Origin of the sequence: Rhodococcus sp. IEGM 1409 (assembly GCF_030056735.1) — a bacterium.
Classification (GTDB): domain Bacteria; phylum Actinomycetota; class Actinomycetes; order Mycobacteriales; family Mycobacteriaceae; genus Rhodococcus_F.
The window spans coordinates 689474-747144 of sequence record NZ_JASHKN010000002.1 but is presented as its reverse complement, the minus strand read 5'-3'; the positions used below and the strand labels follow the sequence as shown (position 1 = coordinate 747144).

50 protein-coding genes and 1 pseudogene (2 of these 51 running past the window's edge) are annotated in these 57671 nt (G+C 62.5%); 15 read left to right on the top strand and 36 right to left on the bottom strand.

What is annotated here, in order from left to right; genetic code table 11:
* The 8 genes from entS to QM716_RS09450 form a co-directional block, all read right to left on the bottom strand.
* Window positions 1–203: the 5' end (the start) of an enterobactin transporter EntS gene (entS, locus tag QM716_RS09485; protein ID WP_283303901.1), read on the bottom strand. The gene continues 1099 nt to the left of window position 1, outside the view; only the first 203 of its 1302 coding nucleotides appear in the window; the start codon lies at window positions 201–203; its stop codon lies off the left edge, out of view.
* Window positions 200–1213: a Fe2+-enterobactin ABC transporter substrate-binding protein gene (locus QM716_RS09480; protein WP_283303900.1), complete on the bottom strand. Its 1014-nt coding sequence runs from the start codon at window positions 1211–1213 to the stop codon at window positions 200–202. The genes entS and QM716_RS09480 overlap by 4 nt, the downstream gene beginning before the upstream one ends.
* Window positions 1214–1234: 21 nt before the next feature.
* Window positions 1235–13735, bottom strand: a complete 12501-nt coding sequence (locus tag QM716_RS09475; RefSeq protein WP_283303899.1) for a non-ribosomal peptide synthetase — start codon at window positions 13733–13735, stop codon at window positions 1235–1237.
* Between the two features lie 217 nt (window positions 13736–13952).
* Complete coding sequence (locus QM716_RS09470) at window positions 13953–14405, bottom strand: flavodoxin family protein (RefSeq protein WP_283303898.1); 453 nt, start codon at window positions 14403–14405, stop codon at window positions 13953–13955.
* 47 nt (window positions 14406–14452) lie between these two features.
* Window positions 14453–15100 (bottom strand): isochorismatase family protein, encoded by a 648-nt coding sequence (locus tag QM716_RS09465; protein ID WP_283303897.1) that lies wholly within the window; start codon window positions 15098–15100, stop codon window positions 14453–14455.
* A 36-nt stretch (window positions 15101–15136) separates the two neighbouring features.
* Window positions 15137–16801: a (2,3-dihydroxybenzoyl)adenylate synthase gene (locus QM716_RS09460; RefSeq protein WP_283303896.1), complete on the bottom strand. Its 1665-nt coding sequence runs from the start codon at window positions 16799–16801 to the stop codon at window positions 15137–15139.
* A gap of 41 nt (window positions 16802–16842) precedes the next feature.
* The gene (locus QM716_RS09455; RefSeq protein ID WP_283303895.1) at window positions 16843–17640 is read right to left on the bottom strand and encodes a 2,3-dihydro-2,3-dihydroxybenzoate dehydrogenase; all 798 of its coding nucleotides are present in this window, start codon (window positions 17638–17640) and stop codon (window positions 16843–16845) included.
* The gene (locus QM716_RS09450; protein WP_003942230.1) at window positions 17628–17858 is read right to left on the bottom strand and encodes a phosphopantetheine-binding protein; all 231 of its coding nucleotides are present in this window, start codon (window positions 17856–17858) and stop codon (window positions 17628–17630) included. The genes QM716_RS09455 and QM716_RS09450 overlap by 13 nt, the downstream gene beginning before the upstream one ends.
* Before the next feature lie 200 nt (window positions 17859–18058).
* Here QM716_RS09450 and QM716_RS09445 point away from each other — a divergent pair, with 200 nt between their 5' ends.
* The gene (locus tag QM716_RS09445; protein ID WP_283303894.1) at window positions 18059–19216 is read left to right on the top strand and encodes an isochorismate synthase; all 1158 of its coding nucleotides are present in this window, start codon (window positions 18059–18061) and stop codon (window positions 19214–19216) included.
* Between the two features lie 7 nt (window positions 19217–19223).
* Here the strand turns inward: QM716_RS09445 and QM716_RS09440 are convergent, their stop codons facing one another.
* Window positions 19224–19622, bottom strand: a complete 399-nt coding sequence (locus QM716_RS09440) for a DUF1801 domain-containing protein (RefSeq protein WP_283303893.1) — start codon at window positions 19620–19622, stop codon at window positions 19224–19226.
* Between the two features lie 219 nt (window positions 19623–19841).
* Here QM716_RS09440 and QM716_RS09435 point away from each other — a divergent pair, with 219 nt between their 5' ends.
* From QM716_RS09435 to QM716_RS09425, 3 genes are read left to right on the top strand one after another with little or no spacing between them, the layout of a single operon-like run.
* On the top strand, window positions 19842–20423 hold the full coding sequence (locus QM716_RS09435) for a hypothetical protein (protein ID WP_283303892.1): 582 nt from the start codon (window positions 19842–19844) through the stop codon (window positions 20421–20423).
* Between the two features lie 49 nt (window positions 20424–20472).
* On the top strand, window positions 20473–20769 hold the full coding sequence (locus QM716_RS09430) for a hypothetical protein (protein WP_283303890.1): 297 nt from the start codon (window positions 20473–20475) through the stop codon (window positions 20767–20769).
* A gap of 48 nt (window positions 20770–20817) precedes the next feature.
* Complete coding sequence (locus QM716_RS09425) at window positions 20818–21474, top strand: thioredoxin-like domain-containing protein (protein ID WP_283303889.1); 657 nt, start codon at window positions 20818–20820, stop codon at window positions 21472–21474.
* Window positions 21475–21508: 34 nt separating this feature from the next.
* Here the strand turns inward: QM716_RS09425 and QM716_RS09420 are convergent, their stop codons facing one another.
* Together QM716_RS09420 and dapB are read right to left on the bottom strand one after the other, a co-directional pair.
* Window positions 21509–21973 (bottom strand): hypothetical protein, encoded by a 465-nt coding sequence (locus QM716_RS09420; RefSeq protein WP_283303888.1) that lies wholly within the window; start codon window positions 21971–21973, stop codon window positions 21509–21511.
* The gene (dapB, locus tag QM716_RS09415; RefSeq protein ID WP_283303887.1) at window positions 21970–22734 is read right to left on the bottom strand and encodes a 4-hydroxy-tetrahydrodipicolinate reductase; all 765 of its coding nucleotides are present in this window, start codon (window positions 22732–22734) and stop codon (window positions 21970–21972) included. The genes QM716_RS09420 and dapB overlap by 4 nt, the downstream gene beginning before the upstream one ends.
* A 102-nt stretch (window positions 22735–22836) precedes the next feature.
* On the opposite strand from dapB, the gene QM716_RS09410 reads away from it, so the two are divergent.
* On the top strand, window positions 22837–24876 hold the full coding sequence (locus tag QM716_RS09410; RefSeq protein ID WP_283303886.1) for an ATP-binding cassette domain-containing protein: 2040 nt from the start codon (window positions 22837–22839) through the stop codon (window positions 24874–24876).
* On the top strand, window positions 24873–25607 hold the full coding sequence (locus tag QM716_RS09405) for an energy-coupling factor transporter transmembrane component T family protein (RefSeq protein WP_283303885.1): 735 nt from the start codon (window positions 24873–24875) through the stop codon (window positions 25605–25607). The genes QM716_RS09410 and QM716_RS09405 overlap by 4 nt, the downstream gene beginning before the upstream one ends.
* Here QM716_RS09405 and QM716_RS09400 read toward each other — a convergent pair.
* Window positions 25558–26229 (bottom strand): TetR/AcrR family transcriptional regulator, encoded by a 672-nt coding sequence (locus QM716_RS09400; protein WP_283303884.1) that lies wholly within the window; start codon window positions 26227–26229, stop codon window positions 25558–25560. The genes QM716_RS09405 and QM716_RS09400 overlap by 50 nt on opposite strands.
* Window positions 26230–26455: 226 nt before the next feature.
* On the opposite strand from QM716_RS09400, the gene QM716_RS09395 reads away from it, so the two are divergent.
* Together QM716_RS09395 and QM716_RS09390 are read left to right on the top strand one after the other, a co-directional pair.
* A complete protein-coding gene (locus QM716_RS09395) occupies window positions 26456–27403 on the top strand; it encodes a metal-dependent hydrolase (RefSeq protein ID WP_283303883.1) in 948 nt (315 codons plus the stop codon).
* Window positions 27403–28563, top strand: coding sequence for a DUF7802 domain-containing protein (locus QM716_RS09390; RefSeq protein WP_283303882.1), 1161 nt, complete (start codon window positions 27403–27405; stop codon window positions 28561–28563). Before QM716_RS09395 ends, QM716_RS09390 begins: the two co-directional genes overlap by 1 nt.
* An 86-nt stretch (window positions 28564–28649) precedes the next feature.
* Here the strand turns inward: QM716_RS09390 and lplAB are convergent, their stop codons facing one another.
* Entirely contained in the window at window positions 28650–29699 is a 1050-nt protein-coding gene (gene lplAB, locus QM716_RS09385; protein ID WP_283303881.1) for a lipoate-protein ligase LplAB, read from the bottom strand.
* Between the two features lie 180 nt (window positions 29700–29879).
* Here lplAB and QM716_RS09380 point away from each other — a divergent pair, with 180 nt between their 5' ends.
* On the top strand, window positions 29880–30512 hold the full coding sequence (locus QM716_RS09380; protein WP_283303880.1) for a Type 1 glutamine amidotransferase-like domain-containing protein: 633 nt from the start codon (window positions 29880–29882) through the stop codon (window positions 30510–30512).
* 91 nt (window positions 30513–30603) lie between these two features.
* Complete coding sequence (locus QM716_RS09375) at window positions 30604–30759, top strand: hypothetical protein (RefSeq protein ID WP_283303879.1); 156 nt, start codon at window positions 30604–30606, stop codon at window positions 30757–30759.
* 49 nt (window positions 30760–30808) lie between these two features.
* On the opposite strand, the gene QM716_RS09370 is transcribed toward QM716_RS09375, so the two are convergent.
* From QM716_RS09370 to QM716_RS09360, 3 genes are all read right to left on the bottom strand, one after another.
* On the bottom strand, window positions 30809–31624 hold the full coding sequence (locus tag QM716_RS09370; RefSeq protein WP_283303878.1) for a MerR family transcriptional regulator: 816 nt from the start codon (window positions 31622–31624) through the stop codon (window positions 30809–30811).
* A 52-nt stretch (window positions 31625–31676) separates the two neighbouring features.
* Window positions 31677–32183 carry a VOC family protein gene (locus QM716_RS09365; protein ID WP_283303877.1) on the bottom strand — a complete coding sequence of 169 codons (507 nt, stop codon included), beginning with the start codon at window positions 32181–32183 and terminating at the stop codon, window positions 31677–31679.
* 77 nt (window positions 32184–32260) lie between these two features.
* Complete coding sequence (locus QM716_RS09360) at window positions 32261–33436, bottom strand: GDSL-type esterase/lipase family protein (RefSeq protein WP_283303876.1); 1176 nt, start codon at window positions 33434–33436, stop codon at window positions 32261–32263.
* Between the two features lie 107 nt (window positions 33437–33543).
* Between QM716_RS09360 and QM716_RS09355 the strand changes: the two genes are divergently transcribed.
* The gene (locus QM716_RS09355) at window positions 33544–34158 is read left to right on the top strand and encodes a TetR/AcrR family transcriptional regulator (protein ID WP_283303875.1); all 615 of its coding nucleotides are present in this window, start codon (window positions 33544–33546) and stop codon (window positions 34156–34158) included.
* On the opposite strand, the gene QM716_RS09350 is transcribed toward QM716_RS09355, so the two are convergent.
* Window positions 34145–35404, bottom strand: a complete 1260-nt coding sequence (locus QM716_RS09350) for an MFS transporter (protein WP_283303874.1) — start codon at window positions 35402–35404, stop codon at window positions 34145–34147. The genes QM716_RS09355 and QM716_RS09350 overlap by 14 nt on opposite strands.
* 121 nt (window positions 35405–35525) lie before the next feature.
* On the opposite strand from QM716_RS09350, the gene QM716_RS09345 reads away from it, so the two are divergent.
* A complete protein-coding gene (locus QM716_RS09345; RefSeq protein ID WP_283303873.1) occupies window positions 35526–36467 on the top strand; it encodes a LysR family transcriptional regulator in 942 nt (313 codons plus the stop codon).
* Here the strand turns inward: QM716_RS09345 and QM716_RS09340 are convergent.
* Window positions 36459–36788, bottom strand: a complete 330-nt coding sequence (locus QM716_RS09340; protein WP_283303872.1) for a hypothetical protein — start codon at window positions 36786–36788, stop codon at window positions 36459–36461. The genes QM716_RS09345 and QM716_RS09340 overlap by 9 nt on opposite strands.
* A gap of 182 nt (window positions 36789–36970) precedes the next feature.
* On the opposite strand from QM716_RS09340, the gene QM716_RS09335 reads away from it, so the two are divergent.
* A complete protein-coding gene (locus QM716_RS09335; RefSeq protein WP_283303871.1) occupies window positions 36971–38434 on the top strand; it encodes a glycoside hydrolase family 5 protein in 1464 nt (487 codons plus the stop codon).
* A 52-nt stretch (window positions 38435–38486) separates the two neighbouring features.
* Here QM716_RS09335 and QM716_RS09330 read toward each other — a convergent pair.
* Both QM716_RS09330 and QM716_RS09325 read right to left on the bottom strand, forming a co-directional pair.
* Window positions 38487–39071 (bottom strand): annotated as a pseudogene (locus tag QM716_RS09330) (GAP family protein).
* Between the two features lie 135 nt (window positions 39072–39206).
* Entirely contained in the window at window positions 39207–40799 is a 1593-nt protein-coding gene (locus tag QM716_RS09325; RefSeq protein ID WP_283303870.1) for a D-alanyl-D-alanine carboxypeptidase/D-alanyl-D-alanine-endopeptidase, read from the bottom strand.
* Between the two features lie 86 nt (window positions 40800–40885).
* Here QM716_RS09325 and QM716_RS09320 point away from each other — a divergent pair, with 86 nt between their 5' ends.
* Both QM716_RS09320 and QM716_RS09315 read left to right on the top strand, forming a co-directional pair.
* A complete protein-coding gene (locus tag QM716_RS09320; protein WP_283303869.1) occupies window positions 40886–42211 on the top strand; it encodes a serine hydrolase domain-containing protein in 1326 nt (441 codons plus the stop codon).
* A gap of 43 nt (window positions 42212–42254) precedes the next feature.
* Window positions 42255–42893: a PadR family transcriptional regulator gene (locus QM716_RS09315; protein ID WP_283303868.1), complete on the top strand. Its 639-nt coding sequence runs from the start codon at window positions 42255–42257 to the stop codon at window positions 42891–42893.
* A 478-nt stretch (window positions 42894–43371) separates the two neighbouring features.
* Here the strand turns inward: QM716_RS09315 and QM716_RS09310 are convergent, their stop codons facing one another.
* From QM716_RS09310 to hypA, 16 genes are all read right to left on the bottom strand, one after another.
* Window positions 43372–44121, bottom strand: a complete 750-nt coding sequence (locus QM716_RS09310; protein ID WP_283303867.1) for a DUF6390 family protein — start codon at window positions 44119–44121, stop codon at window positions 43372–43374.
* Complete coding sequence (gene hypE, locus QM716_RS09305; RefSeq protein ID WP_283303866.1) at window positions 44121–45191, bottom strand: hydrogenase expression/formation protein HypE; 1071 nt, start codon at window positions 45189–45191, stop codon at window positions 44121–44123. The genes QM716_RS09310 and hypE overlap by 1 nt, the downstream gene beginning before the upstream one ends.
* The gene (gene hypD / locus QM716_RS09300; protein WP_283303865.1) at window positions 45181–46293 is read right to left on the bottom strand and encodes a hydrogenase formation protein HypD; all 1113 of its coding nucleotides are present in this window, start codon (window positions 46291–46293) and stop codon (window positions 45181–45183) included. The genes hypE and hypD overlap by 11 nt, the downstream gene beginning before the upstream one ends.
* The gene (locus QM716_RS09295; protein WP_283303864.1) at window positions 46290–46589 is read right to left on the bottom strand and encodes a HypC/HybG/HupF family hydrogenase formation chaperone; all 300 of its coding nucleotides are present in this window, start codon (window positions 46587–46589) and stop codon (window positions 46290–46292) included. Before QM716_RS09295 ends, hypD begins: the two co-directional genes overlap by 4 nt.
* A 16-nt stretch (window positions 46590–46605) precedes the next feature.
* On the bottom strand, window positions 46606–48894 hold the full coding sequence (gene hypF / locus QM716_RS09290; RefSeq protein WP_283303863.1) for a carbamoyltransferase HypF: 2289 nt from the start codon (window positions 48892–48894) through the stop codon (window positions 46606–46608).
* Window positions 48891–49178: a HypC/HybG/HupF family hydrogenase formation chaperone gene (locus QM716_RS09285; protein ID WP_283303862.1), complete on the bottom strand. Its 288-nt coding sequence runs from the start codon at window positions 49176–49178 to the stop codon at window positions 48891–48893. Before QM716_RS09285 ends, hypF begins: the two co-directional genes overlap by 4 nt.
* Before the next feature lie 3 nt (window positions 49179–49181).
* Window positions 49182–49676 (bottom strand): hydrogenase maturation protease, encoded by a 495-nt coding sequence (locus QM716_RS09280; protein ID WP_283303861.1) that lies wholly within the window; start codon window positions 49674–49676, stop codon window positions 49182–49184.
* 6 nt (window positions 49677–49682) lie between these two features.
* The gene (locus QM716_RS29340; protein WP_374227973.1) at window positions 49683–49802 is read right to left on the bottom strand and encodes a DUF6893 family small protein; all 120 of its coding nucleotides are present in this window, start codon (window positions 49800–49802) and stop codon (window positions 49683–49685) included.
* 49 nt (window positions 49803–49851) lie between these two features.
* Window positions 49852–51231, bottom strand: a complete 1380-nt coding sequence (locus QM716_RS09275) for a hypothetical protein (protein ID WP_283303860.1) — start codon at window positions 51229–51231, stop codon at window positions 49852–49854.
* Window positions 51228–51866, bottom strand: a complete 639-nt coding sequence (locus tag QM716_RS09270) for a DUF6084 family protein (protein WP_283303859.1) — start codon at window positions 51864–51866, stop codon at window positions 51228–51230. The genes QM716_RS09275 and QM716_RS09270 overlap by 4 nt, the downstream gene beginning before the upstream one ends.
* Entirely contained in the window at window positions 51863–52483 is a 621-nt protein-coding gene (locus tag QM716_RS09265; protein WP_283303858.1) for a DUF5947 family protein, read from the bottom strand. Before QM716_RS09265 ends, QM716_RS09270 begins: the two co-directional genes overlap by 4 nt.
* Before the next feature lie 19 nt (window positions 52484–52502).
* Window positions 52503–53405, bottom strand: coding sequence for a NifU family protein (locus tag QM716_RS09260; protein WP_283303857.1), 903 nt, complete (start codon window positions 53403–53405; stop codon window positions 52503–52505).
* Between the two features lie 3 nt (window positions 53406–53408).
* Window positions 53409–55202, bottom strand: a complete 1794-nt coding sequence (locus tag QM716_RS09255) for a nickel-dependent hydrogenase large subunit (protein WP_283303856.1) — start codon at window positions 55200–55202, stop codon at window positions 53409–53411.
* Between the two features lie 54 nt (window positions 55203–55256).
* On the bottom strand, window positions 55257–56372 hold the full coding sequence (locus QM716_RS09250; RefSeq protein ID WP_283303855.1) for an NADH-quinone oxidoreductase subunit B family protein: 1116 nt from the start codon (window positions 56370–56372) through the stop codon (window positions 55257–55259).
* 163 nt (window positions 56373–56535) lie between these two features.
* A complete protein-coding gene (gene hypB, locus QM716_RS09245; protein WP_283303854.1) occupies window positions 56536–57351 on the bottom strand; it encodes a hydrogenase nickel incorporation protein HypB in 816 nt (271 codons plus the stop codon).
* Between the two features lie 2 nt (window positions 57352–57353).
* On the bottom strand, window positions 57354–57671 hold the 3' portion of the coding sequence (gene hypA, locus QM716_RS09240) for a hydrogenase maturation nickel metallochaperone HypA (protein WP_283303994.1). It continues 12 nt past the right edge of the window; only the last 318 of its 330 coding nucleotides appear in the window; its start codon lies beyond the right edge, outside the window; the stop codon is at window positions 57354–57356.

Sequence of the window (57671 nt, the reverse complement as noted above, 5' to 3'; positions counted from 1 at the left end):
AAGAACATGGCGATGGCCATCGCCGTGGACACTCCGGCAACCTGCAAGGTCGACCCGGTGAGCTGGTACGTCTGCGCGGGAACGGCTACGACGAGCAGTCCGATCCCGAGCAGCGAGATCAATCGCGCGGAAAAGGCGTACCTGAAGGGACGGCTGGTCCGCAAGGGTGAAACATCGATTACCAGCCCACCGAATCGGGTCATGCGAAGGTCTGGCCGATCAGGTCGAGAGTAGCCATTGCGCCGTCGTAGTCAGGACGGTAACTGGTGGCAGGGAGCTCGAACGTCGTGCCTGCCTTGAAGGACGGCAACTGGGAGTACAGCGGATCCGTGGCAAGTTCGGCCATCGGGCGACCGGACACCGGAATCACAAAGGCAACAGGAGCATCGGCGACCTGCGAGAGCAGTTCCGGGCTGACCTCGAACGAGTCACCCGAGCCGAAGAGCTGCGGGTTGCCGGCCTTGGCCATGACGTCGTCGGCCTTGAATCCGAGCTCGGCGAGCATCGCGGGCAGCGCTGCCGTCGGCGGCACGAGGTACGGCTTGTTGTTGGCGAGCGAGAGAATGTAGACGACGTTTCCCTCGGGAACCTTGATCTTGTCCTTGACCTCTTTGACCTTGTCCTCGTACGCGTTGATCAGCGCCGGAACCTTGTCCGAACGACCTGCGGCATCGGCAACGATCTCGAGCTGCTTGTCCCACGCGGCAACCGTCTTGGGGACCAAGACAGTGGGTGCGATAGCGGTCAGCTGATCGTAGAGTTCCTCGGCCTGAACCGACGTGATGCCCTGGCCACCGCCGATGATCAGATCGGGTTCAGCCGCCGCGACGGCTTCGATGTTGAGCTGCTCGCCGGCAGGCAATTCCTTGGTGCCCTGCGCCTTTGCGGCGTCCGACCATGCCGGCGGGAATCCACCGTCGAGGTTCGTGACACCGAGGACGCGGGTATCGGTGGCAACCACCGGTGCGTCCAGGGCGTACAGGTATCCGGCGAGACCGCCGCTCAGAACCACGATGCGCTCCGCTGACGCGGGCACGGTGACCGAGCCCTTCTCGGTTTCGATCACGCGGGTCGTGGGCTCTGCAGCCTTGGTCGGTTCGTCGTTCGAATCGCTACTGCAACCGATCATCGCCACGAGTGCGACGATCAGCAACCCTGCGATGGCGACGAAACGTCGCCAACTCCGTATCGCGAGGGGCGGTGTGGACTTCATCATTGAGCTCCCGTTGTGTGTCTAACTGTGGTTTCCAACTGTGTGGTTTTCGACTGTGCGGTTTCGAACTCTGTGGCCTGTGCGTTCCGACAGATGACTGTCGAGCAGCGGGGCAATTGCCGCCCACCCGGCTGGGGTCACCAATCCGGCGTGGTCGTAGGGCAGATGATGTACTGCCATGTCCCGGTCCCCGCGGACTCTGCGCCAGCGATCGGCCAGCACTTGTCCGGACGCCTCGGCGTCGGCGGTGATCAGAGTAACCGGTCCGTCGTAGGTTGTGTCAGTCGAGCGGGCCACGAGCAAACGAGTGGCATCAAATCCAGCGCGAACTGCCTCGACCAGTGCCGGTGCCTGAGTGAGGATCTCGGGTGGCAGCGCGGCGGCAAGATCGCGGTCGTCGACGTCATCGCGGTCGCGCTCGTCACGATCTCCCATTGGATGAGTATCGATCAGACCCGCGAACTCCACCGTCTCGCCGATATCGACCAGCTGAGCCGCCATCGCGGCGACGACGTTGCCTCCGAACGAGTATCCGAGCAGGTGGTACGGCCCGCTCGGTTGCACGCCCCGAATCGTGTCGACGTACATCGCTGCCAGTTGGTACACGTTCGTCGGTTCGAGTGGCTCTCCGGCAACAGTGGGCAATTGAAGGCCGAACAGAGGACGGTCAGCCTCGAGTACGCCGGTCAAAGGTGCGAAGGGCCAAGCGAATCCACCTGCCGGATGCACGCAGAACAGTGGTTCACCGCTGCCTTCGGCTCGGAGTGTCAGGAGGTGATCGCGACTCAGGTCGACCTCGGACCCCGATTCGTCAAGGTGTGCTGCGAGCTCGGCAACTGTAGGACGGGCCATCAGCGTTCCCACACCGACGCTCACCGACAGGTCGTGCTCCACCTCCCCCACCAGTCGCATGGCTCGAAGCGAGTCGCCGCCGAGATCGAAGAAGCTCTCTTCGGGATCCACGACGTCGATGCCGAGAACCCGCGCAAAGACCTGGCACAGTTGCCTTTCCATCTCGGTTCGCGGTGCTCGGGCCGCCGCTCGGGCGGGGGGTGCCGGCAGCGCACCGCGGTCCAGTTTTCCGTTGGGTGTCAGGGGGATCGAATCCACGACAACGATGTCCGACGGAACCAGGTGCGCCGGTACGCGTTCCCGCAACGCAGCTCGTAGATCGGTTGAATCGGCCCCGGGTTCTTCGATGACATAGCCCACCAGTCGCGGCGGCGCACCGTCTTCGCTACGGACGGAAGCTGCCGCTCTCAACACACCCGGCAACGACGCGAGCGCAGATTCCACTTCACCCAGTTCGATCCGAATGCCTCGGATCTTGACCTGATGGTCCGCGCGACCCAGGTATTCGAGTTCGCCGTCGCGGCGACGCAGCACGACGTCACCCGTGCGGTACATGCGCCTGCCGACGGAGAAGGGATCAGCGACGAACACGGCGGAGGTCAGCGCAGTGCGGTGAAGGTAGCCCATCGCCGTTCCGTCTCCGGACATGTAGAGCTCGCCCACCGCTCCGATCGGAACCTCACGCAGACCCGAATCGAGTACCCGCGCAGACGCGTTCAGAATCGGACGACCCAAGCACGGCGTCTCGCTGCCCTGAACCGGGGATCCCATCGCGTTGATCGTGAATTCGGTCGGCCCGTAAAGGTCGTACCCGTCGACACCGTCCTGATCGCGTAGCCGCGACCACAGTTCGGCTGGCACCGCTTCGCCGCCGAGCATCACCAACACCGGCGTCCGCTCACCGTCGAGGAGACCGGCGGCCATCAGTTCCCGTGCATACGAGGGGGTTACGTTCACGACGTCGATCCCGACTTCGCGGTAGTGCTTCACCAGCGACGCGGGGTCGAGTCGCGCCTGCTCGTCGATCACGTGAACTTCATGCCCGGCGAGCAACCAGAACAGTTCCTCCCACGACATGTCGAACGAGAACGAGACTGTGTGCGCGATGCGCAAACGTCGACCACCCACACTGTTTTCGGTCGGGGTGAAGATCTCGGCCTTGTGATTGTGATACATCGTCGTCAGCCCGCGGTGCCCCACTACGACGCCCTTGGGTTTCCCGGTACTGCCCGAGGTGTAGATGACGTAGGCAGGCTGATCCGGTGAGGTCGGCCCACACACCGCGGCCTCGTCGACAACAGGTGCCGGAGACTGCCCGTCGAGTACCCCGGCCACGTCCGGGTCGTCGAGGACGACGCACTCCTGTCCGGCGGGAACACCGAGGTCACGCGTCTGCGTCGTGGTGACCACCAGCGCCGCGTCGGAGTCGAGGATCAGTTCGCGCAATCGTGCCGGCGGGTGAGCCAGATCCAACGGGAGGTAGGCCGCTCCGGTTCTCATGACAGCGAAGATCGCTACGACGTGATCGGCGGTACGCGGAAGTGCTAGCGCCACTATGCGGGAAGGTCCCGAACTCCCTTCGCCCGACGCCGACCCCTCGAGCGCCGACGCGAGTATCCGCGCCAGCCTGTCCACCCGTGCGTTCATCTCGGCGGCACTCAGTGTGACGTCGCCGAAGACCAGTGCAGTCTCGTCTGGTGTGGCCGCCGCCCTTTCACGTAGCAGTGCGTCCACGCTGCCGCCGGCCTGATCCGGCCGCGGCATCACGATGTGCTGTGAAGAGAATTCCTCGGGAGTGCGCGAAAGCGGAATCGTCGTGTCCGCCACCGTAGCCGTATCGGCATTCGCCATCACTTCGAGGATCGTGACGGTGCGTGAGAGGACGTCCCGAGCCACGTCGTGGGGAATCAGGTCGGGACGATTTTCGAGAGTGAGTGCCATCGCCGCATCCCCGACGCCCGGGTCCACGTCGAGCGTGAGCGCATAGTGAGTGCCGTCCACCGCATCGAATCCGACGATCCCACTGCGCCCGAACGTGTCTCGACGTGCCTGTTCGTCGCGAGGGGTGTTGCGGAAAACGTAGAGCGTGTCGAAGAGTGTGGCGAACCCTGCACTTCGCTGCACGTCGCCGAGCCCGAGATGGTGATGCCCCAGCAGCGAACCCTGTTCGCGGAACAGGCGTCCGAGCAACGCCGAGATCTCCTCGCCGGGACGTACCCGGACACGCACCGGAATGGTGTTGAGCGCCAAGCCCACCATTCGGTCGGCGCCCTCGACCTCGGGTGAACGTCCCGACACCGTCGATCCGAAGACCACGTCGTCTCGGCCAGTCACGGCGCGCAGTGCCAGGCCCCACGCCGCAGAAACCACGGTGGACAGCGTCACACCGCTGCGCCTGGCCAGGTCGCGAACTCGCTCGGTGATGTTCTGCTCGAGCTGAACTCGGGTGAACACCGGCAACGGAGCACGCCCGCCTGATCCCGTACCTCCCACGAGTGTGGGCTGATCGAGATCTGCGAGGTAGTTCTTCCAAGACGAGAGTGCGTCCGTGCGATCCGCTTCGGCGATCCATCGCAGGTGATCACGGAAGTCCGCCGGCGTGGCGAGAGCGCCGTCGAGTGCAATCGGGTCCGTGCCGTGCGAACGGGCAAACTCGTAGAGCGCGAACAACTCCGCGTACATCAAGGTTTGCGACCAACCGTCGGTCAGCAGGTGGTGTTGGGTGAAGACGAGGTGCGCTCCCCCACCTGGCAACCAGACCAACACCATTCGAATGAGTGGCGGCGCACTCAAGTCGAACAGCTTGCCGAATTCGGCCTCGTCGACGGCGCGAATCTCGCGATCGATGTCCTCGGTTGCGGCTGCGCTCAGATCGATCTCTCGGAAGGGCATGTCGGCTGCCCTGGGCACGAACTGCACCGGGGCATCGAACCCGGCGTGAGTGAAGCCCGCCCGCAAGTTCGGGTAACGCCGCAAGAGCGCATCCCCTGCTGCGCGGAGTGAGCGAACGTCGATGTCGGCGTCGGCAGAGAACTCGAATCTCGGCTGCATGTGATAGGCATCCGTGCCGTCGGCACCGTCGAGAACCGACTGGAAGTACATGCCTTCCTGCAGAGGTCCGAGCGGCAGCACGTCCTGCCAGCCCGGGCTGAGCGACTCGAGCCGTGCCCGACGATCTGTGTCGAGGGCTACGAGCGGAGTCGGCGCACGATCCGGCGCGATTTCGGGCAATGCCTTTCGGTCGACCTTCCCGTTGAGAGTGAGCGGGAGCGCTTCGAGCACCGTGATGGTCTGCGGCACCATGTGTTCGGGGAGCAGCCGCGCAATCTCCTTGCGCACCAGTACCGAATCGAGCGTGGTTCCACCTTCGGGGACCACATATCCGTGCAGACTTCCGGTACCCGCCGCATCGACACGGACGGTGGCTGCAGCGCGGAACACACCGGCGACTGTTCCGAGCGCGCCCTCGACCTCGCCGAGTTCGATGCGGAAACCGCGAACCTTCACTTGATCGTCTGCACGACGAAGGAAGTGCATGACCCCTCGCCGGCGTCGAACCAGATCTCCGGTGCGGTAGAGGCGTGCCCCCGGCAGAGAAGGATCGGCGACGAATCGCGCGACGGTCAGATCGGGGCGATTCAGGTATCCGCGAACCACCTGCGCGCCGCCCAGATACAGCTCGCCCGCAACCCCTTCCGGAACCTCGCGCAGGTCGTCGTCGAGGATTCGTACGTGCACATCGGTCCAGGGCCGGCCGATCGTGACTCGGTCACCGGTCGTGATGACCGAAGACGTAGCCCATACCGTGGCCTCGGTGGGTCCGTACACATTCCGGACCGAAGCAGCGTCGGCCACCAGATCGTCGGCCAGATCCTGCGGGAGGGCTTCCCCTCCCACCAAGGCGCGCACCGCGGCGAGGCTGGATGCGTTCTCGTGTTCGGTGACCACTCGCCACAGTGCCGGCGTTGCCTGCATCACTGTCGCATTGCTCGCGGAGATCAACGCCAACAACGCATCCGGGTCGCGAACCGTCGTGCGGTCGGCGATCACGACCGTAGCGCCCGCGGCAAGCGGGCACAGAAGCTCGAGTGCCGCAATGTCGAACGACACCGTTGTCACCGCGACAATGCGATCGCCCGGCCTGATCCAGCGATCCTCGACGACCGTGTCTGCGAAGGCCGCGAGGTTGGCAGTCGAGACCATCACACCCTTGGGGCGACCGGTCGAGCCGGAGGTGTGGATCATGTATGCGAGGTGATCACCCGCAGCCGGTGGCGAAGGAAGCATGACATCGGCGTTGGTGAACTCACCATCCACGAACACACTCGTGGGCACTGCCGACGGAAGTCGTCCTGCGCTGTGGATACTGGTCAGCACACACACCGGCGCCGCATCGTCGATCATGAACTCGAGCCGCTCACTCGGGTAGTCGACGTCGAGCGGCAGGTACACCGCGCCGATGCGCAGTACCGCGAGCAGTCCCGCCACCAGATCAGCACCACGATCGAGCGCAACGGCGACTACCTTCTCGGGTCCTGCGCCGACCGCAAGCAGTTCGCGGGCCAGTTCGTCGACGCGTGCCGACAGCTCTCCGTAAGTAATTCCGACCTCACCGGAGACCACCGCGACGTCGTCGGGATGGCGGCTGACCTGTCGAGCGAACAACTGCGAGATACCTGCCGGTCGCGTCGCGCGTCGGCCCGGGTCACGATCCGACTTGTTCTCCGACAGCCGCAGATCTGCGACGACAGTGGTGTTTTCGTGACCAAGGACCGCGATCACTCCGTCGAGCAATGCGTCCGCGGTGGCGGCGTCGAACAGCCCAGCATCGACCGTCAATCGAAGTTCTGTTGCGGTTCGGACGAATTCGAGGTCGACGCTCGCGTCGAGCGAGTGGCCGACACGGGCAGCGAACAGGCTGCTGGTGGGACGCCCGAGTAGATCGGCGATTCGGTCGAGGCTGATATCGGAATGCGCCCGTGCCTCCGACAACGCGCCTTCGACTCGTCGAACGACATCGGCAATTTTCGGCCGCCCGGACAGGTCGACCCGAATGAGGGTGTCCGCCTGTTCCGAGGACAGTCCGACAGCAAGGTCCCGACCACCGCCGAAGCCGTTCAGCGTCGCTGCGACGGCAGCCAACAGCACCGTGTCGAATCCCGAGCCGTCACCGAACCGAGCATCGCGAAGCTGACGGACGTAGGTGTGCGGGCGGTATTCTGCGCCGCGCGGGCGGTCGTAGGGAAGGTCCGTTTCGAGGGGCAAGCCCGCAAGCGTGCGAACCCAGTGCCGCTCGTGATCAGGATTTCCAGCCGCTGCCGGGGGGCGGACCGTTCGCGCGTCCACGGCGGGTCGATCAACGACAGCAACCGAATCCGGCGAGAACTTTTTGTGATCGACGTGGGCAGTCGAGGCAAGTCCGAGGGGGGTCGGGGTGTCGAAGACATCCGAGACGACGATCCGGATGCCCAGCTTCCGCAGACTTCCCACCAACCGCATCGCAGTGAGCGAGTGACCGCCGAGAGTGAAGAAGTTCTCGCCCGGATCGACGTCGGAAATCTCCAACACCGTTGCAACACAGGCACACACCGCATCGACGACAGCCGGATCGGCGTCGATCGCCTTCCGTTGCTCGCCGGACCTCTTCGTGGCAGCCGTCGCATCGGCAACGCGGCGGGTCTGTCGGACAACCGTCAGCACCGCGGATGCCGGAGCTGTCGGCTCGGTCAGCAACCCACGCAGGATCTCCGCGAGCCTTGTGACCATTTGCTGCGCTGTGGCTTCGGAAACGACTGCAGGATCGTGGTACAGAACCAGATCCAGACCGGTACTCGGCGGCGCCATCAACGTCATCGGATAGTGCGTGACCCCGCGGTTGGTGAATCCCTCGACCCGAAGGGTGTGCGACGCGGGCTGTCCCGCACCGGAGTTCGGGAAGTTCTCGAACACCAACAGCGTGTCGAACAATTGCCCGATCCCGGCAATGCGCTCGATCTCGGCCAAACTGGTGTGCTCGACGTCCACGATGTCGAACTGCGCGTTCTGCAGCCCGACGAACTGATCCAGCAAAGGCTCGTCCGTGTCGATGTCGAGGCGGGCCGGAATCGTGTTGCTGAACAACCCGACCATCCCCTCCACTCCGGCGAGTTCGGCAGGTCGACCTGACACGGTAGCCCCGAACACGACGTCCCACTGTCCTGTCGCCTCGGCGAGCGTTGCCGCCCACGCACCCTGGACCAGGGTATTGATCGTCAGCGCTCGCGCGCGCCCCAGTTCGATCAACGCGTCGGCGTCCGATGCCGCGAGCGGAACCTCGAGCGCGACGGGCACACTTCGCGGCGCCCCTACGTCTGCAACGAGAGTCGGCGCCGCGAGCCCCCGTAAACGCTCACTCCACACTGCACGGGCAGAGTCCTGATCACGACCGGCTATCCATGCCAAGTAGTCGCGGTACGGCGTCGGCGTGGGAAGGTGCGCATCGCCGTCGTGGTACACGTTCATCAACTCGCGCAAGACGATCGGCGTCGACCACCCGTCGGTGAGCAAGTGGTGCGCGTTGAGGACCAGTCGGTGCACCCCGCCGGGCAGCCTGATGAGTAGTGCGCGCAGCAGCGGCGGCGTGCTGACGTCGAAGACATGCTCGGCGGCCTCGTCCTCGAGCTGATCTGCAGAGCGCAATGCAGTGGACGCTGGAACCGACGTCAGGTCGACCGAACGCCACGCAACCTTTGCACCGCGCGGAATGACCTGAACGGGACGTTCGAACTGCTCGTAGTGGAAGGCGGCGCGCAGGTTCGGGTGCCTGTCGATCACGGTCTCGAACGCGTTGGCCAACTTCACCTCGTCCAACGAGCCGGAGAGATCAAAGCGTGCAGTGAGTGTGTAGACGTCTGCGGCACCGTCACGGACCGCGTGGAACAAGAGACCCTCTTGTAGCGGCGAGAGCGGAAGTACATCGGCAAGTGGTCCGTGGACGGCTTCGAGTTCGTTGATCCCGGCCTGATCGACCACGGCGCCCTGGCCGAAGATCGTGGCGGAGCAATCGGAAGGCGTCAAACCACCGTCGAAGAGCGCGGCATGCGCTGTCAGCGCAGCAAGCGCCCCTTCCCAATGTGCTTGCAGCTCGACGATCGTCGCTTCGTCGAGCACCGCACCGGCCGCAGTCCATTCGACTGCCAGCGTCGGCGCGCCGTCCTCACGGACAAATGCGTTGAGCGCCAGCACTTCCGACATAGCCTTGGTGGCCGGTTCGATTACCGCGAATGCATCCTGTTCCGGCAATCGCCATCCGGTTCCGGGCAGGGACGGGAAGCGGCCGAGATAGTTGAGCAGCAGTTCGGGAGCAGCACACGCGGAAAGATCAGGGGCAGTGTCGGGATCCGAATGCCGGAGAACTCCGTAACCGACTCCACCTGCGGGCACGGCTCGTTTTGCCTCCTTCACCGCACGCAGCAGATGCCCGGCGGTTGCTCCGCCACTGAGCGCGTCGGCAAGATCATCGGCGGTCATCAGCGCGTCGGTGGGCACTCGAACCGGGAATTCACTGGTGAACCACCCGATGGTTCCGGCGAAGTCGGTGTCGATGGTGAGCGCGTCGCGTCCATGGCCCTCGACGGTGACGGTCTGCGCGGGCAGCCCGATTCGGCCCCGACTGTGCTGCCACGAGCGCAATGCAAGCATCAATCCCGCGAGAAGTACTTCGTCGGCCTTGGCTCGGTACGCCGCCGGAAGTGTGGTCAGCAACGCGTCGGTGACGGCCGGGGGCGCAACAGTTGTCGTGCGGGAGGCGGTTGCGCTCACGTCGACTTTCGGGTCGAGACGACGGCTGCCGATAGGCGCGTCGTCCACCTGCACCGATGCAGACTTCCAGTACTCGAGCTCCGATGATCTGCTGCCCGAGGTCCCGAATTCTGCGAGCAACCCCGCGTATCGACGCCACGAACTTCCGCCTGCAGCCAACCTGGCCGACCTACGCTCGCGTGCAGCGTCGGTAGCTTCGTGGAGATCGGGAAGCAGAATTCGCCAGGACACACCGTCGACGATCAAATGGTGAGCCACCAGGATCAATTGATCGGGCCGACCGGCCTCGGTATTGACCAGCACAACTCGCAGGAGTTCACCGGCGCGCGGATCGAGACTCGCCGCCGACGCCTCTGCAAGCTCTCTGATCCGGGACGGCTCGGAGCTGTCGGACACCTCGCGAACGAGTCCCTCACTGCGTACCGCGCCGGCGTCCCGGACGATCAATTCGGTAGTGCCGCTGTCGTTTTCACGCCGCAGCAGCAGACGCAGCGCGTCGTGGTGATCGAGGACCGTCTGTACGCCGGACTGCAGGTCACCGAGCGAGAGGCCGTCGTCGATGCGCACTGCGGTCCACTGCGCGTAGCCCGCGATTGCCTCGTCCGTCGGATTCTTGTCGATCAGTGCCCGAACGATCGGCGGAGCGATCACGGTGCCGGTCGCCACGTCCACGACCGCTGCAGCGGCGTCGGCCTCATCGGCAATTTCACGCGCCGCAGCGGCGATGGTTCCCAGATCTCGCTGTGCAAGTAGCTCTTTCGGAGCAACGACCAGTCCGCGCACCCGCAGCCGACTGCTGACGCTGATTGCCGTGATGCTGTCACCACCGAGGCCGAAGAAGTCCTCGTCCACGCCGACGCGTTCGCGACCGAGCACCTCGGCCACCACGTCACAGAGGATTTCTTCGCGCGGTGTGGATGCCGCGCGCCCCTCCGACTCGACGGCCGGAGCGGGTAGTGCCGCACGATCGAGCTTTCCGTTCACCGTGACCGGCAGTTCGTCCAGAACGACGATTGCGGCGGGAACCAGATGATCCGGTACGCGATCGGCGAGGTCACGGCGCAACTCTTCCTGCGGCGGAAGCGCCGCGCCGACAGCGGCGACAACGTAGCCGACCAGGCTGGGCCGTCCTCCGTCCGTACGGATCAGCGCGGCAGCCGCGCCGATTCCGGGAACCGATCCGAGAACAGCCTCGACCTCGCTCAACTCGACTCGATGTCCGCGGATCTTCACCTGCTTGTCGCTGCGACCGATGAAGTCGTAGCCCCGACCCGGTACCCAGCGCGCCACGTCCCCGGCGCGGTACATGAGATCTCCCGGGGCCCCGAAGGGGTCTGCGACGAAACGCTCGGAGGTCGCGCCGGCGCGGCCGAGGTATCCCCTGGCCAATTGCGGTCCGGCCAGGTAGAGCTCCCCTCGTTCACCGTCGGAGACCGGTTCGAGCGCGCTGTCGAGCAGGTATGCACGGGTGCCCGCGAGCGGGTACCCGATACGCGGTCCGGCCCCTTCGACCGTGGTCGCGATCGCGTCGACCGTCGTTTCCGTGGGGCCGTACAGGTTTCGAGCCGGGACTCCGGATTCGATGATCGCGTCCCACAGTGCCGGCGGTGCCGCCTCGCCGCCCACGACAAGGAGCTGCAACCGCTGCGTGCTCAGCAATCCGTTGTCCACCATCGCTGCAGCCATCGACGGCGTCGTGTCGACCACGTCGACGCGATCTCGCTCGAACGCCGCGACCAGGGCTACGGCGTCCTTCTGCAGTTCTTCGCCGTACACGTGCACTCGATGACCACACAGCAGCCACAACAGCTGGTCGAGAGACGCGTCGAAGGCGAACGACGCCGTGTGTGCGGTGTGCAGTTGGCGGTTTCCGACGCGCTCGGCGGTGTCCCGGTAGATGGTGGCGCGATGGTGGTGAAGCAGGTGCGCCAATCCACCGCTTCTGACCAACACGCCCTTGGGCTTGCCTGTCGATCCTGAGGTGTAGATGACGTACGCCAGGTGATCACCATGACGCACCGTCGCCAGTTCACCGAGTTCCAGTGCAAGCTCGGAATTGGCACGGAGTTCCTCGCGCACTGCGTCGGAATCGAGGACGAGCGGGTCTGGCCGAGAATCTCCGACGAGTTGCTGAGCCAAGGCGGAAGTGGTGAGCACGACCTTCGGCTGTGCGTCGTCGATCAGATCCCGCAACCGCTCGGCCGGGTGCTGCGGATCCAGGGCCACGTACGCTGCGCCCGCGTTCAATGTCGCGAGCAGCGCCACCACCATCTCGGACGTACGCGGAAGCGCAAGTCCGACAATGTCGTCCGGGCCGACATCGAGGGCCCGAAGCAACCGGGCGAGCTTGTGGACGCGGCCACCGAGTTCTGCGCCTGTCAGACGGTCCTCACCGCACACGAGGACTGTGTCATCCGCGTGCTCGACGACGATGCGATCGAAGACGTCGGGGACGAGGTCGACAGAGCCAGGCACAGGTTCGGTCTCACGGCCGGCAAGAATCCGCGCAGCTTCGGGCGCCGTCATCATCTCCACCTGACCGACGGCAGGATCTCCCTCCCCCACCATCGCATTGACGATGCTGACGAAACCAGCGAGGCGACGCTGAACCGAATCCCGAGTATTGGTACGCGCGTCCACTTCGAATCCGAGTAGAACTTCGCCGTCCGCAATGGGGGTCACCGTCAAACCCAGGTCCTCCGGCGGACCCCCGGCGACGTTACGCAGTACACCCACAGCGCCGGCGAAATCGAGGGCGAAGTCGAACGCCTTGAGATTGATCCCGATCCCGTGAAGCAGTGCGCCGGTGCCGGCGACGCCCAGGTCCCGAGCAAGATTCTCACCACGGTATCGCTGGTGCGCGCGCAGGCTTTTCATCGTGGCGGCCACCTGCTTGCTCAGGTCACCGAGTCGATCGTGGCTGCGAATCGTCAACCGGAGTGGCAGGACGTTGACTGCCATGGCCGGCGTCTTGAGTGCCGTGCGCCCCACGCGCGCCATGAGTGGCATCGCGATGACAACATCCGTCTCACCGAGCAACCGGTGGAGAAACGCGCCGTAGCAGGCGATCAGGGCCTCGGCCCACGTTGTTCCCGTCGAGTCTGCCACCTCTTTGAGGCGGTTGAGGGCGTCGGCGGGGATGACCTCGCGAACCTGGATCGTTCGTTCCGCCGGACCGGTGACCTGCTGGCCGCGTCCGTCCAACGCGGGCAACGGCGTGAGGACATCGCGCCAGTAGTCACGATCTTCCACGAACTGGTCGCCCGACCGGTATGCCTCGTCCTCGGTCACCAGATCGGTCATCGAACCGAATCGCGTTGGCGCGACGTCGGTTCCCTTCTTCGCGGCCGTGTAGTGCGCGGAGACTCGGCGCGAAATCATGGCTGCGCTGTATCCGTCGACGATCAGGTGGTGATAGAGCTGGATGCACCAGATCTCGCGATCGGACAGCCTGATCAGCGAGTACGTGTAGAGCGGACGCTCCACCATGAAACGGCAGTACTCGGAGGCCCGGCTGCGCTCGGCGTCGACCAGTGCGTGCGCCACGGCCACCGGATCGCGCTCGTCACGGACGTCGGTGATGGGGATGACTGCAACCGGCTCGTCGGAGATGTACTGACGCGGGCCGTCCGCTGTCTCGATCATCCGCAACCGCATGGTTTCGGCTTCACCGATCGTCGCCGTGATGGCGGCTGTCAGAAGTTCGGTGTCGATCGGTTCGTCGCCCGAGATTTCGAGCACCTCACCGACGAGGTAGCTCCGGGATTCGGGATCGAGTCTCTGTGCGTTCCAAATCCCCAGTTGAGCTCCTGTGAGAGCAAACGTAGCTTCGCTCGCCGCTCCGGAGTTCGAACCTGGAAGAACGCTCACACTGATCCCCTTGTCTGTGGACACAAGTCACCCAAGGGTGACCTAACATCTTTTTGGGTAGCCTAAACTAAATGTCGATGAATCGGGCAATCCACCCCGCCCTCGACCTGGAAATCTGGCGGACCGACAGCACCCAACGAGCTCGCGGGTCGACACGCACAGCCACAACAATTTGTGGGGCAGGATCTTTCGTGAACCGGAACAAGGAACGTGAAGGCTAGTCCATCAGCGTTGCCGCGACGGTTCCGCCCAATTCAGAACAACGATTGCGCACCGATTTGTCCACGCTCACAGTCACTTCGAGCGGATCCGCCACCGCAACCAATCCGAGCCCGATGGCGAGCTTGCGAACCGACGACACAGCACCAGCAGTGTCGTTGTTTCCGTGAACCCACAGTCCGTACGGCCGATCCGAAACCGCACCGAGGCATTGGTAGTACGTGGTGTCGAAGAAGTATTTGAGCGCACCCGACATGTATCCGAAATTGGCGGTGGTACCGAAAAGATATCCGTCAGCAGCGAGTACGTCGGGCACGGTCGCAGCCAACGCCGGCATCACCTTCACCTCGACGCCCTCGATCTCGGGATCGCGAGCCCCGGCAAGGACCGCATCCAACAATTCGTGGGTTGTCGGCGAGGGCGAGTGGTGAACCACCAACAAAGTCTTCACACACCTGACAATACGGCGACGGGTGGCCCACCCGTCGCCGTTCACGCCTAGGCCGAAACCGTTTCCGCGCTCATCGCCTTGACCAGGTCATCGGTTCGGGTGACCGAGGCGCAGCGTCCGGCCGCGTACTCGAGTGCACCGACATGCTCGTCCAGGGAGAAGTCGGCCACCGCGTCGCCTACGAAGAAGATCTGCACGTCTTGCATGAACCCGTCCAAAGCGGTAGTCAGGCAACCGATGTGGGCATAGATTCCGGTGATGACCAGCTGGTCACGTCCACTCTCGCGCAGCCGCTCACGCAAGTCGGTCTTGATGAAGGCGCTGTAGCGCCATTTAGTGAGCATGACGTCGACCGGATGCGGAGCCAACTCGGCGATCACGTCGGTGTGAGCAGGATCTGCCTTCAGTCCCGGTCCCCAGAAATCCGACAGCAACGCGCGCTCCTCGGGATCCTGATCACCCGGTTGTGCGGTGTAGACGATCGGCATTCCGGCAGCTCGCGCCGACGAACGAAGGCGGTCGATGTTCGGAACCACGGTTTGGAGCGGGTCGACGCTTCGGTCGTACGCGTTCACGAAATACTCCTGCATGTCGTGCAGAAGCAGCACCGCCCTGGAAGGATCGAGAGTCCAGTCGACCCGATTCTGCGGAAACTCGGTGGGCATCTCGTATCGGACTGCGGTGGGTAGCGCCATGAATTATCTCCTCGAGAGAGTGGGAGTGAGAACCGATCAACTCGACAGCGTCTGCGCCGCAATCGATTCACTGAGAACACGGCGCAAGGCCGCCTTACTGGTCTTTCCGACGCCGGTGACGGGGAACTCGGTCACGAATTCCACTCGATCCGGAACCTTGTACGCCGCAACGCCTCGGCCTCGTATGTATCGCTTGATCTCGCCGACAGTCGGCGCTTCGCCGGCAATCACCAGGACTGCACACGTTCGCTCGCCCAGGTACTCGTCGGGAACAGCGACGACGGCCGCGTCGTGGACAGCAGGATGCGAGAGCAGGTGGTTTTCGATCTCCTCGGCTGCCACCTTCTCGCCACCGCGGTTGATCTGGTCCTTTGCGCGCCCCTCGACTATCAGGTGACCCGTATCGGTGACGCTGACCAGATCGCCGGTGCGGTAGAAACCTTCGGCATCGAAGACCTCGCCATTGTGCGCATCCGCGCGGTAGTAGCCACGGATCGTGTACGGCCCCCGCGTCAGCAGGTGGCCCGTGGTTCCGGGCTCGACGAGCGCGCCCTCGTCATCGACCACACGAACCTCGTCGTCGGATGAAATGGGCCGGCCCTGCGTGCTGACGATCAATTCTTGCGTGTCGTCGAGGCGGGTGTAGTTGACCAGCCCCTCGGCCATCCCGAACACCTGCTGGAGGGTGCAGCCCAGCTCCGTGGGTACCCGTGCAGCGGCTTCGGCGCTGAACTTCGCTCCGCCGACGCCGAGAACCCGCAAGCTCGACAGATCGTGATCTGCCTTGCTGGGGGCGGCCATCCAGGCCAAAGCGATCGGTGGAACCAACGACGCGTGCGTGATTCGCTCTGATTCGATCAGACCGAAAGCTGTGGAGGGCATGGTGTCCGGCGCCAGAACCACGGTGCCGCCCGCGTGGAAAACACCCAGGATGCCCGGCGAACTCATCGGAAAATTGTGCGCAGCAGGAAGAACCACCAACATGCGCGTCGAGTCGTCGACGCCGCAGATCGGGTTGGATGCCCGCACCGAGTAGAGGTAGTCGGCGTGCGTTCGCGGAATCAGCTTCGGAACACCGGTCGTGCCACCGGAAAGCTGAAGAAAGGCGACCGACAACGGATCGACGTCGGCAAGAACGGGAACCTCGTATCCGCGCAGCGAATCGAAACCGACAAACTCTTCGGGGTCACCCGCCACGATCACAACAGGCGGAGTCTCGAGGCCTTCGTTCACCTCGCGCGCCAATGCGCGGTAGTCGAACCCGCCATGACGGTCGGCCACGATATAGGCAGCCACATCAGCGAACTGGCAGAAGTATCCGATTTCGGTTCGGCGATGCGCCGGCAACCCGAAAACCGGCAGTGCGCCGAGCTTCAGCACACCGAACAATGCTTCGACGTATTCCACGATGTTCGGTAGCTGCAGGAGCACTCGGTCACCGGCGCGAACACCCAACGCGAACAGGCCTCCGGCCACTGCCGAACTGCGACGGTCGAGCTCGGAATACGTCAACCGTGTTTTTGCTCCAGCGGCATCGCTACCGACCACAGCTTCGTTGTCGGGATGTCGTGCGGCCGCAGCCGTGACGAATCCGGCCAGCGTCTCGTCCGTCCAGTAGCCTCGTTCCCGATAGCGCGTCACCAATTCGGGTGGATACTGTGCGACGGGCGCCAAGGGCTCGCGAGCGATCCTCGAGGTCATGCAAGTGACTCCTGTTCGAAAGTGCTGTCAGCAAATACGTCTCACGCTTTGAGCGTCGCTCCACCGTCGACGTACAGCGCCTGCATGGTGATGTGGGCTGCCCGGTCGGACAGCAGAAAGTGCACCGAGTCCGCGATATCGTCTGCGGTGGCCAGTTTTCCGAGCGGAATGCCCAGGCGATAGCTCGCCAGATTGCCTTCGATGACCGCGTCGGCACCCGAATCGTCGGAGGGGTCCGACCACAACGAACGCTGCATTGCGGTGTCGGTGGATCCCGGAGCAACCACGTTGACACGAATCCCGTCGCCGGCCAACTCCAGTCCAGCGGTTCGCACCAACATCGTCGCAGCCGCTTTGGACGAACCGTAAGCACCCATCCCGATACGTGGGACTCCGGCCGCGTTGGACGAGACCACCACGATCGACCCGGTCCGCTGACGACGCATTTCCAATCCCACACTTTGCAGCACGTTCAGCAAACCGAAGACGTTGACATCGAATATCTTCCGCCACTGAACGGGATCAGAGTCCAGCACCGATCCGGTGTCGAGAATTCCGGCAACGTGCGCGAGCGCGTCGATCCGGCCGAACGTGTCCATCGTGGAGGCCACTGCTGCATCGACTGCTTGCCGATCGGTCACGTCCACGACGTGGGACTCGATCTCGGCGCCATCGATGGTTTCTGCCAATTCCGCAGCTACCCGCTTCAATTCGACGTCGTCGCGATCGAGAAGCGCCAGCGAATACCCGTCGCGCGCAAGAGTCCGAGCAACTGCAGCGCCGATACCCGCCGCTGCACCGGTGACCACGGCGATTCGGTGCGCACTCACTGCGGGCACAGGACCTGAACCCAGGCATTGATCGTGGGTTCTTCTGCCAACTCGGCGAAGTCGGCATCCGCGCCCGCTCCTCGCCACCGTTCGACGAGCGTCATCAAACGAACCGAGTCCAGGCCCTCGTCACCCAGGTCCGCGTCGTCGCCGAGTTGTTCTGCCCTCATCGACAGAACCTCGGCGACGTCGCGCACGATCTGGTCACGGTCCACGGTGTTGCTCATCGGTCTCCTCGAGTAGGGGTCGACGCGCTCAGATCGAGCCAACCAACCCTCGTGTCGACCCCATCCGCACGCCTTGACTTTAGGCCAGCCTAACCATAACGGTACGGAACTACACAACCCGGACGCTTGCGACACAAATTCGCCCGAACTAAGGCTAGCCTCAACATAGCAAGTAAACCTGTCGAACTGGAAGGGTGTCCATGTCAGCACTCGCCGAAGTCTCCGAGTTCCCGTTGCGCAACAACCGGACTGACGATGGAACGGACTCCGTTTTCCTGCTCTCACGTAGGCAAACGTCGATCCGCACTTCGGGAGTAGTCGAAGAATTCGACTCGGCCTTCGACGCGGCTGAAGCCCTCAAAACGGGGCGTATCGACTCGGTCGTCGGCGCACTGCCCTTCTCTCCGGAGACGCCGTCCGCTCTCACTGCGCCACTGAGTTTCACGCGGGTTCGCGGTGATCTATATCACTCATACATTCCGACGCTCCCCTCTTCACGGGTAGCCGGATTCGAACCGAGTCCGCAGATCCACACCGACAGGGTCCGCCGCGCCATCGCCCGTCTTCGAGCAGGCGAACTCGACAAGGTTGTCCTCGCACGCTCACTGACCATCGAAGCCGAGTCCGCGATCTCCCCCTCTGCTCTGGCCGAGAAACTGATTGCACTCGACCACGCGCACAACGGCTTCTGCGTCGACCTGTCTCCCGCCGGTGGCGGATACCGCGGACGTTCGCTGGTCGGCTCGACACCTGAAGTTCTGATCGAACGGCGAGGCGACATCGTCACTTGCCACCCGTTGGCGGGCTCGATTGCACGGCATCCGAATTCGGATCAAGACGAGGCGAATGCCGAGCAACTCCGCGCTTCGACCAAAGATCTCACCGAACACGCTTTTGTCGTCGATTCCATCAGCGCGATACTCGGACCTCTGTGCACGTCATTCACTGCTCCCAGTGCTCCGGAACTGCTTCGGACACCGCAACTGTGGCACCTCGGGACCAAGATCGAAGGTGTCCTGACCGACCCGAGCCTGACCTCCCTCGAACTGGCAATGGCGCTGCACCCGACTCCCGCTGTCTGCGGAACACCTACTGACGTCGCACGCGAGCACATCACCGCAACTGAAGGCGATCGCGGGTTCTATGCCGGTGCCGTCGGCTGGTGCGACCGGACCGGAGACGGCGAGTGGATGGTAGCCATTCGTTGCGCAGAGATCGCCGCAGACGGGCTGTCCGCGCGGGCGTACGCCGGCGGCGGCATCGTCGCTTCTTCCGATCCTGAAACCGAGTTGCGAGAGACCAGTACAAAATTCCGCACGCTACTCAGCGCGTTCGACCTCGCTGAACATCAGCTGTGACAGGGAGTCACTTTTTCGAGGTGTTCAGGGCAATCGCGGCGTGAACGAGTGCCTTGAACGCCTTTTCGTCGACGGCTTCACCCTCGTGAAAGTCGATCGCCCGCCTCGTGTTGCCCTCGAGGCTGGAGTTGAAGAGGCCTGAGGCGTCCTCGAGTGATGCGCCTTTTGCAAAAGTCACCTTGACGGCGCTCTTGTAAGTCTCACCGGTACAGATCATTCCGGCGTGGTACCACACCGGTACTCCTCGCCACTTCCATTCCTCCACCACATCCGGGTCCACCTCTTTGATCAGAGTGCGTAGCCGCGAGAGCATCTCGCCCCGCCAGTCTCCGAGTTCCTCGATTCGCTTGTCGATCAACTGAGACGGGGAGTCTGCGCCTTGCTTTTCGGAATCACTCTTCGCCATCGCTTCGTCACTTCCTGCTCGTTGTCGCCGATCTCCGGTGAGTCGAGTATCCCCTCCTGCACCCACATTCATTCGGTGAACCACCGACGCATCACGACGCCGAGGCGTAGACCATTTCTTGTCTTTTCGGACAAACCGAGATGTACGTCCAGTATTTTCTGGGTACTAACTCCCGATTTTTCGGCCCGGAGGACTCCACTGTGATGTGGAATCGCGCGCTTGCCCACTCGCTCTCCGCGGCCGCCGGCTCAGTTGTTCTCGCCGCCGCAGACGTCGGTGTTCACGGTTCCGGCAGCGGCATACCAGGCCTCGCGCGTCCTCGACGCTCTGTGCACGCCCACCGATGCGGGCCTTTCCGAGCTGTCCGGACTCACCGCCACAACAACCGGGATGTACGCAATCGGCGACAGCGACTCTGACGATCGCGTCGCCGAACTCGATTCGAACTGCCAAGTTCAGCGCTGGATCAATGTGGGTATTCCTCGCGTCGATGTCGAGGATCTCTCCTCGACTCCTGACGGCCACCTGTGGCTGGCAGACATCGGCGACAACAACGCGGTGCGAACGTCGATGGGGCTGATCGAACTCGATCCGGCTTCAGGCACCGCTACCTCCTACCCCCGGGTTTATCCGGACGGGGCGCATGGCGCCGAGACGCTGTTGATCCAGTGCGACGGGCTTCCCGTCATCCTCACCAAAGACTATTTCGGCGCAAGCGTCGTCTACACAACCGCTGAGCGACAGCATGTTCAAGATCTGAGTACGGCGTCGCCGACCACGTCGGCCGACGTGGGCAGCTGAGGATCACACCCACCCTCACGTCCGTGGGCCGGTTCCTCATGCCGGCACGATGGCCGTCACCGGCGGCGCCGTGAGCAAGGACGGCACGGTGGTAGCGCTTCGCACGTACACGGACGTCTACCTGTACGCGGCTCCCGATGGTGATGTCGTGAAAGCGTTGACCATCAATCCGATTCGTGTTCCCCTTCCCGACGAGCCACAAGGTGAAGCGCTCGCGTTCGACGCTGCCGGTGATCTGATCAGCGGTTCCGAGGCATACCAAGGGCCGCTGCCGCCACTCCGAATTCTTCGCGGCGCCAGTGACATCGCACTGTCGGGCGGAGCGAGCGGCTCTCTCGGCTTGTAGTCGATTCACGTCCCAGGGAAAGCGATCGGGCGCCGCTATCATGACCGAGTGAACAAACAACTTCGAGCGACAGTGGCGATCTCGGCAGTTCTCGCGCTGGCTTCGTGCGCGAATTCCGTCGAAGGTACACCTCGTCCGGATGCGTTTGTTCCGAGCGTCGACAATCCGGATCCGTCCGAAGCCATCGACGGAGTTGCCGCGGTCGACTACCCCGCCGCTCAACACGTACGCCCGAACGAACGTGTGGCGTACACACATTCACCGCCTTTCGGCGGTCGTCATGATTCGGTCTGGGCAAACTGCACCGGAGTTGTTTATCCGCAAGCGATTCGGACCGAGAATGCGATCCATTCTCTCGAGCACGGAGCTGTGTGGATCACGTACAACCCCGACCTCGTCTCGGGCGAGGATCAGGCCCGCTTGGCGCAGCGAGTCGAGGGCATGAGCTACACACTGATGTCGCCGTACCCGACCCTGGATTCGCCGATCTCGCTGCAGTCATGGGGCCGTCAACTCAAGCTCGACAACGCCGAGGACGCTCGCATCGATCAATTCGTCTCGGCATTGCGGGTCAATCCGAACACGTATCCCGAAGTGGGCGCGACGTGTTCGGTGCCGGTAACGAGCTTCGACCCGAACAACCCGCCGCCATTCGACCCCACCACTCCGGATCCGTCTTCTCCCACAACGGTTCCGGAGCGTTAGCGCCTCAGCTGACCCCTGGTCGCAGCAGAGAAAACTACTTGCCTCGCGAACGACGTTCCAGTTCCACTGCCCTGCGCATGGTTTCCCGCGCACGGCTTCGGTCACCGGCGTAGTCGTAGGCGCGAGCGAGTCGGAAGTTCTGCTTCCAGTTGTCCGGATCTGCTTCCCAGTCGACCTTGATCTGGGCGAACAACTCGTCGGCGGCCGCTCGCTCGATCCGACCCGAAGGCAATTTCGGGAGCGACGAGGCGTCGACCGTGAGGCCTTCATCGTGGATCTGTTGCGCGAGGCGCTGGTGCGTGAACCCCGCACGGAGCGTGGCGATGACGAGCCACAGCCCCAGGAACGGCAGGATCAGCACGCCGATCCCGAGACCGATTGCGGCGCCGCCGCCGTCCTGGATGAGCTGGATTCCGCGCTGGCCGAGCAGCACGAAGTACACCGCGAGCGCGATACAGATCGCAACGATCAGCGCGAGGGTGCGGGTGGTCTTGTTCATAGATCGAGGAAGGAATCGATACCGACCGTCAGACCCGGATGCGACCCGATCTGACGAACACCGAGCAGAACGCCCGGCGCGAACGAATTCCGATCGATGGAGTCGTGTCGAATGGTCAGCGTCTCGCCCTGCGTTCCGAGAATCACTTCCTGATGCGCAACCAGCCCGGCCATGCGCACGGAGTGAACCCGGACGCCGTCGACGTCGGCTCCGCGCGCACCCTCGAGTTCGGTCGTGGTGGCGTCAGGACTGCGTCCGACACCTGCTTCCGCGCGAGCCTCGGCAATCATCGCGGCCGTTCGGTATGCGGTGCCCGAAGGCGCGTCGGCCTTGTTGGGATGGTGAAGTTCGATGACCTCGACGGAATCGAAGAAGCGCGCCGCCGCAGCCGAGAAACGCATCAACAGCACCGCACCTATGGCGAAGTTGGGCGCGATCAGAACACCCGTTGCCGGCTGGGCGTCGAGCCAGGACTGCACAGTCGCGAGCCGGGACTCGTCGAAACCGGTGGTGCCGATCACAGCGTGAATTCCGTTGGCCACGAGGAATTCCAGATTTCCCATGACGACGTCAGGGTGAGTGAAGTCGACCACTACCTGGGTGCGGGTGTCGACAAACGTCTCGATGCGATCACCGGTGTCGACCTGCGCAACAAGTTCCAGATCGGGAGCAGCTTCCACTGCCTCGCAGATCGCTCGACCGACCTTGCCCTTGGCTCCCAGAACCCCGACCCTGATGGGTGCTGCACTCACGTCTTCCACGCTCCGTCCGATGCATTGTTTGAGGTGAAGCCTACGCAATCGCGCCGATGCGCTCACCATCAGTCGGGCAGGAGTGATGTCACCCCTGGCACACTGGACGTAGTGAACAACCGTCCGCAAGTCCGCGAAACCGGCACCCTTCGACCACTCGAGTTGGCAACGGGTGCCGTCATGGCCGGATTCACGGTCGCGTTGTCCGTCATCGCCACGGTCATCCCCATGGCCAGCGCCCTCAACCTCGTGGCCGCGGTTCCGATGGGAATTGTTGCCCAGCGCTTTCGGGTCCGAGCGGTAGTGACGGCCGGAGTGTCGGCTACTGCGGTCGCCTTTGTCGCCGCCGGTGCGGGATCTGCATCGACGGTGGCACTGTGCGCCCTCCTCGGCGGAATCATCGGCACGGTCAAGCGGCGTGGTCTCGGCTTCATCTCCGCGTTGCTGTCGTCATTTGTCATCGGGCCGGCGCTGGCGTTGTTCTCCATAGTCTTGCTGCTTGTTCTCGCGCCCCTGCGCAACTTGTTGTTGAACTCGCTCGAGAACACCGCGCTGGGTGTGGCCACAATCTTGAAGCGTGCGCCTTCCCTGGTCGGGGCAGCCGAGTGGATCGAGAACAGCATCGGCTCGATCATCGACTACTGGTGGTTGTGGATCGCCGCGTCGATCATCTCCGGGATCGTCCTGAGCACCGTCGTCTCCTATTTTGTCCTCGGTGCCGTCCTCGATCGATTGGTTGCACTCCCCTCGGCCGACCCGCTCGAGACAACACCTGACGACCGTCCGATCGATCCGTTGCCGGTGACTTTCGATCACGTGGGCTTCACCTATCCGGGTGCATCGACGCCGGCCCTCATCGATGTCAACTTCACCGTCCGGCGCGGAGAGTTCGTCACCGTCGTCGGCCACAACGGCTCGGGCAAGTCCACACTCACCAGGTTGCTCGCCGGTCGCGCGCCGACCATCGGGAGCCTGACGAGGCCCGGGTCCGCCGGCCTCGGCCGACACGGCGGAACGGCCGTCGTCCTGCAACGACCGGAGAGCCAGATCCTCGGAACCCGCGTCGCGGACGACGTCGTCTGGGGGCTTTCCCCCGAGTCCCGTCCTGACGTCGATGCACTGTTGGCTGAAGTAGGACTCGCCGGCATGGGTATGCGCGAGACCTCGGGGCTCTCGGGTGGCGAGATGCAACGTCTGGCTGTTGCTGCCGCTCTGGCGCGGCGCCCCGCTCTGCTGATCGCGGACGAAGCCACCGCGATGGTCGATCAGGCGGGCCGGGAGGAACTGGTCGCACTCCTCGCCGAACTTCCACGACGCCATCCCATGGCCGTGGTACTCGTGACCCATCACCACGCCGACACCCGCGCGGCAGATCGGGTGATTCAACTGCAACGCGGACGGCAGATCGACCACCAACCCGGTTGGATGACTTCGACGTTTGCGGGTCCGCCCGCCGCGCCCTGGCCGGCGGGCACTCGAGCGATCCTCCAACTCACCGATGTCACCCACACGTACAACGACCGGACTCCGTGGTCGAGACGCGCACTGTCGGACGTGAACCTGACCATCGGCGACGGGGACGGGCTACTGATCCTGGGCGGCAACGGTTCCGGCAAATCGACCCTGGCCTGGATCATGGCCGGCCTGATCACACCGAGCAAGGGAACCGCAGTCTTCGACGGCAAACCTGTCTCTCGTCAACTCGGCACCGTCGGTCTCACGTTCCAACATTCGAGGCTGCAGTTGCAACGCCGAACCGTCGCCGAAGACATCGAGGCCGCCGGCGGTCCGGAGATCGGATCCGTGCAAGTGTCCTGGGCGCTCGACGCCGTCGGACTCGACCGTCACGTCGCCGGCCGCAGTATCGACGAGTTGAGCGGCGGTCAGATGCGACGCGTCGTGCTGGCCGGTCTCCTCGTCCGCCAGCCCCGAGTGCTCATTCTCGACGAACCTCTCGCCGGTCTCGATCCGCCCGGCCGCCACGAAATCCTGAACGTACTCAGGTGGATTCGTCGGAACGGAACCGCAGTTGTCGTCATCTCCCATGACGTCGACGGCATGGATGCCGTGTGCAGCAGAACGATTCGACTGTCGCAGGGTCGCATGCTCGATCCGGCCGCCGGCGCAGCTTTGGAAGGATCGACAACGTGACCACCCTCCTGCGTGAAGTCCCGACCTCGTCTCCGGTCCATCGACTGTGGGCCGGAACCAAGATCGTGGCCGTCGTACTCGTCAGCATCGTGGTAGTTGTGACACCGTCCTGGCCGACGATCGGCGTCGTGCTCGGACTGCTACTGCTGACCGCGGTGATCGGACGCATCCCCCCGACAGCAGTCCCCCACCCACCGTGGTGGTTGTGGGCGCTTATTCTGCTCGGCGCACTGATCAACCTTCCGATCGGCCTCGACGCGATGTTCCTGTACCTGCAAGCCGTGACCTTCGGCCTTGTACTGCTCTGCGTCTCACTGATGTTGGCGTGGACGACGTCGATGAGCGATGTGGCCCCCGCCCTGGCCACACTGGGCCGACCGCTTCGATTCTTCAAGATTCCCGTCGACGAGTGGGCCATCGCGACAGCCCTCTGCATTCGTTCACTTCCGCTGTTGATCGACGAGATGCTCACTCTCGTTGCGGCACGGCGACTCCGCCCGAAAGCTGTGGTGAACAGCGCTGCCGACAATTCGATAGTCGACCTGATCACGACAACCATGTCGGTGGCAATTCGGCGATCTGCCGAAATGGGCGAAGCGATCTCCGCTCGCGGGGGCACCGGATTGATCGCGGCGTACCCCAAGCGCCCTCAGCTGGCCGACCTGTTCGCCTTGGTCGTCGTCATTGTTGCGTGCGCCGGCGCGATCGCTTTGACGATAATTCTGCGCTGACCGGGTCACTTTTCACCGAACCCGCCTGGGCGATGATCGCGGAACCCATCCAGCGTCGTAGGTATCGCCGCAGTTCCTCGTCGCTGCGCGCTGGGTCGCCGGGCGCGAGGAAAAACGACTGCATCGTCCGCAGGACGTATTCGACCAGTTCCTGAAGTGACGCGTCGTCGTATCCGTAACTCAGCCAGTCCACGTCGAAGCGGGTGATCATCGCCATTCCGAAGGCTTGCGCCTCCTGAGAGGTCAGACCTTCGGGGTGAAGACTCGAATTCGTGCTTGTGAGCAGGATGCCGAGATGCGGCGTTCGGTGGACCTGGGTCAGTGTGTAGACAACACCCTCGGTCATCGCCTCAGCGGGATCTTCGATGCCGCTCACGTGTGTGGTGAGTCGATCGAGGTAGCCGTCGACTGACGCGATTGCAGCTGCCCGCATCAGAGCGTCAGCGCTGGGGAAGTATCGATACACGGTCTGCCGGATCACGCCCAGTGACTCCGCGACGTCGCCGATGCTGATTTCCGAACTCGTCCGTCCGATCAGCTCGACCGCGGCCTCGACAATGCGACGAGACGCATCTTCGTCGTTGTCCGGTGGATTGCCGCCCCACCCACGCCTTCGTGCCACTGCCCACTTCCTCGCTCGAACGAGGCTCGAACCATGTCTTTGCGCTCGAAGTCCAAGAGCCACAGGCTAACACAGGCAGGTTTTGCATCTGCGTCCCTCGAATTCACGTTCGTCATCGAAAAGTGAACATACAACTGCACACCAATATGTATGATTACCGGCACACGTGGCTTCGAGTGCCAGAGCGGCCACCTGACCAGCCCCTCCGAAAGACGAGGTTCGACAAGTGACCAACCTTCAGCCCCGAAAGATGGATTTCGGATTCGAGGATCATGACGTTCCCTTCCTGTGGAACCCGGAGAATCCGGCCTGGTCGAGCATGTCCAACGCGGTCTCGTTCCTGGCCATCGGTTTCGAGAAGATGATCGTGAAGATGATCATGCAAACCAAGTCGCGGATCAGCGATCCGGAGGTTGCCGAGGAAGCCGTGGCGTTCATGCGTCAGGAAGGTCACCACTCGACCGCGCACCGCCAGCATGTGAAGGCTCTGATCAGGCGTTACCCCGGACTGCAGAACACGCTCGACGCCGTGATCGGTGAATTCGATCTGCTCACCGAGGCGACCTCACTGAACTACCGGCTCGCGTACACGGCTGATCTAGAGGCGACCTTCACTCCGGTGTTCAAGCTGATGCTCGACAACGAGGCGACCTTGTTCCGTCCGGGAGACGACCGCGTCGCGTCGCTGTTCATCTGGCACTTCGTCGAGGAGGTCGAGCACCGTAGCTCGGCGCTGATCATCTTCAATTCCGTTGTCGGAAGCGAGCTTTACCGGATGCGAATGGCGCCGTCGATCTTCGCGCACGTGATGAAGGTGATTCGCATCGCCTGTGCAGGGTTCAACCAGCACGTTCCGCTCTCCGAACGGCAAGTCGACTCACTGTCGATGTTCGCCATGCACCGCACCAAGCAGAAGATTCTGACGTCGTTTGCGCCCTACCTGACCAAGGGCACCATGCCCCGCGCCTTCGATCACCTGCAACTCGGCGAACAACTCGTCGCACTGGGCGGTGTCTTCCGCAGCCAGATGCCCAATCACAACCCGGACCACGAGAAGCTCCCCGCATTGGCCGACCAGTGGTTCAAGCGTTACGACGACGGCTACGACTGCACGCGCTGGTACACCGCTGAATCTCCGGCACAAGCCGAGTCGATCACGTCAGGGGCCAACTGATGGCAGAGCACTGCTCCCCCACGTTTGCCCACCTCGCAACAGAACTCGGTTTCTCCTGCCAGGAAGCAGGTGGACTTGTCGAGTTCCGCAACCCGGCGGCGCTGGAAAACTGGACCCTGCCCGTCCTCGAATGGACGATCATCGTCGGCTCGGTGCTGGCACTGGTGTTGGCGATCGTGCGACTGCGCCGCAACGGCGACCCCACCAACCTGGTTCTCTGGTTCGGCGCCACCGCCTACCTGTTCATCATCGAGCCTCCGCTGTACTTCCCGGCGGCGTTCGGCATCGAAGAACAAGTGGACACGATGTTCGCGCACAACGTGTTCACCGTCGACTTCATGTGGGGTCGACTGCCGCTGTACATCGTTGCCATCTACCCGCTGATGGCGACGTTGGCCTTCGAAATAGTCAGAATGCTCGGCGTTTTCCGCAAATACGGTCCACTACTGGGCGCAGTCTGCGTCGGCTTCGTCCACCATGCGTTCTACGAAATCTTCGACCACCTCGGACCCCAGTTGCGATGGTGGGAGTGGTCGACGTCGAACCCGATCAACCAACCCATGTTCGACGCGGTTCCACTCCCCAGCGTGGTTGTCTTCGCCGCTCTGTGGCCCATGTCGCTGGCATTCTGCGTCCAGTACTTCGTCGGACGGCACGTCGATGCCGGCAAGCGCTTCTCCGGACTTCAGTTGGTATGGCGCACGATTGTGATCGGCCTTCTGGCGTCGCTCGGAACGTTCATCCTCCCACTCCCGGCGACGGTCTTCGGAATGGGTAGCGACACCGTTCGCGGGTTCCTCTACGCTGCGGAACTTGCGGTCCTCACGGTGGTCGCGATCGTGGTTCTCGTCCGCCAATGGATGCACCTGCGGTCGGTGGAATCAGATGCTCCTGCCCATACCAACAGGTTCGTCCAGATCTACAGCGTGGTGTACCTGGTTGTCATGGCCATACTGTGGGCGAGTGCGCTTGCCGACTTCTTCGACGCAGTCGACGGTTCCACCAGCGCTGGAGATCCCATCGGGAATCTTTGGTACACACTGGCGTGCTTCGTCATCGCGATCCTGTGTGTGAGCGCAACTTTCACCATTCCGAAGCGGAACTCCGGCGCCGAGGACGCCGAACTTCTCGGCGCGAACTCAGCGACTCCGGCTACCTAGGTCGATCGGGACGAGACCTCTCGGGTCTCGTCTCGGTTTCTCGGCGTCTCGGTTTCTCGGCGTCTCGGTTTCTCGGAGCGCCGGCGTCACGGGACGCGGTGAGTCCACGCTTCGGTGCTGAACTTCGTGTCCACCAGTTTGCGCGCCTGCTCCAACTCCGAGTCCGTGTAATCGCTGTCGCGGGTGTCGTATTGGCCTCGGAAGTGTTCCGCAAACGACTCCAGGATTGCTGCCCGTGTCATTCCGGTCTGCGAACGCAGCGGATCGACGCGCTTGGCCGCGCTCTTGGTTCCCTTGTCCGACATCTTCTCTCGTCCGATTCGCAGCACCTTCGTCATCTTCTCCGCGTCGATGTCGTAGGCCATGGTCACGTGATGGAGCACCGTGCCGGAAGCGAATCGCTTCTGAGCGGCGCCGGCGATCTTGCCCTTGTCCGAGGCGATGTCGTTGAGCGGCACGTACTGAGCGTTGATACCGACCTCGGCCAGCGCTCCCATGACCCACTGATCGAGAAACGCGTAGGACTGTTCGAAACTCAATCCCTCGACCAACGACGCCGGTACTGCCAACGAGTACGTGATGCAGTTGCCCGGTTCCATGAACATCGCGCCGCCACCGGAGATCCGGCGCACCACGCCGATGCCGTGCCGGGCAGCCGCCTCGGAGTCGACCTCGTTACGCACGGACTGGAACGATCCGATTACGACCAACGGCGAGTCCCAGTCCCAGAATCGCAGTGTCGGCGGACGCTCGCCCGATGCAACCTCACGCGCGATGACCTCGTCCAGCGCGACGTGCATCGCAGGATCGAGTACCACCGGCGGGATGAGGTCGAAAGTGTGATCCGCCCAGCTCGTGGCGTGGCCGAGCGCCCTCCGGATCGCGATACCGACCGACTGCGGCGTGAAGCCGATCATCGAGACGGACTCGTCGAGCGCAGTGGAGATGGCATGCGCCAACTGTTCTGCATCCGCGTCGGCGGGCATTCCGCGCAACGCTGCGTTGATGTCGTCGAGCGCGCTGTCGGGCTCGAGGAAGAAGTCCCCCGAGACTGCGACTTCGGCCAGCCGACCGTCCGCCACCTCGACGTCGACCGCGACCAGTTTTCCACCAGGAACCTTGTACTCTCCACGCATTCGTCCAGCCTATCCCTGCGCGATTCTCTGCGGTGAGCGCCGTCGAAGATCACACCGCGCGCAGTAGGCATCTGTTCGGCCGGCAAGGCGATCAAGCAATCACACCTGTAAGTCGTTGTGCGGCTGCGTACTCGCGCGGCGCGGGCAGCACGTGTCGGCCCCTACCCATAAGGTCGGCCAATGCCCCTACTTCTGCTCTCCCTCGGCATCGGCGCCGTCCCCGACTTCATCTCCACCCACATCGACCGGGTACCCGGCGAGATCAATATCGGCTACCTCAACGACGCATCGCTCCCCTACTCGGGCGTAGAATTTGTCGCCGCCGAACGCGGGCACCTCGCCGCGCTCGGATACTCCCTGACCGACGTCACTGCCAGTGACCACGACCAGGCAGGCACGTTCCGATCCGTCCTCGACGAACTCGATGCAATCTACGTAGCCGGCGGGAACACCTTCGTGCTCATGTCCGCGCTGCGCCGCAACGGCACCGGCGACGTACTCGTCGAGAAAGTCCGAGCCGGATTTCCTTACATCGGATCAAGCGCTGGTTCGATCATCACCGGTCCCAGCATCGAACCCGTCTCGCTGATGGACGATCCGTCCGAAGCACCCGATCTCGCCGACCACGCCGGACTCGCCCTCGTCGATACCGTCGTCATTCCCCACTCCGACGGAGTATTGCCTCCCTACCCGCCAGAACTCATCGCCCGGATCAAGCAGACCTACGAAACCGTCTACCCGCTCACCTTCCTCAACGATGACCAAGCACTCCTCGTCGAGAACGATTCACCACTTCTGATCGCCTCGCCTTGACGCACGCTTCCGCCGACAGGCGAGATGACCTCGGGGGTGGGAGGATTGCCGCAACGAGCCAACTCCCTGGCAAGTCACAACGGAGGTAGACATGAAGGTCCCGGCGTTCCACTCGACGGTTCCTTCGGATCTCGACGTCTATCACGACAACGAAAGCTGCATTTTGGCCGCCCGCATCGCACTGTCCCATCGTGCCCCCGGGGTCGACGGCCGACCGTGGTGCACTGCCTGCGCGTCGTTGGACTGATGAGCTGTCCGGTGCAATCGCTGCGTCCGACCAGCGACTACCGACTCACTCACACCCACGTTGCCGATTCGGGGTCAACTCCATGGGCCCGAGCATTCGCGTCGATGACGGCGTGGAGCCACGCAGTCAGACCGGTCTCGACCGTGTCGTAGAACTCAGAGAAGCCCGGATCGGCAACGTACATCCGTCCTAGACACACGTGCATCGAATGTGTGCAGTCGAAGTAGACGCCGATCGACGCTCGGTGTCGTTCTGCCAGCGAATTCGCCTCGACGCTTCCAGGTTCGACACCGGAACGGCACGCCAGCGCCAGGTCATCGTTGAGCATCTCGACACACTCGGCGATCTTCTGCCAATCCGGGACTGTCCTACCTGCCGACCGTTCCGCGTGTTGCGCCCACTGCGCGCTGTCGCCCCAACGCTCGTTCGCCTCCGGTCCCCATGCCGGTTGCCAGTGTCGGCCGAAGATCGACACCTGCTCGTCTGGCGGCAACAGCACACCCGACTTCCTGGCATCGATGATGCGATCCAAGGACTCGCCCAGTTCCGCCAAGTCGGCTATCCGTTGCCGCAACTCGGCGCGCTGCCCACGCAGCGTCTCGTCCACGTGGGCTGCGGGCGCATCGAGCAATATCCCGATCTCGTCGAGCGACAGGCCCACGTCACGGTAGACAAGCACCCGGCCAATGCGGCCGAGGTCCGCGTCGGTGTACAGCCGGTAGCCTCCGTCACTGCGCCCGGACGGGCGCACCAAACCGATTGCGTCCCAATGATGAAGGGTACGTACGGTTATGCCCAGTCGTGATGCGGCAGCACCGACAGTGAGAGCACTGTCTGCGTCGTCTCCGAAGAGTTGCTCCGTCACGGCATCCAGTCTGACAGACGCTGCTCGGGAGACCACCGCGGCAGACCTCTGCTCAGTCGTCAGGTCCGTCAATTCCCATACCTCGCAGATACTCGGCCTCGGCACTGTTCGGGTCGTACGGACGAGCGGCCGTCATGATCACGCGCGCGTTCTCCGGTGTCACAATCTCCAACTCCAGTGAATTCCACGGCCTCAGGTGTGGACCGCTGGTGCATCCGGGCCGCAGTTCCTCACACGCCTTTGCTATCTGATCGATCTGACTCAGCACACACGCAAAGCTCACACTGACGGACGGTGGCGACGCTACCCGCTCGCCGAGCACGAGCAGAACGTCTTGAAATGCCCAGCGGCGCAAGTGCGTCAGTCGATCCGGTACCGAAAAGAGGTCGAAGAAACCGAGCCCGCGGATCCAGAAGTCGGCCGATTCGGCCAGATCCGAAGTCGGAACCGACACGAACATCGGCATACCGTAGAGACCTCGGAACTGTTCCGGGGGCGCGGCATCGTTTGTGGGGACAGGGACGGGGCTGATGTCGAATGCTGGGTAAGTATCGGTCATGAAGTCATCGTGAGCCCTCACGCTACGTCAGGGTCAAATCGTGTGAACTCAGATCGAACCAGATTGCGCGATCACTCCTAGCCGGCGAATACACCGTCGTCTGCGAATACACGTTGGGCAAAGCGTTCGCCGATGAGACGGTGCGTCGCAGCGTCCGGATGGAGTTGATCGGGAAGCGGCAACTCTTCGTTCTCGGCCGCACCGTAGAGATCGCACCCGTCGACGTAATGCAGATTGGGATCATCGATCGCTCGCTGGGTTACGATGCGCGCCAACTCTTCCCGAACAGAGCGCAGCGTCAGCTTTCCGGCTGCACGCTCGGCGGGATCTCCGGTAGCAACGAATCGCAGTTCGCCTCGTGCAAGCGCGTCGAAATCGAAAGCACCAGGTCCCGGCGTGTCCTCGTGAATCGGGCAATAGACCGGTGAAACGATCAGGAGTGGAGCCACCGGGTGACCGTCGCGGACCGTGTCGAGGAAGCCGTGCACTGCCGATGTGAAGGCCCGCAGGCGCATCACGTCGGAGTTGACCAGATTGATGCCCATCTTGATGCTGATCAGGTCAGCTGCGGTGTCTCGCATCGCGCGGGCGGTGTACTGGTCCAGCAGCGCGCTGCCGCTGAACCCGAGGTTGATCAGATCCACTCCGCCGAGGGAGGCTGCAAGAGCGGGCCAAGTGCGGGAGGGACTTTCAGCGCCGGAGCCTTGACTGATCGAGCTCCCGTGATGGAGCCACACGCGACGCTTCGTGTCGACCGCGAGTTCGAGTGGGGCGTCGGTCCGCAATGCGACAAGTTCGGTGGTTTCGTTGTGCGGCAACCATATCTCGACGGTCTTGGATCGCGCAGGCAGGTCCGGGAAACGGATGGTGCTGACGGGCCCGGACTGCCTCTGAGCGGTACCGGTGGCCATGTCGATCGTCACCGTGTTGCCGCCCGTAGCGATTGCGTGCCCGGCTGGTTCGCCGTCGACGATCAGGTCGTACACCCCTTGCGGTCGTGGTGGGGCACCGGTGTAAATCATTTTCGTGGGCAGAGTGTCGAGTTCGATGGCCGTAGCGCTGGTTCGGAACACCAGCCGCACTCCGGACGGTTGTGATTGCGCCATTGCCATCTGCCCGTCAGCGAATTGTGTGCGAGCTCTGGCGGGCAGACGGTGTGTCAGCACACCTCGGTCGGTCCGCTCGAGCTCGAGGGCTCCGCGCACGATGTTCTCGGAAATTGCGGTAGTAATCCAGCTGCTCTGGCTGTTCATCTCATTCACCTGTAGTTAGGTCGCGAAAATTTTAACTACAGCACACTGTAATTTGCCTATACTATTTAGGCAAGCGGTTTACTTCTCGACGAACAGGACCAACGGACATGCCTCGCGCAGGACTCACACCCGAACGACTCGCCAAGGCGGGTGCCGAATTGGCCGACGAGATGGGATTCGAACAGGTGACCGTATCGGCAGTCGCCAGAGCGTTCGACGTCAAGGTTGCAAGCCTGTACTCCCACGTGAAGAGTTCGAACGACCTCAAAACCAGAATCGCACTGCTCGCTTTGGAAGAGATGGCCGACCAGGCTGCCGACGCCGTGGCCGGTCGGTCCGGCGGCGACGCCTTGACCACCTTCGCGAACGTGTACCGCAACTACGCGAGGGCGCACCCCGGCCGATACGCCGCGTCACAGATGCACCTCACACCGGAGGCCGCGGCCGCGAGCGCGGGCTTCAGACACTCACAGATGATGCGATCAATTCTGCGCGGGTACAACCTCACCGATCTCGATCAGACCCACGCAGTTCGATTGCTCGGCAGCGTTTTCCATGGGTACGCCAGCCTAGAGTTGGGTGGATCGTTCAGCCACAGCGCACCGGACAGCGCCGAAAGCTGGTCCAGGATCCTCGAGGCACTCGATTCGATGCTGACCAATTGGCCCGCTCCGCAGAAGCGAGAATCGAACGAAGGAAACACCTCCATCAGCGAGGAGTAGCGCCCTCCGTCTCCTTTTCCCCCGGCGTTCGTCGAGGTTCGGAGGCACTGCGGACGAGCAAGATCGGCGTAACAAGTAGCAGGACACCGGAAATGACAATTGCAGCATGCGTACCCGTGAACACCGCCAATACACCCCACCCGGCAGTGAGCAGTGCGATGACGGCCTTGCTGGTCACTGACCAGGCCGTCAGAACGCGGGCCACACGATCGGTCGCAACCCGTTCGAGTCGGTAGGTCGCGAAGATCGGATTGAAAACTCCCATGCAAGCGATCAAGACGAATTCAACTGCGATGACAACCACCAGTCCGCCGACACCTGGGGCGACGAACACAAGTCCAACCGGCCAGCAGGCTCGCAGGACACCGGAGACGATCATTACTCTGCGTCGCCCGTACCGCGCGACCAGCCGCGGAGCCGACCGAGCGCCGATCAAGCCACCGAGGCACGGAAGGCCGAATGCAAGACCGTACTGCCAAGGCGAGAACCCGAGTTCGCCCACGAGCAGAACAACGAGCAGTGGTTCGGTCGCCATGATGAGTGCGTTGACCAAGACCGTGTTGAAAAAGAGTGGCCGCAGTTCGGAGTCGGCGAGGATGAATCTCCAACCGTCGAACATCGCCTTCAGAGTCGGCGTCGGTTCGTCGCGCCGATCGGGGCGAACTTCCTGTCCTCGGATGGCATACAACCCGACTGCCGAGGCCAGGAATGAACCGGCGTTGGCGATCACCGTGACAACCGGACCCAACAATCCGATTGCTGCACCACCCAGCGGCGGACCAACTGCGGTCGCAGCCCACATCGTGGATTCGAACTTCCCGTTGGCGACCAGAAGTTGCGAGGGTTTCACCAGGTACTTGAGATAGGCGCCGCTTGCTGCCATGAATGCGATATCGGCAGCCGCAACAACGATCGAGACCAACAGCAGCAGCGTGAATGTCAACCAGCCCAGGGCAAATGCCACCGGGACGCAAATCAGTGCACAAAACCGCACAAGGTCCGTCGTGATCATCACTGGCCGCTTGCGGAGGAATTCGACCTTCCCGCCGAGAGGTACTGCAATCACGGCACCGACTGCCAGCCCGGCGGCCGCGAGCATGGACACCTGGAAGGTGCTGACATCGAGAACCTGGATCGCGATCAGGGGTAGAGCACCGAATCCCACCCAGGTGCCGACCGTGCTGGAGACGTACGCGAACCACAGCCACCCGAATTCTCGACCAAGTCGCACGTTTTCAGCTTCCACGTCCACCCCCTGTGACCACCGATATTCGACAACGAGGATCGAATCACAGCCGTGTGACCTGTAGCAATCAACTGCGAGGCGTCCGTGCCACAACCATCGGTCGTGTACTTATCATCGAGAGATGGACTTCGACACCTTGCGAACTTTCGTCGTGGCAGCCGATCTCGGGCAGTTTCAAGCAGCAGCAGACGAGCTGTCGATCAGCCAGCAGGCGGCTTCCAAGCGGATCATCGCGCTGGAACGAGAATTGGATGTCCGACTGTTCAACCGCACGCCGAGGGGCGCACAGATCACGATCGACGGGCAGGCGCTTTTGCCCCATGCACGCGAATTCCTTCGAGTACACGAGCGAGCCGTCGCCTCTGTGCATCCGGGCCGGCGTGCACTGCGCGTCGATGTCCTCAACCGTCGGATCGCGCCAGCCGTTCTGATCCAGGACTTCTACCGCGCCAACCCCGGGATCGACCTCGACGTAGTCACTCTGTCTACCTCGAACGCCGATGCCGCGATCGCAGCCGTCAGATCCGGCGCGATCGACGCGACCATCCGCGCGGTGACGAAGACGAGCCGTGAAATACCTGGCGGCATCAGAATTACCGGCCTACTCGAGGATCCACTCCAAGTCTTGGTCGGACCTTCGCACCCCTTCGCCGGGTCGCCGTCCGTCACCCCGACTCAACTCGCCGATCACCGGATCTGGATTCCCGGCATCGTCCCAGGCACCGAGTGGTCCGAGTACTACGACCAACTCTCGTCCACATTCGGACTTACGATTGATGCGATCGGCCCAAACTTCGGAACCGAGGCACTCCTCGACGCAATCGCCGAATCTGCCGAGTTGGCAACACTTGTCGGCCAAGGAGATCGATACCTCTGGCCCGCCGGTTACGACTTGCGACGCATTCCCCTCCACAACCCAACGCCCGTATACCCACACTCACTGATCTGGCGGGAGGACAATCCGCATCCGGTTCTCGATATCCTTCTCAACTATCTCGAGAGCAAGCACGAAGCGCGTCAGACAACCGACACATGGGCTCCGACGCCTGTCATCTCACACTGACGGTTGGGTCGCATCGACGGATTGCGCGAAGGCAGCAAACACTCGATCAATGTTCTTTCGATGCTTCCCCCAGTCAAGGAACTGCGTGCTGAGCGCCGAACTACTGGTGACCGCCACCGCGGACCCACCTGGCGAAGGACGCACCTCGATCACCACGTGCTCGCCCCAACTCGACAAGCTGATGTTCGAGGTTGACTGCAGCGCTGTGGGGCCGACCTGCCTCACGTTGCCGAACATGGCCGTCAACGTGTTGTGCCCCAACGCGAAAGCCATCTCGGGAGGAAGGCGAAAAGTATAGATCTGCGTCCGAGAGAGTGCCACGCGCTGAGTCTAATTCACCGCCAGTCCCGTCCGGGCGACGCCTCGTGTGCCCAATTCCAGATAGACCGAGTGACGCGTGCGGCAAACTATGCCCATTGAGCACAGCGCAAAGCGGCCCACACAATGGCGTTGTCACGCTAGCCTCATCTCGGAATTGGACGTTTGTCTAGAAAGGTTTACGGATGCGCGCGCTGCTGCTTGCCACCCTTGCAATCCTGGCACTTCAGATTGCAGCTCCGGCCGCTCACGCCGCACCACCGGAATCGGGCTGGTCTCTCCCCCAACTGACCGTCGCAGATCGCACGATCAAGGACGTCGACGGACGAACGGTGTTGCTCCGCGGCGTGAACGCCAACGGGCTCAACGACTACGCAACCAACGGCACCGGACTACCCACCGTTACGCCGCTGGGACGAACGGACTTCGCGCACATGGCAGCGCTGGGCTTCAACGTCGTACGACTCAACGTCGCGTGGTCACTCCTCGAACCGACCCGCGGTGCATTCGACACTGCGTACGTCGACCGCATTCGCGCAGCGGTCGAGGATGCGAAAGACCACGGCATCTACACCGTTCTCGACATGCATCAGGACGCATGGGGCCCGTACGTCGGCACCCCGAGCGACCAGTCGTGCCCGTCATTCATGCGGCCGGGAGTCGGCTGGGACGGCGCACCCGAGTGGGCAACCCTGACCGGCGGATGGACAACCTGCAACATCGGCGGGCTCCGGGAAGCTGCACCGGCGATCGCCCATGCCTTCCAGGCGTTTTACGACGACGAGCAAGGAATCCAGAGTCGTTTGGTGGCGACGTGGGCGAAGTTGGCCGCGGAGTTCAAGAACGAAACCGCGGTGGCCGGATACGACCTGTTGAACGAACCGAACCCCGGCCTGCGTGACCCCTTCACCGCCGCTGATCAGATCGGGCAGTTCTACCAGCGCGCCACCGACGCCATCCGGCAAGCCGAAGCAGGCGGGTTCCCGCACCTCGTGTTCTTCGAACCCAGCGCGATCTGGTCGGCATTCGGCTTCGACGCACTGCCCCCGCGCAAGTACCTGACCGATCCCCTGGTGGTGTTCTCACCGCACCTCTACAGCGAATCAATCACGGTCAGTAGCGAATTCCCCGCGATCGAAGACGGATTTCGGATCGCCGACCGCGCCGCCGCCTGGTACGACGCCCCGTTGTGGACGGGCGAATGGGGTTGGTTCGGGGACGCCGATGAGCAGGGAGCAGACGTCGACCGCTTCGTCGATGCCACCGACAAGTACCGGATGGGCGGCGCGTGGTGGTCGTGGACACAGGCGTGCGGTGACCCCCACCCGGTTCGCGACGGAAATACCCACCAGCCACAGGGAAATCTGAATCGCATCGACTGCCCGTCCGGTGAATCACTCGGGCTCGTAGAGGGATTCGCAGTGCCACTCTCGCGAGCGTATCCGCGGGCAGCACCCGGAGTGCTGACAGAGGTATCGCGTGACGGGTTTACCGGGAGCGGCATCGGACGGGTCGAGGCCTGGTACCCCGGCGCCCACCAGCCACAGCTCGAGATCACGAATCTCGCCGACGTCCGACTGTCCCCGATCGAGGGCGGATGGCAACTGATCGGCCACGCCGACGGCGACTACGCGGTGAAGCCAGCCTGATCGGAAAATCACCCCAGGAATCCTGAGCTCAAAGCAGGTGAACGAACGGGTTTCAGAAGATCCCGCCGATTCCTCTGACGATCAGAACAACTCCGACGACCAAGATCAACACACTCATCACCGTGGTGTTGTTATCTTGGAGCCAGACCTTGAGCCTGGCCAACGGCTCGCGCAGGCGATCGGCAGCCACCAGGTATCCGATGACCGGGATCGCGACAGTTGAACTGGCGATGACCGTGAAGACGAGGATCGAGGTGATCACTCCGCTGGTCGCCAGCGACGCCGAACCGATCGACACTCCGGCCGCGATGCACATGAACAGGTTCTTCGGGTTGATCGCGGCGAGCGCGAATCCGAGGCCCAATCCCTTGACCGCGGTCATCTCGTCGATGGCTTGCATCCACTTCGGTGTTTCGTGTTCGCCGCTGCGCCCCCGCCACTGCTTGACCCCGACCGTCAACAGGAGGACACCGAGGGCTAGTTTGATCCACGAAACCGTGGCGGACGGTCCATCATCTGCGACGCTGGTGCTACCCGCTCACTTGGAGAGCAACATCAAGATAGTGGCGATGACGGCTACCAGCGACACGGCGACACCGACGGCTATGGGGAGGAGATCTCCGATAACGGAACCCATGTCAAAACTCGTTTCTCATCGGGACGCAGTCGATACCGCTGCGCGCCAATGCTGACACTCCGTGCGCCTACATCGTTCGTGCCTCATTCGAAAGGAATGAGTGCCCGAACCGCCGGACCTCTGTCTCGTCCCGTGTCAGCTCGTCTGTGCTTGTTGGAACGCAGCGGCAACACCGCCCACGTCACCCCCGACTTGGAAGACTCCACGAGGCAGATCGGGAAACACTGCATCGCTGACGGCTACGACGAACAGAAGTCGGCGATCGTCGGGGGTGATCATGTAACCCGAGAGCGCCTGAAGGGTGACGATCAACCTGCCGGTGTCGGGTTCGACGTCGGCGGATGTTCCCGTCTTACCGATGACCATCCCCTTCGCGGGGCTGTCGGTTCCGACGCCGGACAGTGAACCTCGCTCACCGAGCACCGGTTGACCTGCCCAGAAGTCGTCCGCCCAGGGCTGCTGGTCCACCCAGTCGAGCCAGTCGACGACTGCCGCGGGTGTCGCTTGCGACGGATCTCCGCCCTGACCGTCCATGACCACAAGATCGGAAGCTGCAATACCTGCTTTCTCCGCGAGTGCCCGGACGGTAGGTAAACCGTCACTGCACGACGATGATCCTGCTGCTACCGCCAACAGACATAAGAACGTGTTGGCGCCGGTGTTGTAGCTGGTTGCGAGGATCATCCCTCCCGACTGCGAAAGTGGTGCCGATTGCAGGTTCGCGACTTGTCGACTGCCGGCATATGTCCGATCGGCCGGCAGAGCAGCTGCGTTGTTGGTACGAGATACCGTCGCGACTTCGATTCCGTTGCGACGCAGTACTTCTACGAACAGATGACGGGCCCAAGTAGCTGCATCGGTGATGCGATAGACAGTCAGCGAGGTCTTTCCAGCCGGTACCGAACCGGTCACGTTGATCTGGGTGGGATCGGACGGATCGGCTGCCGCCTTCAGGGTCGAGTCGCTACCTTCTTCACCGGTGGTGACCTGCGCATCGACGCGGAACAGGCTGTTTCCGGGGAGCATGTCGATGGTGGCGGGCTCACCTACCGCACCCGGGCTCGCCTGGATATCGACGAGGTTGTCGTTGACGAAGATCGACGGGACGAGGCCTTCGACGGTTGCGTAGGTGTCCCACAGACGAGGGTCGACAAGGACGTCGCCGTTGACACGAGTGATGCCGGAGCCGGCTACTTGTCGTGCGAGATCGTTCAGGCCCGCAAGGGGGTCGCCGGGCGCGAGAACGGCTCCGGGTAGGGCGTCTGCGTACACGTGGTCGATGCCGTCGGTGGCGAAGTCGAAGCGGCCTTGTGCCGCATTGCGCCCGCCGAGCGCAAGGTCTCCGGAGCCGACGAGCACGAGATCTCCGGTGAGGGTGCCGTCGACGGGAACGGAGGTGGCATATACGGGGGTCGTGACGGTGTGGTCCACGCCGAGGGTGTCGTAGGCGGTGCCGACGGTGAAATGTTTGGTCTGTGAGGCCAGAAACATCGAGTTGTCAGCGTTGTTGCTGTAGATCACCTCGTCTGTGTCGGGGTCGACTACGAGATACGACCACCGAGCCATGGCGTATGGATCGGTGGTCATGATGCGGGTTGCCTCCTGCGGAATTTGCTGCGCGGGAGCCGATGCGACATCGGAATTCGACGGCTGCGCCGAACATGCAGTGAGGACTACGCCGACGCTGACCAAGGCAGCGAAGGCACGAGCTGATGCGGTGTACGGCATGGACGCTCCTGAGGATGCATGACTGATTTGTCGTAATTTACTGCAAAGTGCAGCATGCAGAGTGCAGTATCGCTTAAAGTCAGTTCATGAACTCTGATGGGAAGTCGACGTCACGACACGACGTCAAGGTTCGCAAAGTGGCCGTGGTCGGCATCGCCACGGCGTTATTGCTCTCAGCCTGTTCGTCCGCAACCGATTCCGCGTCCCCCTCCTCGTCAGCGCCGACCTCCGCCGGATCTGCGGACAGCGCTGTCTTGTCTTTCGACAGCGCTGCAATGGATTCCGTCGTCTCCGAGAAGGCGGAGGAGTTCCGCGAGATCGCGATGGTGGTCATGATCACGACACCGACGCAGAAGTACGTCAACACGTGGGGTTCGGTCCGAGAAGGTGTGAACGAACCTCCCACGCTGGACACCAAGGTTCGCGTGGGCTCGAACACCAAGACCTGGACCGGCACGGCAATCCTGCAGTTGGTCGACGAGGGCAAGCTGGCGGTAACCGATCCGGTCAGCAAGTTCCGCCCCGATGTCCCCAACGGGGACAACATCACAATCGGCAACCTACTCGACATGCGTAGCGGCCTGTACAACTACACCGAAACCCTCGAGCTCAACCGGGCGCTCGACGAGCAACCGGAACGAGTGTGGGCACCCGAGGAGCTACTGGCGATGGGCCTGAGCCAGCCGCCGTATTTCGCGCCCGGCACCGGCTACCACTACTCCAACACCAACACCGTTCTACTCGGCTTGATCGCCGAGAAGCTCGACGGCAAGCCGATTCAGCAGATCTTCGCGGACCGATTCTTCGGGCCACTCGCACTGACCGGGACATCGTTTCCTGCCAACACCGACACCAGCATCCCGACGCCTTATGCAGACGGCTACACCTACAGTGGAAACGTCGAAACGCTCGGCGAAGGCAAACAAGCGCTCCCGCAATCTCGCCTCGACGCGATCGCTGCAGGCACCGAAAGACCGACCGACACCACGATGCACAATCCTTCGTGGACGTGGTCCGCAGGTCAGGGAATCTCGACTGCGAACGACATGGCGACATGGGTCAAAGCTCTAGGCACCGGGTCACTCCTCACTCCGGCCACACACGAGCTGCGTTTGAACAGTGTGCAACCCACAGATGGCGAAGGATCTGCGGGATACGGATACGGCATCGCTCAAATGGGTCCGATGTACGGCCATATCGGCGAACTTCCCGGCTACAACTCCTTCATGGGGTACGACCCGGTCAACGATGTGACCATGGTGGTGTGGGGAAATCTGGCACCAACCGCTGAGGGTTTCGCGCCGGCGTCTGCCGTCGCTGGAGCGCTCGTCCCCTTCATCTACGGCAAACCCGCACAGGATGCATCCGACGACATCGCCGACACCGAGGATGCGAACGGCGAAGGGAAGTAACACTTGTAGGCTTGGATGCCAACCGCGGAGCGAAGGGAGCCATGTGGCTCAGCGTGATCTCACACCCACCTCGTACATGATCCTGGGACTGCTGACAGCCAAGGACTGGTCCGCATACGAAATCGCCGAGCAGGTCGGACGCGGGGTCGCCGAATTGTGGCCAACCGCCGACCGACAGCGATACAACGCCCCCAAAATACTGCTCGAGCGCGGCCTGGTCACGGCCACCACGGTCACAAAAGGAACTCAGCGCTCCCGCACCGTCTACTCCATCACCGACGAAGGCCGAACCGCGTTGAGCGACTGGCTCGCCACCCAGTCCACGCCGCCGGCCTTGCAGTTCGAAGGCATGATCCGCGTGATCTTCGCCCACCAAGGGACGATCGACGACCTGCGGTCCAACCTGACCACCATGCGCGAACAGGCAACTCAATCCCGAAGTCTGTTCGTTTCACACGCACAACGAATTTCGGCCCCCGAAGCCGGCACGCTCCCCCAACAAAATCACCTGATGGCACTGGCCAACCGATTCATGATCGGCCATTTCAACCACATCGCAGAATGGGCCGACTGGGCATTGGAAGAAACTGCAGACTGGCCCGACACCGTGCAACCCGCAACAACCCACCGCAAGCGCACCCTCTCCACCCTCGCCCGTGCGATAGACGACGGAAGCAGCTAGCTTCCGCAGGGAAGATCGTAGAAGGCCGGCACGACGGTATCGGCCGTCCGGCAGATACTGTCCCATCACTGTCTTCTCGTCGCCGGGCGTCTTGGTATCGTGCGCGGCGCGACTGAAGTCATTGGCCGGCAACATGTTCCGCATGATCAGAAGGGAATCGTCTAGATGCCCTGCACCATCGCCGGCCGGCGAGAGCGACAGCCATGACACCCACATTCCTTCGTAGCGTTCGCAGGTCGGTCTTCAGGCAGCGACGAAATAATCGTGTAACGACCCTACGCATCAGTGGCCATCTGCTCGTCGAACAGACACGTGGCCACCTTCGTCGTCGCCAGCGATTCATTGCTGCTTCCCGGACGGAGGTTACGGTGAATTGTCACTCGCAAGGCGCGCCTCGCAAGTGGGAATGCCCTCGCGGCGATGTAGTACTCGTTCCTTCCCAGCCCTTTGGCATTCATCGCCGAGGGGGAACTGACGATCACGTATCGGTCGACAGCATCTGGTTCGCGATCTGCAATGCCGAGTCTTCGGCGGCATCCAAGGCAAGTGACTGCTCTGCAGTGATGGTGTCGCACAGCCAATCCCAGTGCATCGTCACCACGGCGCCCTGAACTGGCGTAGCCGCAAGTGAGCGGCCGTCTACGCTCCATCGCACTCGCTGCGTTACCGGCGTGCCGCGTGCGAGTTGCTCACCGTCGAACTCGAGCGGGGAGGAAACCACCAACGCGTGCTCCTCGCCGACGTCCTCGACCACTCCCCACCTGATCCGACAATTCTGGAGGACGGACAGTGGGACCGTACCGCGCTTCCGAAGAAGTTTGACCCACGGATATACCAGAAGTACGTGAAAGCTGTGGTGCGCGAGCGCGCGGTAACGATGCCCGAGGACGGGGAGGAAGCCGGTGTTCTCGCGTTCACCGAAGGCCGTTCTCAGGTGCTGCAACAACTTCCCCGAATCGAGAGAGTCGAGGAGATCCCCTCCCACCCAATAAGCTTCGATCACTCGCGGATCCAGGGGGTCGTCGATGCCCGCACTTACGGCCAATGCCTCGAGATACGGCCACGCACCGTCGAATTGACGGGCGCGGTCACGGGCGCCAATCGCCAAGATGCCGTGGGCCTGTCGAAGCAACACTGAAGAATCATCGGGTCCGCAGTAACCCAACTCGTTCGGCGGATACGCGTAACGAGCAAACAACACCGGCCCGTCCGTACCGACAGCAGTCATCAGCAAATCCGCGGAAGTTGTTCACCCGCCGGCAAATCCACAACCCGATTGCCTCCCAATGCCGTACGGGCCACCACCATTCCGCGATGTTCGGCCACGCACTCCCCGATTACGGCAGCTCCCACACTCAGTGGATTGCCGCGCATCGCTTCCAGAACTCGGTCGGCATCTTCGCGTGGAACAAAAGCGATCAACTTGCCCTCGTTTGCGACGTACAACGGATCCAAGCCGAGTAGCCCACAGGCATCGCGCACGTCAGCGGGAATCGGCAGATCTCGCTCCACCAGCGCAACCCCGATGTTCGACGCCTGAGCGATCTCGTTGAGGGTCGCGGCAACTCCGCCCCGGGTAGGGTCGCGCAAGACATGGATGTCGACGCCGGTGGCAATCATGTCGGCGACCACGCCGTTCAAGGCAGCGCAATCACTGCGCACCTCGGTCCCGAATTCGAGACCTTCGCGACAACTCATCACGGCCACCCCGTGAACACCGATGTCGCCGCTGACTATCACGACGTCACCTACTTGTGCGCGGGTGGGGTTGATGTCCACACCATCGGCGACAATCCCGATTCCCGCGGTGTTGATGAAAACTCCGTCGCCGTGACCGGCATCGACAACCTTGGTATCACCCGTCACCAGTCGGACGCCGGCAACGTGAGCGGCCTGCCCGAGTGCCTTCGCGATTCCCGCGATGTCGGTCAGCGCGGTCCCTTCCTCGAGGATGAATGCCGTCGACATCACCAACGGCTGCGCTCCCGCCATCGCCAGGTCGTTCACCGTTCCGTTGACAGCAAGGTCACCGATCGTTCCGCCGGGAAACACCATGGGTTTCACGACGTACGAGTCGGTCGAGAAGGCGAGCCGCACCCCGCCGACGTCGAATACGGCCGAGTCACCGAGTTCTGCATCGGCAGCGCTTCCGAACGAGGGCAGGAACAGGTGCTCGATGAGCTCGGCGGACATCGCTCCCCCACCACCGTGCCCCATGACGATGTTCGGCGAATCACGCAGCGGCAGTGGGCAGACCCACGCCGACAAGTCCACGACAGCGGTCTCCTCAGCCGGCATGACCCGCCTCCTGAAGTTCCAGGCGCCGGTACAGGTAGTACGCAGCGCACGCCCCCTCGGACGACACCATCGTGGCACCGAGCGGATTCCGCGGAGTGCATTCCTTCCCGAACGCACTGCACTCGTGTGGCTTGATCAAGCCCTGCAACACTTCTCCGGAACGGCAGACGCTCGACTCGTCAGTATGGATATCGGTCACCGAAAAACGCTCCTCCGCATCAAAATGCGCATACTTCGGTGCCAACTGCCAACCGCTGTCCGGGATCGATCCGATGCCGCGCCATGTCCGATCCGACACCGCGAATACGTCCTCGAGCATCGCCTTCGCTGCAGTGTTGCCCTCGGCCGTGACAGCACGGGCGTAGGCATTTTCGACCTCGTATCGACCCGATTCCAACTGCAGCACCGTCTTTCTGATGCCCTCCAGCAGATCCAGCGGCTCGAATCCGGTGACGACGATCGGGACCTTGTACTTCGCGGCGAGCGCCGGGTACTCCGACGTTCCCATCACACTGCACACATGCCCGGCCGCCAGAAATGCCTGCACGCGGCACTCTGGCGAATCCATGATCGCGGCCATTGCCGGCGGGACCAGAACGTGCGAGACGAGTAGCGAGAAGTTCTCGATACCCAGACGATTGGCCTGATAGACGGTCATGGCGTTGGCCGGCGCGGTGGTCTCGAATCCGATCCCGAAGAACACCACTTGCCGGTCCGGATTCTCTTTGGCAATAGTCAGTGCATCCAACGGTGAGTACACCACGCGCACGTCGCCGCCTGCGCTCTTGATCCGAAACAGATCCGACGAACTCCCTGGAACTCGCAACATGTCCCCGAAGGAGCAGAAAATGACACCGGGTCGTGCCGCGATTTCGAGAGCTTTGTCGATGATCTCGAGCGGGGTGACGCAGACCGGGCATCCGGGTCCGTGGATCATCTCGATCTGTTGCGGAAGTAGTTGATCGATGCCGTGTCTGATGATCGAGTGTGTCTGACCACCACACACTTCCATGATCGCCCATCGCCGTGTGGCCAGCGCGCGGATCTGATCCAGCAGTTTGCCGGCCAGTTCCGGATCGGAGAACTCGTCCAGATACTTCATGATTCCGTCTCCTTCGGTTCGATCCCCGCGGCCCGGGCAGCCCTTTCGAACCCGTCACCGAATTCCTCTTCGAGTACGCCGAGGTGCTCGAATTCCGCCAGCGTGCTGCGTGCGGATTTCTCGTCGAGTCGCTGGATGGCAAATCCGACGTGCACTACGACGTACTCGCCGACTTGGGCGCCCGGAATGTACTCGAGGCACACTTCTTTTCGGACGCCACCGAAGTTCACCACCGACATCGTCGTTCCGTCGCGTTCCTCCAGGGACTCGATACGTCCTGGTACGGCTAGGCACATGGCACAACTCCTGACCTCATGACGAACTCCCGACCAGCACTTGGCCGTAGGCGAGACCGCCGTCGTTCGGTGGTAACTCCAGTCCTGTCAACGGCGTGAATCCAGCGTCTTCGAGCAGAGCACACGCCCGAACGAGCAGGAGAGGGTTCTGGAAGACACCTCCGGTGAGTACTACCTCGTCCACTCCCGCCAGTTCCCGGCCACGAATTGCCCATTCGAGCACCAGGTGCGCTACGGATTCGTGGAAACGGGCGCCGATCACGTCGGCGGGCACCTTCTCCCGGAGATCGCGGACAACAGCCCGAATGACCGACCGCGGATCTGCTGTCCACGAATCGTCGTCCGACAGCATCCAGTCGAAGGTGTACCGCGAACCGGCGCTGTCGACTCCCCTCGAAATCCCCTCCAACTCGATGGCAGCCTGCGCTTCGTAGTCGACGCTCTGCCGAACCCCGGTCAGCGAGGAGACTGCGTCGAACAACCGCCCCATGCTGGAGGTGCCCACACACCCGAAACCGGTCTCCAACTGATGAAGTAGGACCGACTGCTCTCGGGGCGGACAGGCTGCCACCGGCGCGAGGTCGGATTCCCAGTCCAACCCGGCATGCCACAGGTGGGCGAGCGCCATTCGGTACGGTCGTTCCACTCCGGCATCGCCCCCGGGCAGCGGTACGTATCCCAGATGCGCGAGACGGCGATAACCCTTGTAGGTCGCCAGCAGTAATTCCCCTCCCCACACTGCGCCGTCCGCCCCGTAGCCAGTGCCGTCGAACGCTATCCCGAGAACTGGTTCGCTCCCGTCCCGGCCGTTCTCCCCCATCACGGAAGCCACATGTGCGTGGTGATGCCCGACGACGCGCACCGGTCGGTCACCACTACGACAGCGAGCCCAAGAGGACGAGCGATACCGCGGATGCTCGTCACAGGCAATCAGGTGCGGCACTACTCCCGTGATCGATTCGAAGTGACTCTCCGACGCAGCAAAACTGTCGATAACAGCGAGGTCGCTCATGTCTCCGATGTGCTGACTCGGCCACACATATCCGCCCTCTGCAAGACAGAAGGTGTTCTTCAGATCGGCCCCGACCGCCAAGGTAGGCGGTACGTCGAACGGCGCGGTGACGGGCAGCGGTGCATATCCGCGCGAGCGACGGAGCAACTGCCGTCGACTGGCCACTATTCGCATCACCGAGTCGTCACACGGCATCAAGATCGGACGATTGTGGGTCAATACCCCGTCTGCCAGGTCACCCACTCGTTCGAGATGGTTGTCGGAGTACAGAATCGGCTCTCCACCGATGTTCGCCGATGTCATGACCAACACCGCCGGGCCCGTAGCGTCTCCGGCCAAACCTAGAAGAAGATGCTGAATCGGGTTGTAGGCCAGCATGATTCCGATATCCGGGATGCCGGGGGCAACCAAGGGCGAAAGCGCGTAGCCAGACGCTTTGGCAACCAGCACTATCGGGCGCTCTCGGGAGCACATGGCATCGGCCCCGGCATCGTCGATCGCACCCAACTCTCTGGCTTCTCGCACATCTCGCACCATCACCGCCAACGGCTTGCTTGCTCGGTGCTTGCATTCACGCAATTCGTGAACCACGCGATCATCGCGTGCATCGCAGGCCAGGTGGAACCCTCCAATTCCCTTGACCGCAAGAATTTTCCCGTCTCGTAGTAGCGATCGAGCTCGTAGCAGTGCGGCCTCGCCGGTCACCGCGTCCGTGCCCCGTTCCACGAATGAGAGCGTCGGACCGCACTCCGGGCAGGCAATCGGTTGCGCGTGAAACCGGCGGTCCGAGGGATCCACGTACTCCGCCGCACAGTTCGCGCACAACGGGAACCGTTTCATCGTCGTGGCGGCCCGGTCGTAGGGCAGCGACTCGATGATCGTGAATCGTGGACCACAATTGGTACAGGTGATGAAGGGATGACGAAATCGCCGATCGCCGGGATCGGTCAGTTCCCGGAGGCAATCGTCGCAGATCCCGACGTCGGCCGGCGCCAAGGTTCGCCCGACCGACCCCGCATCCGTCTCGATTATGCAAAACCCCTGACGACCTACCGGTCGCGAGTCTTCGCGCTCTATCGACTCCACCCGTGCCAGCGGTGGGGGGCGGTGTCGCACCCGAGCGACAAATGCATCGATTGCCTCTCCGTCGCCTTCGATCTCGATTACAACACCGAGAGCAGAATTTCCCACCGAACCCGACAGTCCCAGTTCGGTGGCAGTCGAATGAACGAACGGCCGGAATCCCACCCCCTGGACTACGCCACGAACGATGACACGACTTGCGATCATCATGTCCCGACCTCACCCGTATGGGTATCGGAGTCGTCGATCGCACCGTCATGACCACCACGGCCCATCAATTCGAGGCCGGCCCGGGCTTGGCGCGCTCCCTGCTCGTCGACCTTCTCGACTGCGAAGCCCATGTGGATCACCACCCAGTCACCTGCGGTGACGGTGCCTTCGTCGAGCATTCCGATGTTGACCTTGCGTGGTGCACCTTCCACGTCGACGAGGGCGAGTTGACCGCCGTATCCGTGCAGTAGTTCGCGTACCCGTCCTGGAATCCCCAGACACATGACTCACACCTCCGGCCTCAATGTGGTGGCATCGCAATCCACGTCGATCGACCTGACGAGTGCCATCACCGCAGAGGCGGCTTGCCCGACCGAATCACGCATCTCTGCACTCAATCCGATTCCGTCGCCAATCGATTTCGCGTGTGCCCCCACCACGAACGTCCGTGGAAGTGTTCCGCCGAGGGCTTGCAGGCTTGCAAACACCGAACTCGGATGCATCGAGTGCGCATCGAAACCTCCTCGCGGGCCTTCACTTTCGGGGTCCACTTCGATGATCGCGAGCTTACCCGGGACTCCGGTCACCGGTAAGGCATCGATCAGCACCAGCGCGTCCCAGGACTCCAACAAGTCGTATGCCAAATGCACGCCCCGAATCCCGTAGTCGACCAGGCGAGCTCCCGACGGAAGATTCTCATGCTGCAACGCCCGAACAACTTCGGGGCCGAATCCGTCGTCTTCGAGAAATATGTTTCCGACACCTGCAATCAGCACGCGCACAGCGCTTTACATCTTTCGCATTCGCAGATAACGCTGAATGTCCGGCATCGACACCACCAGAACGACCGCGGCTGCGATCGCGGTGGCGCCGAGAAGTGCCGTCGACAGCAATCCCATGTTCCTCATGGCGAGTACTCCTCTCGATAGCTGTGAAGTCCGATAGCAGTGAAGTACGTCAACTCGCGCTGTCTCGCGGCATCGGCTCTATCTCGTCCGGCGCGAAGTACAGGTAGCGGCCGTACCAGTTGTGCAGATCGGCGGCCGGATCGTCCAAGAGTGTCACCCCAACATGAATGTCGCCGTCCACGTCTTCATGAATGGTGGCGACGTGGGCGATCCGGCCGTCGAAGAACAAGTCCTGAGCATCAGCGCGACGTGAGGGGTGAAGGCGAACTGTACTTCCACCAGAGACGCGGACGCCGTTGATCAGAACGGCGTCGGTGCGTGGTTGAACACTGGTGTCGGCTTCCGGGGTCCACCAGTCCATGCCGTCAGGCACCTCGGGTATCAGATCAGAACCGGCGTGCGAATCTCGCAGCACACCGTGCAGGCCGGCTAGATCGTCGTCCGTCAAGCGCTCACATCGGTCGATGATGTCGGCAGCTTTGGAGTCGGTTGCCCGCGCCCGCGCCTTTTCCTCGTCGGTCATGGCAAGGATTCTCAGGGTGAGAATTTCGTCGATCTCCGTCGAGTCGAAGAGAGATCCCTCGCTCTGCGGCGCAATCTCGGGAAAGTCGTACAAGATGATCGGTGACACCAGAACGGTGGGCGATGTACCGGGGCGACTCGGGTCCTCGGTCCCCGCAAGCACCGGATAACAGCGATTTTGCCGCAGCGGCTCCGAATGATCTGCTTCTTCGAACAACGACAGAAACCTCGAGCCGGTGCAGTTCAAAATGACGTGAGTGCCGAGCATCGATTGCGCCGTGGCTGTGCCCTTGTCCTTTGCGTCGACGCTCGTGGCGTTCCCGATCTTCACGGAAATCACCGTGCGTGCGCCGCCTGCAGAGGCGCCCGCTGCCAAGAAGCCATTCACTGGTAGCCGTGTCCGAACGATCCGTCCGACCACCCTGCCGAGAGAATCCGACAGAGTCTCTCCGTCGACAACTCCCGCCGCACAGAAGGTTTCTTCGACGCCGGCGTCGAGGTCGTCCATACCCCACGGACCCAAGACGATCTCGGATTCGGTGGCTTCGTCCCACGAGATCGACTCGCGCTCGTCGACTACCAACCGATCGACCGGGATCCACGCGCCGCCGGCGCCGAGTCGTTCAACCGTCCGTGACTGGTGGTGCAGAAATCTCACAGTCGCAGTCACTTCGACGGGGCCGACATCAGGGCCGCTCCCCTCGGCTTCACCGAGCAGACATTGCGCGGACATCGACGATTCCTCGCCGACTCCGACCTCGGCGGCGCCTGGCGGTCCGAGAACCCCGAACTGCCAACGGGATTGATTCTTCGCCGAGCCGGCCCGGTAGGGATAGAGAAGATATCCCTCGTAGAGGACAGCGTCGGCCACGGCCCGAACGTCGTGATCCATCTCAGTTCGGGTCATCGCTGCACCTGGCTCGCCGTCAGCAACTGCCGCATGGCTGAATCGAGGTCCGTGAGGCCGTGCGCTGCCTTGAATCGCACGAGATCGGCAATCGTCTCATGGTCGAGGCGTACCCAACCAGAGGCCGGATAATGCGTGGCCATCAGCTGTTTCCACACTTCGACCGGCAGTTCGTAGGCAGCAGATCTGTCCCACGGGATCTGCTGGACCGAGAAACCACGCGGTCCGTCGGTGAATACCGTGCCGCTCAGTAGAACCACGATCGGAATCGTTCCGTCACAGAGTGCGTGCATGTACTTCGACGCCGTCACCGAGAAGTCGTACGTACACGCCATGGGTAAGGCCGCGACCGTGGTTCCGGTGAATCCTTGAACGACCGTGGAGCATTCCATCCACAGGAAGGTGCGCAGCGTACTCGACCAACGCTCCCGCGGACCGAAGAGATCGCGCAGGGCGTCTCCTTCCGCGTCGGAGTACGGTCGGCGGTGCGGTTCGATTCGAACCTGCGCGCGCAGAGCCACCGCACGGACGGTCTTGCCGGTGGATTCCGACATCCTCAATCTCACCGTCAGATTCGGCGTAACCGCGTACGGTTCCACCTCCACGTTGTCGACCGAGAAGTCGAGAACAGTCATGCCGACCTGCTTCGCGCCTCGACGCGCCCGAAGAACTCGTCCACTGCGCGTGCGGCATCCTGGCCACCGTCGAATCCGCGCCACACAGTACGCAACCGTCCCACCAGTTCGTAACAGGCGTCGATGGGAACAACAAAGCATCTCGGCGATTGTCCTGACGTGGGCACGGACACTATCAAGGCTTCGACGTCGGCCCGCATCTGCGAGAGCCCCGGATTCTCCTCGAGCACAGTCTCGAACGAGTCGATGGGCAACTCGGATTCGGTAGCTCCGGCCGGCCCCGGGTAGAAGACTATGTGCTTGTCGAGGAGTGAGTTTCGAAAGAAGAATGCCAGGCCGACGGGGATTTCCAGGGACTCCCACCGGCCAGGTCCCAGGTCGAAGTTCGGAAATTCGAGATACCGATCGGGAACCGCTTTGTATCGAAGGTCCGCGTCGACCGGCGCAAAGAGTAGATAGCAGGGACGGCACACGCACATCAGGCTCCGGACCTGTACGTCCACGACGTGTTGGTGTTCGTCACCTATGCCCGCCGCGCACATCTCACACCGCGGTCCGGTCGGAACGGCACGCGTCGAGGCGATTCGTGTGAGCACTTCTCCCACAGTGACTTTCATGACCGGACTTCATTCACGGCTAGGTCACCGGAATCACTGAATCGTCAGCAAGCGCGACTGAGAGCACTCCGTCGCGAATCAGCACCGGCACAGGCGCCAGGTGCTCGGAGCCGGTGCCCACCCGCGCTCCCGCTCCGTACACACTGAAGTGGGCAGAGCACGTCGGACAGGTCAGAACGGCGGCGTCTTGGGCAGGTCGGCCCATCATGCGTTCGAGCACAGCCCCCGCCATCGAGTGCTCACACACTGGGCAATGGTCGCGATACGCGTACAGATCGTCACCGGAGCGACAGACCAGCAGATCGGTGCCCGAGACCCGGAACCCCGCGACCTCACCCACGTCGACTTCGGCAAACTCGGGGACCTCCACCCAGTGCGCACCTCCCCCGCCGGCGTGTACGTGCGAGAACAGGGACTCGACCGAGATCACACCCGACTTCACCTCGTGAGGGTCGGGTGTTTCGACGTCTATTCCGGTGGTCTCGGGTGCCGCCGCCTGCACCGCATCCTGGACGGCGGTTTCGAGGGTGACCGAGGACGAAGGACAGCTGTTACAGCTCCCGAGAAGCCGTAGTCGCACCACACCGCCCGCCACCTCGATCAGTTCGACGTCACCTCCGTGCGAACCGAGGTACGGACGCACGCTGTCGAGCGCAGTGCGTACGCGGGTCTCGACGTCGTGCGGGTGAAGTCCGTGCACCAGTAGCAGGCTGGACACCAGATCGTCGCGAACCATCGCATCCATCGTGGCCGGGTCCGCCAGCGCGACGGTGCGTTCGAGTGCTGCGCCGTACAACTGCACGACCTCACGCACCAGTTGCTCGGCGCGATCTCTGGCCACCGGTCCTGCACCGGCATTGGCCTGCAACAACGTCTCGATGCGCTCACCTGCTCCGCGCCAGTAGTCGGCCGATTGTTCCATCGATCACTCCCCGGTCACGGACTGCGTCGGCGAGTGCAACTTCTCCAGGGTCTTGCCGCCGCCGAGGTACATGTGAACGCCGCACGGCAGGCAGGGATCGAAACTACGCACGGTCCGCATGATGTCGATGCCCTTGAAGTGGTCTCGATCATTCTCCTCGAATATCGGCTGGCCCTGCACGGCGTCCTCGTATGGACCGGGGGTCCCGTAGCTGTCGCGCGGGCTCGCATTCCACGGTGTCGGTGGGTACGGGTGATAGTTCGCGATCTTTCCGTCACGAATCACCATGTGATGTGAGAGAACTCCGCGGACGGCTTCGGTGAATCCGCAGCCGATACCCTCGTCCGGGACCTCGAACGACTCCCATGTCTTGGTGCGGCCGGCCCGGATCTCGACAAGCGCCTTCTCGGCGAAATGAAGGGCGGCGGCCGCTGCATAAGCCTGGAAATAGGTTCGCGCACGGTTTCTTTCGAGAGTATTGCTGCCATGCTCTGGGATTTTCCACTCCAGCGAGACCGGACCCTTCAACGCTGTTTTCGGAAGATTGATCTTCACACTGTGTCCGGTCGACTCGAGGTATCCGATGTCGACCAGGCCGGCAAGAGCGGTGCTCCACAGACGGGCCAATGCTCCCCCTCCGGTGTCCAGAGCGAGATTGTCTTTTCCGTCGAACCATCGCGGTGACATGACCCAGCTGTACTTGTCCTCGAGGTTCCGCTTCTGCGGGTGTGGGTTGGTGTGTTGATTCCAGGGGTGCCTGCGATCGACCGGGTTACCCAGCGGATCGGTTTTGACGAACATCTCCTGATCACTCCAGTCCTCGTAATACGAGGAACCCAGCATGATTCGGATACCGAGGTTGATGTCCACCAGATCTGTGGTGACCAACTTTCCGTCGACGACCACACCGGGAGTGACAAACATCTTCCGGCCCCAGTCGGTCATGTCCTTGTACGAGAAATTGCAGTACTCGGGGTCTTGGAACGAACCCCAACAACCCAGCAAGGTCCGCCGCAGGCCTACCTTTTCGTAACCAGGTAGCGCCTCGTAAAAGAAGTCGAACAGGTCATCGTGCATGGGCACGACCTTCTTCATGAATTCGACGTACCGCATCAGCCGCGACATGTAGTCCGTCATCAGTTCGATCGTCGCGACCGTGCCGACGCCACCGGGATAGAGCGTCGACGGGTGGACGTGCCTACCCTCCATCAGGCAGAACATTTCACGAGTCGAACGCGAGACTTGCAGCGCTTCGCGATAGAACTCGCCCGTGAAGGGATTGAGAGTCCGCATGATGTCGGCGATCGTGCGATAACCATGCTGGTCCTCGTGCGGGCAGCGAGTGTTCTCCGCCTGCGCCAGCACGCCGGGATTCGTCTCGGAGACCATCTTCTCGCAGTAATCGACCGCGACCAGATTCTCTTGAAAGATGTTGTGGTCGAACATGTACTCGGCGGCCTCGCCGAGGTTGACGATCCACTCGCCCAGATGCGGCGGCTTGACGCCGTACGCCATGTTCTGTGCGTAGCACGAGCACGTGGCGTGATTGTCACCGCAGATGCCGCAGATACGGCTGGTGATGAAATGTGCGTCGCGAGGGTCCTTCCCCTTCATGAACAGGGAATACCCACGAAAGATCGACGACGTGCTGTGGCACTCCACCACTTCGCGATTGGCGAAGTCGATCTTGGTGTAGATGCCCAGGCTACCGACGATTCGGGTGATGGGGTCCCACGCCATCTCGACAAGACCGTCGCGGTCCGCAGTCGAGGTGGGTTCGGGAACGATGGCCGTCATTGCAGTGCCTCCCAGAGACTTTGCTCACGAACTGATTTGAATGTATCCGGTCGGTCACCACGTACGCGTTGCACCGGTGAGCAACTTCGACCCGCGCTCGCGCCAGTGCGGTTCCTTGTCCAACGTGTGACCGGTGATCCGGCGCAGACTGTGGATCACGGACCCGTACATTCCCACCGCTTTGGTGGAGAGTTTGCCGCCGGGTGGTTCATCCATGAACGGCATGAACTTGTCGGGGAATCCCGGCATCGTGCACCCGATGCAGATCCCGCCGACGTTGGGACACCCGCCGACTCCGTTGATCCAACCGCGTTTGGGGACATTGCATTTCACGACCGGGCCCCAACACCCGAGTTTGACGATGCACTTCGGTGACCCGTACTCCGTCGCGAACTCGCCCTGCTCGTAGTATCCGCCACGGTCACAGCCCTCGTGAACGGTGGCACCGAAAAGCCATTGCGGGCGCAAGGATTCGTCCAAGGGAATCATCGGCGCCTGGTCAGTGGCCATGTACAGAAGATAGGTCAGGGTCTCGGAGAGGTTGTCCGGCTGAATGGGACACCCGGGAACGCACACGATCGGGATGCCAGCCTTCGATTTCCAGGTCCACCCGAGATAGTCCGGCACGCCCATCGCACCGGTCGGATTGCCGGCCATCGCATGTATGCCGCCGTAGGTCGCGCACGTGCCGACTGCAACTACCGCAGTGGCTTTCGGTGCCAGTTTGTCGAGCCATTCGCTCGTGGTGACCGGTTGGCCGGTTTCGCGATTGTTCCCGAAGCCACACCAGTACCCTTCGTCATGAAGTTTCTCGTTCGGTATCGATCCTTCGACGACAAGAACAAAGGGCTCCAATTCTCCCCGGTCGGCTTTCCAGAACCACTCCAGGAAATCGTCAGCGCCACCTTGCGGTCCGCATTCGAAGTCGATGAGCGGCCAATGAACCGCTACCTGAGGCAGGCCGGGCAACGCACCGAGCGCGATCTCCTCGATACTGGGTTGCGTGGCGGCAGTCAGCGCCACCGAATCACCGTCGCAACTGAGGCCGGCATTGATCCACAGCACGTGGATCAAAGTTTCTTCAGCTTTCGCCGCTGCGCTGTGGGAGGTCGCTGCGCTTTCGGAGGCAGGTTCCGCCGTGGTGCCAGCAGTCGATTTTTGTGTGTCCATGTCAGCAGCTTTCACGGGTGCACTTGCGCCTGACTCCCAGCGCCGCTCTGCCCCGAAACGCAAAGGCTTCGAATTGCCGCGGCACCGAAACGCCGACGCCACCGGAGTCGAACCTCGGCCCACTTGCGTGGCACCCACTCATTTCATTAACTACCCGAGCAGATCAGTTGTCAACGGCCACCGGAGAAATCGCCGAATGACTACCGATCCACTCATACCACTCGTCCATGCCCTCACCTGTCGTAGCAGACAAAACAACTACGCGCACAGCAGGATTGAGAATTTTCGCCTGCGCGACGCAGGCATCGACGTCGAACTCGACGTACGGGAGCAAGTCGATCTTGTTGATCACCACCAGGTCCGCGACGGCAAAGATGTGCGGGTACTTTTTCGGCTTGTCATCCCCCTCCGGCGTCGAAATTAGGACAACCTTACCTTCCTCGCCCAGGTCGAAGAGCGCGGGGCACACCAGGTTTCCGACGTTTTCGATCAGAAGCAGCGACTCGGCTGCGGGATCCAGGGCGTGTAGTGCGCGGTCGATCATCTCCGCGTCGAGGTGACATCCGGCACCCGTGTTCACCTGGACCACCGACGCACCCGTCTCGCGAATCCGCTCGGCGTCGAGCCGGGTTTCCTGGTCACCTTCGATCACTGCGACAGGTCGTTGCCGTTCCAGTTCCCGGATCGTTCGCGCCAGCAACGTCGTCTTCCCCGCGCCGGGCGAACTCATGATGTTGAGCGCCGTGATTCCACGCGCCCGCATCCACACACGATTGTGCAGTGCAATGCCGTCATTCTTGGCAAGCACCTGCTGCTCGAGAATCACAATGTGGTCAGGGTGATCGTGCTGATGGTCATGGTCATGGTCATGGTCATACTCGTGACCGTGCCCATGACCGTGTTCCTGCTCGTGTTCTCCGTCTGCGACTACCGACACCCTAGGTCCTGTGGTGTCCCCGCACCCACACGTCGCGCACATGCTCAGCTCACTTCCATCGACAGGATCCGCAACTCTCGGCCGGCAAGCACCTCGACATCAGCACTGCCGCATTCACACAGCAAGAACATGTCGGGCGGCGAGAACGTCACGCCGCAGCTTTTGCATCGCGCGCTGGTTGCAATCTGATCGATGTGCAAGCTGGCACCTTCGGCGTGAGTACCCGCAGTGACGACGTCGAAGCAGAACAACAGGGAGTGCGGAACCACCGCGCAGAGTTGTCCCACTTCCAGCCGCACGCTCGATACTCGTCGCTCGCCGGCACGCTCACACACGGCTTCGACCACACTCTGCGCAATAGA

Bases quoted from the DNA above. Each gene is read 5' to 3' on its own strand.
- QM716_RS09480 (WP_283303900.1), bottom strand. From the start codon at position 1,213: ATGAAGTCCACACCGCCCCTCGCGATACGGAGTTGGCGACGTTTCGTC.
- QM716_RS09465 (WP_283303897.1), bottom strand. From the start codon at position 15,100: ATGGCGCTACCCACCGCAGTCCGATACGAGATGCCCACCGAGTTTCCG.
- QM716_RS09460 (WP_283303896.1), bottom strand. From the start codon at position 16,801: ATGACCTCGAGGATCGCTCGCGAGCCCTTGGCGCCCGTCGCACAGTAT.
- QM716_RS09450 (WP_003942230.1), bottom strand. From the start codon at position 17,858: ATGAGCAACACCGTGGACCGTGACCAGATCGTGCGCGACGTCGCCGAG.
- QM716_RS09445 (WP_283303894.1), top strand. From the start codon at position 18,059: ATGTCAGCACTCGCCGAAGTCTCCGAGTTCCCGTTGCGCAACAACCGG.
- QM716_RS09440 (WP_283303893.1), bottom strand. From the start codon at position 19,622: ATGGCGAAGAGTGATTCCGAAAAGCAAGGCGCAGACTCCCCGTCTCAG.
- QM716_RS09430 (WP_283303890.1), top strand. From the start codon at position 20,473: ATGGCCGTCACCGGCGGCGCCGTGAGCAAGGACGGCACGGTGGTAGCG.
- QM716_RS09420 (WP_283303888.1), bottom strand. From the start codon at position 21,973: ATGAACAAGACCACCCGCACCCTCGCGCTGATCGTTGCGATCTGTATC.
- QM716_RS09390 (WP_283303882.1), top strand. From the start codon at position 27,403: ATGGCAGAGCACTGCTCCCCCACGTTTGCCCACCTCGCAACAGAACTC.
- lplAB (WP_283303881.1), bottom strand. From the start codon at position 29,699: ATGCGTGGAGAGTACAAGGTTCCTGGTGGAAAACTGGTCGCGGTCGAC.
- QM716_RS09380 (WP_283303880.1), top strand. From the start codon at position 29,880: ATGCCCCTACTTCTGCTCTCCCTCGGCATCGGCGCCGTCCCCGACTTC.
- QM716_RS09375 (WP_283303879.1), top strand. From the start codon at position 30,604: ATGAAGGTCCCGGCGTTCCACTCGACGGTTCCTTCGGATCTCGACGTC.
- QM716_RS09365 (WP_283303877.1), bottom strand. From the start codon at position 32,183: ATGACCGATACTTACCCAGCATTCGACATCAGCCCCGTCCCTGTCCCC.
- QM716_RS09360 (WP_283303876.1), bottom strand. From the start codon at position 33,436: ATGAACAGCCAGAGCAGCTGGATTACTACCGCAATTTCCGAGAACATC.
- QM716_RS09355 (WP_283303875.1), top strand. From the start codon at position 33,544: ATGCCTCGCGCAGGACTCACACCCGAACGACTCGCCAAGGCGGGTGCC.
- QM716_RS09345 (WP_283303873.1), top strand. From the start codon at position 35,526: ATGGACTTCGACACCTTGCGAACTTTCGTCGTGGCAGCCGATCTCGGG.
- QM716_RS09335 (WP_283303871.1), top strand. From the start codon at position 36,971: ATGCGCGCGCTGCTGCTTGCCACCCTTGCAATCCTGGCACTTCAGATT.
- QM716_RS09325 (WP_283303870.1), bottom strand. From the start codon at position 40,799: ATGCCGTACACCGCATCAGCTCGTGCCTTCGCTGCCTTGGTCAGCGTC.
- QM716_RS09320 (WP_283303869.1), top strand. From the start codon at position 40,886: ATGAACTCTGATGGGAAGTCGACGTCACGACACGACGTCAAGGTTCGC.
- QM716_RS09310 (WP_283303867.1), bottom strand. From the start codon at position 44,121: ATGACTGCTGTCGGTACGGACGGGCCGGTGTTGTTTGCTCGTTACGCG.
- hypE (WP_283303866.1), bottom strand. From the start codon at position 45,191: ATGCCGGCTGAGGAGACCGCTGTCGTGGACTTGTCGGCGTGGGTCTGC.
- hypD (WP_283303865.1), bottom strand. From the start codon at position 46,293: ATGAAGTATCTGGACGAGTTCTCCGATCCGGAACTGGCCGGCAAACTG.
- QM716_RS09295 (WP_283303864.1), bottom strand. From the start codon at position 46,589: ATGTGCCTAGCCGTACCAGGACGTATCGAGTCCCTGGAGGAACGCGAC.
- hypF (WP_283303863.1), bottom strand. From the start codon at position 48,894: ATGATGATCGCAAGTCGTGTCATCGTTCGTGGCGTAGTCCAGGGGGTG.
- QM716_RS09285 (WP_283303862.1), bottom strand. From the start codon at position 49,178: ATGTGTCTGGGGATTCCAGGACGGGTACGCGAACTACTGCACGGATAC.
- QM716_RS29340 (WP_374227973.1), bottom strand. From the start codon at position 49,802: ATGAGGAACATGGGATTGCTGTCGACGGCACTTCTCGGCGCCACCGCG.
- QM716_RS09275 (WP_283303860.1), bottom strand. From the start codon at position 51,231: ATGACCCGAACTGAGATGGATCACGACGTTCGGGCCGTGGCCGACGCT.
- QM716_RS09270 (WP_283303859.1), bottom strand. From the start codon at position 51,866: ATGACTGTTCTCGACTTCTCGGTCGACAACGTGGAGGTGGAACCGTAC.
- QM716_RS09265 (WP_283303858.1), bottom strand. From the start codon at position 52,483: ATGAAAGTCACTGTGGGAGAAGTGCTCACACGAATCGCCTCGACGCGT.
- QM716_RS09260 (WP_283303857.1), bottom strand. From the start codon at position 53,405: ATGGAACAATCGGCCGACTACTGGCGCGGAGCAGGTGAGCGCATCGAG.
- QM716_RS09255 (WP_283303856.1), bottom strand. From the start codon at position 55,202: ATGACGGCCATCGTTCCCGAACCCACCTCGACTGCGGACCGCGACGGT.
- QM716_RS09250 (WP_283303855.1), bottom strand. From the start codon at position 56,372: ATGGACACACAAAAATCGACTGCTGGCACCACGGCGGAACCTGCCTCC.
- hypB (WP_283303854.1), bottom strand. From the start codon at position 57,351: ATGTGCGCGACGTGTGGGTGCGGGGACACCACAGGACCTAGGGTGTCG.